The sequence below is a fragment of the Variovorax sp. PDC80 genome, assembly GCF_900115375.1.
In the GTDB taxonomy this organism is placed as follows: domain Bacteria; phylum Pseudomonadota; class Gammaproteobacteria; order Burkholderiales; family Burkholderiaceae_C; genus Variovorax.
Genome location: NZ_FOWG01000012.1, coordinates 163,475 through 220,869, shown reverse-complemented (window position 1 = coordinate 220,869; position 57,395 = coordinate 163,475). Strand labels below are relative to the sequence as shown.

48 protein-coding genes (2 of these 48 running past the window's edge) are annotated in these 57,395 nt (G+C 70.2%); 27 read left to right on the top strand and 21 right to left on the bottom strand.

What is annotated here, in order from left to right:
• The 3 genes from BM109_RS30610 to BM109_RS30600 all read left to right on the top strand — a co-directional run.
• On the top strand, positions 1-777 hold the 3' portion of the coding sequence (locus BM109_RS30610; protein WP_057597796.1) for a ferritin family protein. It extends 81 nt beyond the left edge of the window; only the last 777 of its 858 coding nucleotides appear in the window; its start codon lies off the left edge, out of view; its stop codon occupies positions 775-777.
• 93 nt (positions 778-870) lie between these two features.
• Positions 871-1,764 (top strand): RNA polymerase sigma-70 factor, encoded by an 894-nt coding sequence (locus tag BM109_RS30605; protein WP_093351416.1) that lies wholly within the window; start codon positions 871-873, stop codon positions 1,762-1,764.
• Positions 1,765-1,855: 91 nt separating this feature from the next.
• Positions 1,856-2,317, top strand: a complete 462-nt coding sequence (locus BM109_RS30600) for a carboxymuconolactone decarboxylase family protein (protein ID WP_093351414.1) — start codon at positions 1,856-1,858, stop codon at positions 2,315-2,317.
• 19 nt (positions 2,318-2,336) lie between these two features.
• Here the strand turns inward: BM109_RS30600 and BM109_RS30595 are convergent, their stop codons facing one another.
• Positions 2,337-3,476 (bottom strand): septal ring lytic transglycosylase RlpA family protein, encoded by a 1,140-nt coding sequence (locus tag BM109_RS30595; protein ID WP_256222877.1) that lies wholly within the window; start codon positions 3,474-3,476, stop codon positions 2,337-2,339.
• 46 nt (positions 3,477-3,522) lie between these two features.
• On the bottom strand, positions 3,523-6,339 hold the full coding sequence (gene glnE, locus BM109_RS30590; RefSeq protein ID WP_093351409.1) for a bifunctional [glutamate--ammonia ligase]-adenylyl-L-tyrosine phosphorylase/[glutamate--ammonia-ligase] adenylyltransferase: 2,817 nt from the start codon (positions 6,337-6,339) through the stop codon (positions 3,523-3,525).
• Positions 6,340-6,364: 25 nt separating this feature from the next.
• Between glnE and BM109_RS30585 the strand changes: the two genes are divergently transcribed.
• The 4 genes from BM109_RS30585 to BM109_RS30570 are packed head-to-tail and all read left to right on the top strand — an operon-like array spanning position 6,365 to position 14,314.
• Positions 6,365-10,720, top strand: a complete 4,356-nt coding sequence (locus BM109_RS30585; RefSeq protein WP_093351407.1) for a YhdP family protein — start codon at positions 6,365-6,367, stop codon at positions 10,718-10,720.
• On the top strand, positions 10,717-11,532 hold the full coding sequence (locus BM109_RS30580) for a carbon-nitrogen hydrolase family protein (protein WP_093351404.1): 816 nt from the start codon (positions 10,717-10,719) through the stop codon (positions 11,530-11,532). The genes BM109_RS30585 and BM109_RS30580 overlap by 4 nt, the downstream gene beginning before the upstream one ends.
• 9 nt (positions 11,533-11,541) lie before the next feature.
• Positions 11,542-13,644: a two-component system sensor histidine kinase NtrB gene (locus tag BM109_RS30575; protein ID WP_093351402.1), complete on the top strand. Its 2,103-nt coding sequence runs from the start codon at positions 11,542-11,544 to the stop codon at positions 13,642-13,644.
• A gap of 43 nt (positions 13,645-13,687) precedes the next feature.
• Positions 13,688-14,314 carry a response regulator transcription factor gene (locus BM109_RS30570; protein WP_093351399.1) on the top strand — a complete coding sequence of 209 codons (627 nt, stop codon included), beginning with the start codon at positions 13,688-13,690 and terminating at the stop codon, positions 14,312-14,314.
• A gap of 61 nt (positions 14,315-14,375) precedes the next feature.
• Here BM109_RS30570 and BM109_RS30565 read toward each other — a convergent pair whose 3' ends face one another.
• The 3 genes from BM109_RS30565 to BM109_RS41360 form a co-directional block, all read right to left on the bottom strand.
• Positions 14,376-14,948, bottom strand: a complete 573-nt coding sequence (locus BM109_RS30565; RefSeq protein WP_093351397.1) for an OmpA family protein — start codon at positions 14,946-14,948, stop codon at positions 14,376-14,378.
• Between the two features lie 109 nt (positions 14,949-15,057).
• Entirely contained in the window at positions 15,058-15,720 is a 663-nt protein-coding gene (locus tag BM109_RS30560; RefSeq protein ID WP_057597447.1) for a YiaD family glycine zipper/OmpA-like lipoprotein, read from the bottom strand.
• 196 nt (positions 15,721-15,916) lie between these two features.
• Positions 15,917-16,078, bottom strand: coding sequence for a hypothetical protein (locus BM109_RS41360; protein WP_177239500.1), 162 nt, complete (start codon positions 16,076-16,078; stop codon positions 15,917-15,919).
• Here BM109_RS41360 and BM109_RS30555 point away from each other — a divergent pair.
• The 3 genes from BM109_RS30555 (at position 16,077) to BM109_RS30545 (ending at position 21,929) form a co-directional block, all read left to right on the top strand.
• Entirely contained in the window at positions 16,077-17,228 is a 1,152-nt protein-coding gene (locus BM109_RS30555; RefSeq protein ID WP_093351394.1) for a murein transglycosylase A, read from the top strand. The genes BM109_RS41360 and BM109_RS30555 overlap by 2 nt on opposite strands.
• A gap of 202 nt (positions 17,229-17,430) precedes the next feature.
• Entirely contained in the window at positions 17,431-19,659 is a 2,229-nt protein-coding gene (locus tag BM109_RS30550; RefSeq protein WP_093351391.1) for a PhoX family protein, read from the top strand.
• Positions 19,660-19,883: 224 nt separating this feature from the next.
• A complete protein-coding gene (locus BM109_RS30545) occupies positions 19,884-21,929 on the top strand; it encodes a PhoX family protein (protein WP_093351389.1) in 2,046 nt (681 codons plus the stop codon).
• A gap of 18 nt (positions 21,930-21,947) precedes the next feature.
• Here the strand turns inward: BM109_RS30545 and BM109_RS30540 are convergent, their stop codons facing one another.
• Positions 21,948-22,421: an Lrp/AsnC family transcriptional regulator gene (locus BM109_RS30540; protein WP_057595886.1), complete on the bottom strand. Its 474-nt coding sequence runs from the start codon at positions 22,419-22,421 to the stop codon at positions 21,948-21,950.
• 105 nt (positions 22,422-22,526) lie between these two features.
• Between BM109_RS30540 and mdeB the strand changes: the two genes are divergently transcribed.
• The 3 genes from mdeB (at position 22,527) to BM109_RS30525 (ending at position 27,513) form a co-directional block, all read left to right on the top strand.
• Positions 22,527-25,226 (top strand): alpha-ketoglutarate dehydrogenase, encoded by a 2,700-nt coding sequence (mdeB, locus tag BM109_RS30535; protein ID WP_093351386.1) that lies wholly within the window; start codon positions 22,527-22,529, stop codon positions 25,224-25,226.
• 91 nt (positions 25,227-25,317) lie between these two features.
• A complete protein-coding gene (locus BM109_RS30530) occupies positions 25,318-26,337 on the top strand; it encodes a GlxA family transcriptional regulator (RefSeq protein WP_093351384.1) in 1,020 nt (339 codons plus the stop codon).
• Positions 26,338-26,340: 3 nt separating this feature from the next.
• Complete coding sequence (locus tag BM109_RS30525) at positions 26,341-27,513, top strand: MFS transporter (RefSeq protein WP_093351381.1); 1,173 nt, start codon at positions 26,341-26,343, stop codon at positions 27,511-27,513.
• Here BM109_RS30525 and BM109_RS30520 read toward each other — a convergent pair.
• A complete protein-coding gene (locus tag BM109_RS30520; RefSeq protein ID WP_093351378.1) occupies positions 27,510-28,478 on the bottom strand; it encodes a hypothetical protein in 969 nt (322 codons plus the stop codon). The genes BM109_RS30525 and BM109_RS30520 overlap by 4 nt on opposite strands.
• The gene (locus BM109_RS30515; RefSeq protein ID WP_177239499.1) at positions 28,462-29,049 is read right to left on the bottom strand and encodes a DUF6932 family protein; all 588 of its coding nucleotides are present in this window, start codon (positions 29,047-29,049) and stop codon (positions 28,462-28,464) included. The genes BM109_RS30520 and BM109_RS30515 overlap by 17 nt, the downstream gene beginning before the upstream one ends.
• 144 nt (positions 29,050-29,193) lie before the next feature.
• Between BM109_RS30515 and BM109_RS30510 the strand changes: the two genes are divergently transcribed.
• The 9 genes from BM109_RS30510 to BM109_RS30470 all read left to right on the top strand — a co-directional run bounded on the left by BM109_RS30510 (position 29,194) and on the right by BM109_RS30470 (position 37,700).
• Positions 29,194-30,003 carry a FadR/GntR family transcriptional regulator gene (locus BM109_RS30510; RefSeq protein ID WP_093351373.1) on the top strand — a complete coding sequence of 270 codons (810 nt, stop codon included), beginning with the start codon at positions 29,194-29,196 and terminating at the stop codon, positions 30,001-30,003.
• Positions 30,004-30,085: 82 nt separating this feature from the next.
• A complete protein-coding gene (gene ltnD / locus BM109_RS30505; RefSeq protein WP_093351371.1) occupies positions 30,086-31,009 on the top strand; it encodes an L-threonate dehydrogenase in 924 nt (307 codons plus the stop codon).
• Positions 31,006-31,896: an alpha/beta fold hydrolase gene (locus tag BM109_RS30500; RefSeq protein WP_093351368.1), complete on the top strand. Its 891-nt coding sequence runs from the start codon at positions 31,006-31,008 to the stop codon at positions 31,894-31,896. Before ltnD ends, BM109_RS30500 begins: the two co-directional genes overlap by 4 nt.
• 34 nt (positions 31,897-31,930) lie before the next feature.
• Complete coding sequence (gene denD, locus BM109_RS30495) at positions 31,931-32,944, top strand: D-erythronate dehydrogenase (RefSeq protein ID WP_093351366.1); 1,014 nt, start codon at positions 31,931-31,933, stop codon at positions 32,942-32,944.
• A 3-nt stretch (positions 32,945-32,947) separates the two neighbouring features.
• Complete coding sequence (gene otnK / locus BM109_RS30490) at positions 32,948-34,219, top strand: 3-oxo-tetronate kinase (protein WP_093351363.1); 1,272 nt, start codon at positions 32,948-32,950, stop codon at positions 34,217-34,219.
• Between the two features lie 292 nt (positions 34,220-34,511).
• Positions 34,512-35,186, top strand: coding sequence for a class II aldolase/adducin family protein (locus BM109_RS30485; protein ID WP_093351361.1), 675 nt, complete (start codon positions 34,512-34,514; stop codon positions 35,184-35,186).
• Positions 35,187-35,230: 44 nt separating this feature from the next.
• Entirely contained in the window at positions 35,231-36,049 is an 819-nt protein-coding gene (gene otnI, locus BM109_RS30480) for a 2-oxo-tetronate isomerase (RefSeq protein WP_093351358.1), read from the top strand.
• On the top strand, positions 36,031-37,239 hold the full coding sequence (locus BM109_RS30475; RefSeq protein WP_256222874.1) for an amidohydrolase family protein: 1,209 nt from the start codon (positions 36,031-36,033) through the stop codon (positions 37,237-37,239). The genes otnI and BM109_RS30475 overlap by 19 nt, the downstream gene beginning before the upstream one ends.
• A complete protein-coding gene (locus BM109_RS30470) occupies positions 37,236-37,700 on the top strand; it encodes a RidA family protein (RefSeq protein WP_093351356.1) in 465 nt (154 codons plus the stop codon). Before BM109_RS30475 ends, BM109_RS30470 begins: the two co-directional genes overlap by 4 nt.
• Here the strand turns inward: BM109_RS30470 and BM109_RS30465 are convergent.
• From BM109_RS30465 to BM109_RS30405, 13 genes are all read right to left on the bottom strand, one after another.
• Entirely contained in the window at positions 37,693-38,358 is a 666-nt protein-coding gene (locus BM109_RS30465; protein ID WP_093351353.1) for a TetR family transcriptional regulator C-terminal domain-containing protein, read from the bottom strand. The genes BM109_RS30470 and BM109_RS30465 overlap by 8 nt on opposite strands.
• A gap of 8 nt (positions 38,359-38,366) precedes the next feature.
• Complete coding sequence (locus BM109_RS30460) at positions 38,367-39,338, bottom strand: PDR/VanB family oxidoreductase (protein WP_093351350.1); 972 nt, start codon at positions 39,336-39,338, stop codon at positions 38,367-38,369.
• Positions 39,339-39,369: 31 nt separating this feature from the next.
• A complete protein-coding gene (locus BM109_RS30455; protein WP_093351348.1) occupies positions 39,370-39,960 on the bottom strand; it encodes an NAD(P)H-dependent oxidoreductase in 591 nt (196 codons plus the stop codon).
• Between the two features lie 432 nt (positions 39,961-40,392).
• Entirely contained in the window at positions 40,393-41,427 is a 1,035-nt protein-coding gene (locus BM109_RS30450; protein WP_093351345.1) for an ABC transporter substrate-binding protein, read from the bottom strand.
• Positions 41,428-41,486: 59 nt separating this feature from the next.
• A complete protein-coding gene (locus BM109_RS30445; protein ID WP_093351343.1) occupies positions 41,487-42,887 on the bottom strand; it encodes an FAD-binding oxidoreductase in 1,401 nt (466 codons plus the stop codon).
• Positions 42,859-43,767: an ABC transporter permease gene (locus tag BM109_RS30440; RefSeq protein ID WP_177239498.1), complete on the bottom strand. Its 909-nt coding sequence runs from the start codon at positions 43,765-43,767 to the stop codon at positions 42,859-42,861. Before BM109_RS30440 ends, BM109_RS30445 begins: the two co-directional genes overlap by 29 nt.
• Positions 43,745-44,551, bottom strand: coding sequence for an ABC transporter ATP-binding protein (locus BM109_RS30435; RefSeq protein ID WP_093351340.1), 807 nt, complete (start codon positions 44,549-44,551; stop codon positions 43,745-43,747). Before BM109_RS30435 ends, BM109_RS30440 begins: the two co-directional genes overlap by 23 nt.
• A 33-nt stretch (positions 44,552-44,584) precedes the next feature.
• Positions 44,585-45,406: a creatininase family protein gene (locus BM109_RS30430; RefSeq protein ID WP_093351337.1), complete on the bottom strand. Its 822-nt coding sequence runs from the start codon at positions 45,404-45,406 to the stop codon at positions 44,585-44,587.
• A 117-nt stretch (positions 45,407-45,523) separates the two neighbouring features.
• Positions 45,524-46,687 carry an MFS transporter gene (locus tag BM109_RS30425; RefSeq protein ID WP_093351335.1) on the bottom strand — a complete coding sequence of 388 codons (1,164 nt, stop codon included), beginning with the start codon at positions 46,685-46,687 and terminating at the stop codon, positions 45,524-45,526.
• A gap of 21 nt (positions 46,688-46,708) precedes the next feature.
• Positions 46,709-48,334 carry an MFS transporter gene (locus BM109_RS30420; RefSeq protein ID WP_093351332.1) on the bottom strand — a complete coding sequence of 542 codons (1,626 nt, stop codon included), beginning with the start codon at positions 48,332-48,334 and terminating at the stop codon, positions 46,709-46,711.
• Positions 48,335-48,379: 45 nt separating this feature from the next.
• Positions 48,380-49,150 (bottom strand): amino acid ABC transporter permease, encoded by a 771-nt coding sequence (locus tag BM109_RS30415; RefSeq protein WP_057595865.1) that lies wholly within the window; start codon positions 49,148-49,150, stop codon positions 48,380-48,382.
• A 91-nt stretch (positions 49,151-49,241) separates the two neighbouring features.
• Complete coding sequence (locus BM109_RS30410; RefSeq protein ID WP_093351330.1) at positions 49,242-50,012, bottom strand: basic amino acid ABC transporter substrate-binding protein; 771 nt, start codon at positions 50,010-50,012, stop codon at positions 49,242-49,244.
• Between the two features lie 111 nt (positions 50,013-50,123).
• The gene (locus tag BM109_RS30405) at positions 50,124-50,600 is read right to left on the bottom strand and encodes an Lrp/AsnC family transcriptional regulator (protein ID WP_057594358.1); all 477 of its coding nucleotides are present in this window, start codon (positions 50,598-50,600) and stop codon (positions 50,124-50,126) included.
• Between the two features lie 178 nt (positions 50,601-50,778).
• Between BM109_RS30405 and BM109_RS41355 the strand changes: the two genes are divergently transcribed.
• The 5 genes from BM109_RS41355 to secF form a co-directional block, all read left to right on the top strand.
• Positions 50,779-50,943: a hypothetical protein gene (locus BM109_RS41355; protein WP_177239497.1), complete on the top strand. Its 165-nt coding sequence runs from the start codon at positions 50,779-50,781 to the stop codon at positions 50,941-50,943.
• Entirely contained in the window at positions 50,940-54,542 is a 3,603-nt protein-coding gene (locus BM109_RS30400; RefSeq protein WP_093351327.1) for an indolepyruvate ferredoxin oxidoreductase family protein, read from the top strand. Before BM109_RS41355 ends, BM109_RS30400 begins: the two co-directional genes overlap by 4 nt.
• A gap of 348 nt (positions 54,543-54,890) precedes the next feature.
• Positions 54,891-55,223: a preprotein translocase subunit YajC gene (gene yajC, locus BM109_RS30395; protein WP_093351325.1), complete on the top strand. Its 333-nt coding sequence runs from the start codon at positions 54,891-54,893 to the stop codon at positions 55,221-55,223.
• Positions 55,224-55,316: 93 nt separating this feature from the next.
• Entirely contained in the window at positions 55,317-57,209 is a 1,893-nt protein-coding gene (gene secD / locus BM109_RS30390) for a protein translocase subunit SecD (protein WP_093351322.1), read from the top strand.
• Between the two features lie 12 nt (positions 57,210-57,221).
• Positions 57,222-57,395: the beginning of a protein translocase subunit SecF gene (gene secF, locus BM109_RS30385; protein ID WP_093351319.1), read on the top strand. 780 nt of this gene lie beyond the right edge of the window; the window shows 174 of its 954 coding nt (coding positions 1-174); it begins with the start codon at positions 57,222-57,224; the stop codon falls past the right edge of the window.

Genomic DNA, 57,395 nt, shown 5'->3' with positions numbered 1-57,395 from the left:
GCTTCGCTGCTGTCCGAAGAGCAGGCGCAAACCATCAAGATGAACGCCATCACGGAGTGGGCGGCGCTGCCGGCCACCGAGATGTTCCTGCGCGACAACCGCCACGATAGCGATTTTTCCGCTTTCATGTCGATCTGGTTCTTCGAGGAGCAGAAGCACTCGCTGGTGCTCATGGAGTACCTGAAGCGCTTCAGCCCCCAGCACGCCCCCACCGAGGCCGAGCTGCACGAGGTGCGCTTCGACTTCGACCCGGCGCCCCCGCTCGAAACCCTGATGCTGCACTTCTGCGGCGAGATCCGCCTCAACCACTGGTACCGCCGTGCCGCCCAGTGGCATACCGAGCCGGTCATCAAGCACATCTACACCACGCTGAGCCAGGACGAGGCCCGCCACGGCGGCGCCTACCTGCGCTACATGAAGCGCGCGCTCGAAAAGTTCGGCGACGAGGCCCGTTCGGCCTTCACCAAGGTCGGCGTGCTGATGGCGAGCGCCCGGCGCACCGCCCAGGCGCTGCACCCGACCAACCTGCACGTGAACAAGGCGCTGTTCCCGAACGACACGATCCAGAGCCGCATGCCCGATCCGGACTGGCTCGAGCACTGGCTCGACAAGCAGATCAAGTTCGACGCGGTCTGGGAAACCAAGGTCGGCGAGCGCATCCTGCACAACCTGAGCCTGCTGATGAACCGCAGCTTCAAGACGGTCCAGGAACTGAACCGCTACCGCAAGGAACTGGCGGCCAGCCTCGGCCCCAAGCCCGAGTACCAGGGCGCGTAAGCAAGCAAAGACAGCAGAAAATCGCCCCGCACGCCGGGGCGATTTTTTTGGGGCCCCGCGTCACAAACCGGCAACCCCAGCCGTCTTGCCTTCATGGACGCCGCCACCCTCGCCTTCGACCGCCACCGCCCGCGCCTGCAGGGCATTGCCTACCGCATGCTCGGCTCCGTGGCCGAGGCCGAGGAGGTCGTGCAGGACGCCTGGCTGCGCTGGCACGAAACCGCCACCGAGGCGCTCGACAGCACCGAGGCCTGGCTGGTCACGGTCGTGACCCGGCTGTCGATCGACCGGCTGCGCGCGGCCAAGGTGCAGCGCGAGCACTACAGCGGCCACTGGATGCCCGAGCCGATGCTCACCGAGTCGCCGGCCACGCCCGAGGAAGTGCTGGCGCGCGCCGACGACGTCTCGGTGGCCTTCCTGACCGTGCTCGAGCGGCTGGCGCCCGAGGCACGCGCGGCCTTCCTGCTGCGCGAGGTGTTCGACACCGACTACGACGAGATCGCGCGCATGCTCGGCAAGAGCGAGGCCGCCTGCCGCCAGCTCGTGCACCGCGCCAAGACCCAGGTGCAGGAAGGGCGGCCGCGCTATCGCGTGTCGCGCGAGACCCAGATGCGGCTGCTGCGCAGCTTCGCCGAGGCCTCGGCCAAGGGCAGCGTGCGCGAGCTCGAGGCCTTCTTCACCGAGGAGGCCGAGCTGGTCGGCGACGGCGGCGGCAAGGTCCAGACCTTCACGCACGGGCTGGTCGGCGCGCGCCGCATCGCGCAGCTCTACTTCGCCGTGCAGCGGCGCCACGCGGGCGGCGAGCCGGAACGCAGCGTGCGCACCGAGCTGGTAGACCTCAATGGCGAGCCGGGCCTGCTGCGCTTCATCGGCGGCGTGCTCGAGTCGGCCCAGACCTTCGAGTTCGACGGCGACCGCATCGCGCGCGTGCGCGCACAGCGCAATCCCGACAAGCTCGCGCGCATCGCCGCGGCCTTCGCGCGCTGATTTTTTTTCCGACTTCGTGTCACAGGCCGGCGGGCCGGCGCGTCTTCAGTGTGTATCCCGATTTCATCGTCAACCACTGGAGAACATCGCCATGAACACCACCCCCCGCCTCAACTGGTTCAAGACCGTGCCCAAGGCCTTCGAGGCCCTGCTGTCGGTCAACACCGCCATCGCCGACACCACGCTCGAGAAGAAGCTGGTCGACCTCGTGTTCGCCCGCGTCTCGCAGATCAACGGCTGCGCCTACTGCCTCGACATGCACGTGCGCGACCTGCGCAAGGAGGGCGAAGGCTGGCAGCGCATCAACAGCCTCGCGACCTGGCGCGAGATGAGCTTCTACGACGCGCGCGAGCGCGCCGCGCTGGCCTGGGCCGAGTCGCTCACGCGCATGGCCGACCGCCACGATGCGCGCGATGCCGAGTACGAGGCGCTGAAGGCCGCCTTCAGCGACCTCGAGATCGCCGAGCTCACGGTCGCGGTGGCGCAGATCAATTCGTGGAACCGCATGAACGTCGCGATGCACGTGCCCGCGCCGGTCAAGCCGCTCGAATGAGCGCAGCGGCCGGACGCTCCTAGCGCCGCTCGACCACCATCGGCGAGATGCGCAGGCTCTCGCGCACCTGCGACACCGCCTCGCCCGCTTCGCCGCGCGAGGCGAAGGGCCCGGCCTGCAGCCGGTGCGTGCCGGCCTCGCTGAACACGCGCAGTTGCGGTGCGAGCGCAGGCAGGCCGCGCGCGGCCTGGGCGCGCAGGGTCTCGGCGCCGCCGCGTTCGCGGAAGGCGCCGAGCTGGACCCAGAAGCCGGCCGACGGCGTGTCGGGCCCGGCCAGCGAAGCCGCTGCGGCGGCAGCCACCGCCGCGGGCGTGGGCCCGCTCGGCGGCGCGGCCGCGGCCGGTGCCAGCGGCGGCAGGGCATTCACTACCATGGGCGGGCGCGGTCCCGGCGGCGGCTCGACCTCGTCGTCGGCGCCAGGGGCGGGCCCGGCCGCGGCGGGCGGTGCCACCGGCATCGTCGAAGCTTCGGGCGCGTTCGTTCCCACCGTCGAGACCCAGGCCGAGGGCACGGCCACCGGCGCGGCGGCCGCGCGGACCGGCATCGGCGGCGGCGGCGGCACGTAGACCGGTGCCGCGGGTGCGGGTGCCGTGTAGACAGGCGCCGCCGCCAGCATCGTGTCCGACCCGCGCCGCCAGGCGCCGGTGCGGATGTCCTCGTTCGTGATGCGCTCGATCTCCACCGGCGCCACGCCGCGCAGCAGGTCGAGCTTGAGCGCGGCCGTGTAGCTCAGGTCGATGACGCGGCCGTCGACGAAGGGCCCGCGGTCGTTCACGCGCACGATCGCCTCGCGGCCGTTGGCCGGGTTGCGCACGCGCACGTAGCTCGGCAGCGGCAGCGTCTTGTGGGCCGCCGTCATCGCGTACATGTCGTAGGGCTCGCCGCTGGCCGTCGAGCCCGCGTGGAACTTGCGTCCGTACCAGGAGGCCAGGCCCGACTCGCGGAACGGCCGGTCGTCGGTGATCGGCGTGTAGCCGCGGCCGAGCACGGTGTAGGGCTTGCTGGTGCCGCCGCTGCCGCGGATCGGCTCGATACGGGGCTCGGCGTCGGGCACGCGCTCGAGGTTGGAGGGTGGACTGGCGCCCGGGCCGTCGCGGCCAGCGCCGCCACCGCTGCGCGGCCCGCTCGCGCAGCCCGCGAGCAGGACGGCGACAGCCACCGCACAGGCGGCGCAGGCCGCGCTGGGTCGGCGGGCGCCGCGCGCCTCAACCAAACACGGCCCTCCACAGCGCCAGCATCGCTTCGCGCTGCGCGGCCAGCGCGGGTGGCGTCACCTGTGTCGGCTCCTCGTTGAGGCGTGCGCGGTGCTGCACGCGCCGCAGCTCGCGGTAGGCCGCGGCCGCGTTGCGGCCCACGCCCGCGGGCAGCAGGCCGGCGTCTTCCGCGCGGATCAGCAGCGCGATGTTGCCGAGGTTGGGGATCAGCCCGGGATGCTCGCTCGAGGCCGACAGCACCAGGAACTGCACCGCGAACTCAGCATCGACCATGCCGCCGGGGCTGTGCTTGACGTCGAAGCGGTCGGCCTTCACGGGCCGCGCGCCGCGCAGCTTGTCGCGCATCGCGATGATCTCGGCCTTCAGCGCCTCGCGGTTGCGCGGCGCCACCAGCACGGCCTCGCGCACCTGGTCGAAGCGCGCGCCGAGCTCGGCGCCGTGGTCCTCGCTGCCGAGCACGAAGCGCGCGCGCGTCATGGCCTGGTGTTCCCAGGTCCAGGCGGTGTTGCTGCCGCGACCGAGCTGGTACTTCTCGTAGGCCTGGAAGCTGGTGGTCAACAGGCCCGAGTTGCCGTTGGGCCGCAGCGCGGTGTCGATCTCGAACAGGTCGCCCTCGCGCGTCTTCACCGTGAGCCAGTTGATGAGCTTGCGCACGTAGGCCGCGTAGACCTCGCCGGCGCGCTCGTCATCGTCGTCGTAGACGAACACGATGTCGAGGTCGCTGCCGTAGCCGAGTTCTTTGCCGCCCAGCTTGCCGTAGCCGATGATCGCGAACTGCGCCACCTCGCGGTGCCGGTTGCGCACGTGCGGCCAGCACCAGCGGGCGGTCACGCGCAGCGTGGTGTCGGCCAGCGCGCTCAGGTCGTCGGCCACCTGCTCGACGGTGATGCGGCCGTCCACGTCGCGCGCCAGGGTGCGGAACACCTCGGCATGGTGCGCGTGGCGCAGCAGGTTCAGCAGGCGCTCCTCGTCGGCCTCGCCGGTGCGGCTCAGCGAGGCATGGCGCGCCTCGAGCTCGCGCTCGAACTCGGCGGCCACGAAGCGGCCCGACAGCATCTCGTCGCTGGCCAGCTCGTCGATCACGCCCGGGTGCTGCATCAGGTAGCGTGCCGGCCAGCGCGCCGAGCCCAGCAGCCGCAGCAGGCGTTCCTGCACCGCGGGCCGTTCGACCAGCAGCGCGAGATAGCTCTCGCGGCGCAGCAGCGGCTCGATCCAGTCGGCCCAGCGCAGCGCGGCCTCGACAGGGTGGTTGGTCTGGCCCTGGCCGTCGCCGTCGGGCTCGCGCAGCCACTGGCCGGTGCGCTGCACCAGCTGGCGCAGCCGCGCGCGCGTTTCGTCGCGCAGCGCCATCATGCGCGGCGTCTCGCACCAGTCCTTGATGCGCTCGGCGAAGGCCGGCGGCAGCTCGTCGAGCAGGTCCGACAGCTCGGCCGGCGCGGCCGCCTTGCGCGCGCCGTTGCACTTGCCGTTGCAGGGCTTGTCGCCGCCCAGCAGCTTGTCGAACTCCTGCGCGACGAACTCGCGATGGGTGTCGAGCTGGGCCAGGAACGGGCAGCAGTCGGCATAGCCGAGCGTCTGCGCGATCCAGCGCAGGTCCTCGTCGGCGACGGGCAGCGCATGGGTCTGCTGGTCGTCCAGGTACTGGATGCGGTGCTCGACCCGGCGCAGGAACTCGTAGGCCGCGGCCAGCGCGTCGGCGGTTTCCTGCGGCATCAGGCCGGCGCGCGCGAGCCGCTGCAGCGCATCGAGCGTGGGCCGGGTGCGCAGCTCGGGGAACTGGCCGCCGCGCACCACCTGCAGCAACTGCACGGTGAACTCGATCTCGCGGATGCCGCCGCGCGACAGCTTCACGTCGTTGGCGCGCTCGGGCCGGCCCGCGCTGCGGCGCGCCGACTGCTCGCGGATCTGGCGGTGCAGCACGCGCAGCGAATCGAACACGCTGTAGTCGAGGTAGCGGCGGAACACGAAGGGCAGCACCGCGCCGCGCAGGCCCTGGGCCTGGCCCTGCGCGACCACCTCGGTGGGCGCGACCACGCGGCTCTTCATCCAGGCGAAGCGCTCCCATTCGCGGCCCTGCACCTGGAAATACTCCTCCAGCGCATCGAGCGAGACCACGGGCGGCCCCGAGTTGCCGTTGGGCCGCAGCGCCAGGTCGACGCGGAACACGAAGCCGTGCTCGGTGGTGTCGCCCACCAGCGCGTAGATGCGCTTCACGGCGCGCGCGAAGTACTCCTGGTTCGCGAGCTTGCCGCGGCCCTGCGGGTCGCCGGCGGTGTCGCCGTCCTGGTCGTAGAGGTAGATGAGGTCGATGTCGCTCGACACGTTGAGCTCGCGCGCGCCGAGCTTGCCCATGCCCACGATCCACAGCTGCGAGCGCTGGCCGTCGGCGCCCAGCGGCGCGCCATGCGCCGCGTCGAGCTCGGCGCAGGCCTCGCGGCAGGCGGTGTCGAGCGCGAACTCGGCGAGCTCGGTGACCGCGGTGGTCACCACGGCCAGCGGCGCCTGTCGGTCGCAATCGAGTGTGACAAGGCGTTCCATCACCAGCTGCCGCACGATGCGCAGGGCATCGCCCACGCCGTCGCCGCGCGCGCGCAGTGCCTCGTAGGCCTGCGTCATCGATGCGCGGCGCGGCTCGCCCTCGGGCAGCAGCGCGAGTTCGCCCGCATAGCGGCGGCGCAAGCGCTGCACGAAGCGCGAATAGGAGGACAAGGCGGGCTTGTCCGCGTCGGGGTTCGTCGATGCTGTAGCTGACAACTGATTCAAACTGGTGCTGGTTGCGGCGGAACCCGTCCCGATGGTGGCGGTCATAATTCCCGGCACAGCGCGATCCTCAATGAACGACACGGTGTCTTCCCCTTCACGTCTGCTCAAGATCACCGCTGTGACGGCGCGCTGGCTCCTGGGTCTTCTCGTGGCTGCGTGGCTTCTCCTGGCCCTGGCAGTCGTGGTCCTGCACGCGTGGATTGTGCCGCGAATCGGCGATTACCGTGGTGCGCTGGAGGCGCAGGCCAGCAAGGCGATCGGGGTGCCGGTGCGCATCGGTTCGATCACGGCCCGCTCGGGCAGCCTGTTCCCCGCCTTCGAGTTGCGCGACGTGGTGCTGCAGGACGCGCAGCAGCGCGAGGCGCTGCGCCTCGTGCGCGTGGTGGCCAGCGTCTCGCCGCGCTCGCTGTGGCGCTTCAATTTCGAGCAGCTCTACATCGAGGGCCCGGCGCTCGACGTGCGCCGCGACGCTCAGGGAAAACTCCATGTCGCGGGCCTGCACATGTCGACCGATACGACCGGAGAAACCCGCGCCGCCGACTGGTTTTTCGCGCAGCGCGAACTGGTGATCGAGGGCGGCACGGTGCGCTGGACCGACGAGCAGCGCCAGGCCGAGCCGCTGATGCTGACCGACGTGCGCTTCGTGGCGCGCAACGGCGGCCGCCGCCATGGCCTGCGGCTCGACGCCACGCCGCCGGCCGGCTGGGGCGAGCGCTTCACGCTGCGCGGCCAGTTCCGCCAGCCGCTGCTGTCGGTGCGCACCGGCCGCTGGCAGACCTGGGACGGCCAGATCTACGCCGACCTGCCCTACATCGACGTGACCCGGCTCGGGCGCTACGTATCGATCGACGCGCGCATCCGCGAGGGCAACGGCGCGCTGCGGCTGTGGGCCGACGTGGACGACGGCCAGATCGTCGGCGCCGCCGCCGACCTCGGGCTCGACCGGGTCGATGCCTCGCTCGGCAAGGGGCTGCAGCCGCTGGTGCTGCGCGCGGTCACGGGCCGGCTCGCGGGCCGGCTCACGGTCGACACGATGGAGTTCTCGACCACCGCGCTGCAGTTCGACACCGCCGACGGCCTGCGCTGGCCCGGCGGCAACCTCTGGCTGCAGCACACGCCCGCCAAGGGCCGCACGCCCGAGCACGGCGCGCTGCGCGCCGACCGGCTCGATCTCGCGGCGCTGGCGCTCATCGCCGACCGGCTGCCGCTCGGAGACGCCACCCACCGCGTGCTCGATGCCTACGGCCCGCGCGGGCTGGTCGAGCGCATCGACCTGAACTGGCAGGGCTCGCTGGGCGCGCCCGACCGCTACCAGGCCAAGGGGCGCGTCAGCGGGTTGCGCATCGCCTCGCAGGCCGGCGCGGCGCCGGCCGAGACCCCTGCTGCCGCGCCCGCCGCCAAGCTGCCCGCCCCGACACCTTCCGCACCTTCGGCGAGCACCACGGCCACCGCGGCCGTCCCCCCGCGCGTGCATCCCGGCTCCCCCGGCCTCAGCGGCGCCACGCTCGACTTCGACGCCACCCACGCGGGCGGCAGCGCCACGCTCGCGATCGCGCAGGGCGGGCTCGAATTCCCCGGCGTGTTCGAGGAGCCCGCGATCCCGGTCGACCGGCTCTCGGCCCAGCTGCAATGGAAGATCGACAACGGCAACACGCAGCTGCAGGTGTCGAAGCTGCGCTTCGCCAACGTCGATGCCGAGGGCGATGCCGAGGCCAGCTGGCGCACCAGCGACCCGGCCACCTCGAGCAGCAAGGCGCGCTTTCCCGGCGTGCTCGACCTGCGCGGCAAGCTGACCCGGGCCGACGGCACGCGGGTCTTTCGCTACCTGCCGCTCGACATCCCGCAGCACACGCGCGACTACGTGCGCGACGCGGTCACCAAGGGCGTCGCGAGCAGCGTCGACTTCCGCGTGCGCGGCGACCTGCACGACATGCCGTTCATGGATCCGCGGCTCGGCGAGTTCCGCATCGCGGCCAAGGTGCAGGACGTGCACTACGCCTATGCGCCGCCGCACGTGCCCGCGGCCGCCACTGCTGCGGCCGCCGCGCCGGCACCCGCGCGCGGCACCGCGGCCTCCCGCGTCGCCGCCGCGCCCACCCCGCCGACCGTCGCTCCGCCCGCCGCGCCCAGCGTGGCCCAGTGGCCCGCGATCACCGGCCTGTCGGGCGAGCTGATCTTCGAGCGCGCCGGCATGCAGGTGCGCAACGCGCGCGGCCGGCTCGCGGGTGCCACCGCCATCGAGGTGTCGAAGGCCGAGGCCCAGATCCCCGACATGTCGCACCACGCCGCGCTGCTCAAGGTCGATGCGCAGGCGCGCGGGCCGCTGGGCGAGCTGCTGCGCGTGGGCGCGCCGCTGGCCGGCGATGCCGGCGAGTTCCTGCGCGGCGTGCGCGCCAACGGCGTGGCCGACTACAAGCTGCATCTCGAGCTGCCGCTCGAGGCCATGGACAAGGCGAAGGTGCAGGCCAGCGTGGCCTTCGGCGACAACAACGAGGTGCAGCCGGTGCCCGAGGCGCCGCTGCTGACCCAGACCAAGGGCACGCTGAACTTCACCGAGACCGGCTTCGCGCTGGCCGGCGTGCAGGCCCGGCTGCTCGGCGGCGACGTGCGCATCGACGGCCGCGGCCGCTACACCGGCCCGGCCGCGAGCCACGAGCTCGCGATCCGCGCGCAGGGCAACGTCAGCGCCGACGGCATGCGCGCCGCGCGCGAGGTCGACTGGCTCGCGCGGCTGGCGAAGAAGGCCACCGGCAGCGCGCCCTACACCGCGAGCTTCTCGATGCGCGAGGGCGCCTCCGAGTTCTCGGTCGCCAGCAGCCTGCAGGGCCTGGCGCTGCAGCTGCCGGCGCCGCTCGCGAAGAGCGCCGAGGAGCAGATGCCGCTGCGCATCGAGAAGAAGATCGTGCAGCGCGAGGCGCGCGCCGGCACGGCGGGCAGCGCGGGCGCGGCCAGCGTCGCCACGCAGGACCAGATCGGCCTGGAGATCGGCCGCGTCGGCTCGGTGCAGTACGTGCGCGACATCTCGGGCAGCGAGCCGCGCGTGCTGCGCGGCGCCATCGCGGTCGGCCTGGCGGCCAACGAGACCGCGAGCGTGCCCGAGCGCGGCGTGCTCGCCAACATCAACCTCGCGCGGCTCGACATGGCGGCCTGGCAGGCGGCCTTCGGCGAAGCCGCCGGCACCGGCCCGGCCGACATGCAGGCCGCGGCCGGCGACGAGGCCTCGCCCTACCTGCCCACGCGCATCGCGGTGCGCGCGCAGCAGCTCAGCGTGGCGGGCCGCACCCTGCACGAGGTGGTGCTCGGCGGCACGCGCGACGGCGCGCTGTGGCGCGCCAACATCGACGCCACCGAGCTCAGCGGCTATGCCGAGTACCGCCACACCCAGGCCGGCCGGCTCTATGCGCGGCTCGCGCGGCTGAAGATCGCGCCGAGCGAGGCGACCCAGGTCGAGGCCCTGCTCGACGAGCAGCCCAGCACCCTGCCCGCGCTCGACATCGTGGTCGACGACTTCGAGCTGCTCGGCAAGCGCCTGGGCCGGGCCGAGATCGATGCGGTCAACCGCGGCGGCGTGGGCCGCGAATGGCTGCTCAACCGGCTGAGCTTCACCATGCCCGAGGCCAGCTTCGCGGCCAAGGGCACCTGGGCCGCGGTCCCGGGTTCGGGCGGCGGCGGCCGCGCCGAGCAGCGCCGCACCGCCATGACCTTCCGGCTCGACATCAACGATGCCGGCAGCCTGCTCGGGCGTTTCGGCATGCCCGGCGTGCTGCGGCGCGGCAACGGCCGGCTCGAGGGCAACGTCGACTGGCGCGGCTCGCCGTTCTCCATCGACTACCCGAGCCTGGGCGGCCAGCTCGGCGTCAACGTCGAATCGGGCCAGTTCCTCAAGGCCGACCCGGGCCTGGCCAAGCTGCTCGGCGTGCTGAGCCTGCAGGCGCTGCCGCGCCGGCTCACGCTCGACTTCCGCGACGTGTTCAGCCAGGGCTTCGCCTTCGACTTCATCCGCGGCGACGCGAAGATCGCGAACGGCACCGCGAGCACCAACAACCTGCAGATGAAGGGCGTGAACGCCGCCGCGCTGATGGACGGCTCGGCCGACATCGTCCACGAGACGCAGAACCTGCGCGTGGTGGTGGTGCCCGAGATCAACGCCGGCACCGCCGCGCTGGTCGCGACCGCGATCAATCCGGCCATTGGCCTGGGCACCTTCCTCGCACAGTGGGTGCTGAGCAAGCCGCTGTCGAGCGCGGCCACGCAGGAGTTCCAGATCGAGGGCACCTGGGCCGACCCCAAAATAGCGAAGGTGGCGCGTCCGCTGCTGCCCAACATTTCGAACAACCTGCCGCACCTGCCGGCGCTTCCCAGCCTGCCGGGCATCCCGGGGCTGCCGGCCGCGGGCGAAGGCAGGAGACCGGAGACCACGCAATGAAAGTCGCAGCCATCCAGATGGTGTCGGCCATCGCCCGCGAAGCCAACCTGGCACGCGCGCACGACCTGCTCGCGCGCGCCGCCGCCGAGGGCGCCGAGCTCGCGGTGCTGCCCGAGTACTTCTGCATGATGGGCGCGCGCGACACCGACAAGCTGGGCCTGCGCGAGACCGCCGGCGCGGGCACGGTGCAGGGCTTCCTGGCCGACGCGGCGCGCGAGTTCGGCCTGTGGATCGTCGGCGGCACGCTGCCGATCGAGAGCACCGATGCCGACCATGTCTTCAACAGCTCGCTGGCCTTCTCGCCCGAGGGCAAGTGCGTGGCGCGCTACGACAAGATCCACCTGTTCTTCTTCGACAACGGCCGCGAGCGCTTCGACGAGCGCCGCGTGATCGCGCCGGGCGCCGAGCCGGTGCTGTTCGAGCTGCCCTCGCGCGACGGCCATGCCTGGCGCATCGGCCTGAGCGTGTGCTACGACCTGCGCTTTCCCGAGCTCTACCGCGCGCTCTCGCGCCAGGGCGCCGACCTGCTGCTGGTGCCCAGCGCCTTCACCCACACCACGGGCGCCGCGCACTGGGAGGTGCTGCTGCGCGCGCGCGCCATCGAGAACCTGGCCTGGGTGGTCGCGCCCGCGCAGGGCGGCACGCACGAGAACGGCCGCCGCACCTGGGGCCAGTCGCTGATCGTCGATCCCTGGGGCACGGTGGTGGCGCAGCAGGCCAGCGAGGAGGGCGTGGTGCTGTTCGACATCGACACCGCGCAGGTCGAGCGCGCGCGCACGCAGCTGCCCGCGCTGTCGCACCGCATCCTCTAGGGGCGCGGCATGGCGGTGGATGCGGCCGATCTCGCGGTGCCCGGCGCGCCGGAGCCGGCCTATGCGCCGCCACCGCTGCCGGTGCCGCCCTACCGCCGCCTCGTCGTCGGCTTCGCGCGGCTGCGCTCGCTGTGGCAGCGCTGGTTCCTCTGGCTGCTGCTCGCGATCCTGGTGCTGGCGCTGCTGGTCACCGTGGTCTGGCTCGCGGGCAAGCACGAGGTCGAGCAGGTGCAGGCCGCGCTCGACCGCGACACCGCCGATGCCGTGACCGACCTGCGCAGCGGCCTGCAGCGCAATGCCCAGAGCCTGCGCGCCACGCAGGCGCCCGGCCCCGACCGTTCGCACTGGCCCGAGGCCGCGGCCGCGCTGCTGCGCGAGCACCGCGAATGGCTGCGGCTCGAGTGGCGCGACGCGCGGCTGCGCACGCTCGACGCGGTCGACACGCCCTACCGGCTGCACGTGCTCGATCCCGCGAGCCGCACGGCCGAGCAGTCCGACGTCTCGCTGGCCTGCGCCGCCGCGCGCAAGCTCGGCACGCCGGCCTATTCGCCGAGCCACTACGTGCCGCTGGGCGGCGGTGGCGGCATGGAGGTGATGGAGCTGTGCGTGCCGATGGACACCGGCGGCGGCTTCCTGGTGGCCAGCTACTCGCTGCGCGACACGCTGGCCGAACTGGTCGGCCCCACACTCACGCGCGGCCAGGAGGTGGCCTTCACCGAGACCGACGGCACGCGCCTCGTGGCCATCGGCACCGCGCGCCGCGTCGGCACGCGCGTGTTCACCTCGCAGCAACTGATCGACCTGCCCGGCGCCGCGCTGATGCTGCGCGTGGACGGCTGGCGTTCCGCGCCCGACCTGTTCCCGAACGTGCTGACCGCGCTGGTCACGGCGATCTCGATCGCGCTGGTGTCGGTGCTGGTGCTGCTGGCGCGCGACACGCGGCGGCGCCTGCGCGCCGAGCGCGATCTCGCCGATTCGCTGGCCTTCCGCAAGGCGATGGAGGACTCGGTCATCACCGGCCTGCGCGCGCGCGACCTGCAGGGCCGCATCACCTACGTCAACCCGGCCTTCTGCGAGATGGTGGGCTTCAGCGCCGAGGAGCTGATGGCGCGCGAGGCCAACGACGCGCCCTACTGGCCGACCGAACTGGCGCACGAGTACCAGCAGCGCCAGGCGCGCCGGCTGGCCGGCGGCATGCCGCCGCGCGAGGGCTTCGAGTCGGTCTTCATGCGCAAGGACGGCACCCGCTTCCCGGTGCTGATCTTCGAGGCGCCGCTGCTCAACGCGCAGCGCGTGCAGACCGGCTGGATGAGCGCCTTCATCGACGTCAGCGAGCAGCGCCGCATCGAGGAGCTCTCGCGCGCCAGCCAGGAGCGGCTGCAGGCCAGCGCGCGGCTGGCCACCGTGGGCGAGATGGCCTCGCTGCTGAGCCACGAGCTCACGCAGCCGCTGGCCGCGATCGCCAGCTACGCCACCGGTTCGCTCAACATGCTCGGCCCCGACGCGCGCGGCGAGCAGGGCGAGGTGGCGATGGCGGTGCGCCGCATCGCCGAGCAGGCCGACCGCGCGGGGCAGGTGATCCGCAGCGTGCACGACTTCGTGCGCCGGCGCGACCGCACGCGCGAGGCGGTCGCGCCGCAGGCGTTGATCGACGCCGTGCTGCCGCTGGTGCGGCTGCAGGCGCGCAAGCTCGGCGTGATCATCGAGGTGGTGCTCGAGGACCGGCTGCCGGCCGCGATGTGCGACCGCACGCTGGTCGAGCAGGTGCTGCTGAACCTCGCGCGCAATGCGATGCAGGCCATGGACACGGCCGACAACATCGGCAACCGCGTGCTGCGGCTGCGCGTGGCGCGCGCGGTGGCGGTCGGCGGCAGCGGCGTCGACGACGCGCGGCGCTGGCTCGAGTTCTCGGTGGCCGACCTCGGCAGCGGCATCGGCGAGGAGGTCGCCGCGCGCCTGTTCACACCCTTCTTCACCACCCGCGCCGACGGCATGGGGCTCGGCCTGAGCCTGTGCCGCACCGTGGTCGAGCAGCATGGCGGCGCGCTGATGTTCGAGCCGAATCGGCCGCGCGGCACCGTGTTCCGGTTTACCCTCCCGGCCGCGGCCTGACGCCGTCGCCCCCGCTACCTTTTCGATTTCCTTCCCGACCGATATGCAACCGCTGATCGATGGCCTGATCTTCATCGTCGACGACGACGCCAGCGTGCGCGAGGCGCTGGCCTGGCTGCTGCGTTCGCGCCGGCTCGCGAGCGAGCACTACGGCAGCGCCGAGGCCTTCGAGCAGCGCCTGGCCGAAGGCCCGCTGCCCGAGCAGCCGCTGTGCCTGCTGCTCGACGTGCGCATGCCTGGCACCAGCGGGCTGGTGCTGTTCGACCGGCTGGTCGAGCGCGGCCTGCTCACGGCCCTGCCCGTGATCTTCCTGACCGGCCATGCCGACGTGCCGACCGCGGTCGATGCGGTCAAGCGCGGCGCCTTCGACTTCTGCGAGAAACCCTTTTCCGACAACGCGCTGGTCGACCGCATCGAGCAGGCGCTGCTGCTGTCGCAGGACGCGCTCGAGGCGCGGCGCGCGCGCCGCGGGCTGTCCGACCGCATCGCCGAGCTCACCGAGCGCGAGCGCGACGTGATGCGGCTCGTGATCGAGGGCCTGCCGAACAAGCTGATCGCCGACCAGCTCGCGATCAGCGTGCGCACGGTGGAGGTCCACCGCGCACGCGTGTTCGACAAGATGGAAGTGAAGTCGGCGGTCGAGCTCGCGAACAAGCTGCGCGGGCTCTAAGTCGCGCGTAAAAAAGCCCTCCGCGTGGGGAGGGCTGGCGATGCGATGACCGGGCCGGTGCTCAGGCCTTCTCGGCCACGAACAGTTCGACGCGGCGGTTCTGCGCGCGGCCGGCCACCGTGCCGTTGTCGGCCACCGGCTCGCGCGAGCCGCGGCCGTCGGTGGTGATGGCGGTGGTCGACACGCCGCGGCCCACCAGGTGGTTGCGCACGCTGTCGGCGCGGCTCACCGAGAGGCGCTCGTTGCCTTCCTCGCTGCCGGTGTTGTCGGTGTGGCCGATCACGCGCACGCTGGCGGCGGTGGCGCTCTTCAGGCCGTCGGCGACCTTGTCGAGCACCTGTGCCAGGTTGCGCTTCACGTTGGCGCGGCCGGTGTCGAACGACAGCTCGTTCGGGATCACGAGGTGCAGCTGGTTGTCGGCCGTCTGCTCGATCACCACGCCGGTGCCCTTGGTGGCGGTTTCCAGGTCGGTCTTCAACGTGGCCAGCCGCGCGGTCCAGCTGTTGCCGGCGGGGGCCTCGGTCTTGGCGGCGGGCGCGGCCCCGTCGGCCGGTGGCGTGGACGACTGCGAAGCGCAACCGGCGACGAACAACAGCACGGCCGCGGCCGCGCTCGAAACAACGAGCTTCCTCATGAATATTCCCTCGGGTGAACCATTGGACAAGACGTGGATGTGGGTGCCGGTGGTCCGGCACGCCTGCCTTCCCTGCGGGTGATCGGCCGCCTCGGCGGCCGATCGGTGGTCAGCCGCGCGGTCCGCGCTCGCCGACGTAGATCTCGACGCGGCGGTTTTGCGCCCGGCCCGCGTCGCTGTTGTTGTCGGCGATCGGCTCGTGCGAGCCGCGGCCCTCGATGCGGAAGATGGCCGCGTTCACGCCGCGCGCCACCAGGTAGTCGCGCGTGCTCGCGGCACGGTCGACCGACAGCGGGTTGTTGATGGCGTCGGAGCCGGTGCTGTCGGTGTGGCCGATGATGCGCACCTCGGCGGCCGGGTTGTTGCGCAGGCCGCTGGCGAACTGGTCGAGCACCGGTGCGAAGTTGGGCTTGATGTTCGAGCGGCCCACGTCGAAGGAGACGTCGCTCGGGATCGCGAGCTTGAGCTCGTTGTTGGGGGTTTGCGTGACGGCCACGCCGGTGCCCTGCGTGGCGGCTTCCATCTGGCGCTTCTGCGCTTCCATGCGCTGCGACCACAGGTAGCCGCCGAGCGCGCCGGCCGCCGCGCCGACCACGGCACCGGTGCCGATCGCCCCGCGGTTGCCGCCGGTGGCCGAGCCGATGACGGCGCCACCCAGTGCGCCCGCGCCCGCGCCGATGGCGGTGTTGCGCTGCGTGTCGGACATGCCGCCGCCCGCGCAGCCCGCGAGAACGATGGCGAGCGAGGTGGTGGCGAGTACGAGTTTCTTCATGGCGATCCCTTTCGAGGTTGATTCAAAGCGGGCACAGCTTAGCCTTGCGGCGGCTGAGATGGTACGGCTTCCGAGGCCTCTCTGAAACACCGGAAGCCGTGATAGGGCCCGTGATTGCTCGATAGGTTGCTACCAAAGTAATAGCCCGAAGGGCGTTCTCCGACAGTGCGCGTCGACCCGGGACTGCACGAGCAATTCACGGATGCGGCGGCGGGTCTTGTTCGTCCTTCGCGTCCCCCGTCTTGGGCTCGTCCTCCTCGTGCAACTCGCCCTTCTTGCGGCCCGAGAACATGGTCCACCAGACGATGCCGATGAACAGGAGTCCGGCCGCGAGGGCTTCAAGCAAAATCAAACCCATGAGAAATGGACTCCAGTGGCTGGTTGGGCTCGCGATCGTAGCAACGCTGGCCGGCTGCTCCGTCGGGCCGCGCGTGCCCGACACCCCCGCCCGCCCCCCCGTCGTGCAGCCGCCGCGCGACCTCGGCCCCCTCACCGGATCGATGGCCCATCCCAAGAGTCGCTGGGTGCCCGTCGGCTGGGCCGAGCTGCCGGGCTTCGGCGAGGACCCGCTGCACGAGGCCTGGATCGCGCTGGTGGCGAACTGCTCGCGGCCCAACGCCGCCTTCGCGCCGCTGTGCCGCGAGGTGCGCCAGCTCGCGATCGCGACCCTCGACGAGCAGCGCCAGTGGATGACCCAGCGGCTGCAACCCTACCGCGTCGAGTCGCTGGCCGGTTCGAGCGAGGGCAAGCTCACCAGCTACTACGAGCCGGTGTACGAGGCCTCGCGCGTGCCGACCGCGCAGTTCAACGTGCCGCTCTACCAGGTGCCCGCGGGCTTCGTGCCGCGCCGTCCCTGGTACACGCGCCAGGAGATCGAGACCCTGCCCGAGGCCCAGGCCGCGCTGCGCGGCCGCGAGATCGCCTGGATGGCCGACCCCATCGACGCGCTGATGCTGCACATCCAGGGTTCGGGCCGGCTGCGCCTGACCGAGCCCGACGGCTCGCAGCGCACCGTGCGCATGGCCTTCGCCGGCACCAACGAGCAGCCCTACCGCAGCGTGCAGCAGTGGCTGATGTCGCAGGGCGTGAGCCGGGTCAGCCGCTGGCCCGACGACACCAAGGCCTGGGTGGCGCAGAACCCGCAGCGCGTGTCGCAGCTCTTGTGGAGCAACCCGCGCTACGTGTTCTTCCGCGAGGAGGACCTGAGCGAGGTCGACGCCGCCTTCGGCCCGCGCGGCGCCCAGGGCGTGCCGCTGACCGCGGGCCGTTCGATCGCGGTCGACCGCGAGAGCATTCCCTACGGCACGCCCGTGTGGCTGGCCTCGGCCGGCCCGTCGGCGCAGCTGCAGAAGCTGGTGGTGGCGCAGGACACCGGCAGCGCCATCGTCGGCGCGGTGCGCGCCGACTACTTCGCGGGCACCGGCGCCGATGCCGGGCGCTTCGCGGCGAGCATGAACCAGTCGCTGCGCCTGTGGGCGCTGTGGCCGAAGCAGCTGCCGCCGCCTTGAATCGCCGATCGAATCCACGAAGGGGGCTCGCAGCCCCCTTTTTTTCGTCCCGGCTGGCGCCGTCGCATGACGGCTTCGTGACAACCTCAAAAACGCATATCGATTGAACCTGACCGGAGGCTGAGTAATTCACGGGACTGTCATCCGTTCTGCCTAACTTCGCGGGCTGGCTACTTTTCAACCCACGAGAAAGACAGCGCGCATGACCGCACCTACCCGCGACGACCCTTCGTACGATCTCGACGACGTCGGCACCAATCCCAGCAAGAACCCGTCGTTCAACGACCTGATCGCTTCGCGCCTGAGCCGCCGCCATCTGTTCGGCCTGGGCGTCGGCACCGCCGGCACCGCGCTGCTGCAGGCCTGCGGCGGCGGTGGCAGCAGCGGTGGGTTCCTGCCCATCGTCCCGCCCCCGCCCGCGCCGGCACCCCCGCCGCCCGCGCCCCCGGCACCGCTGAAGCTCAACTTCAACCCCGTGGCCAAGAGCCTGGCCGACGTGGTCACCGTGCCCGCCGGCTACACCGCCAGCGTGCTCTTCCGCCTGGGCGACCCGATGGCCGCCGGCGTGGCCGCGTACAAGAACGACGGCACCGACGATCCGGCCACCTACGACCGCCGCGCCGGCGACCACCACGACGGCATGACCTTCTTCGGCATGAACGGCTCGAACAAGTGGGACGCCGCCAATGCGACGCGCGGCCTGCTGGTGATGAACCATGAAGCGATCACGCCGCTGTTCCTGCATCCCAACGGCCAGACCGTCGTCGGCGGCGTGCGCACCGTGGCCGACGAGGTCAAGCGCGAGTTCTACCTGCACGGCGTGAGCGTGATCGAGGTCGTGAAGAACGGCAACGCCTGGAGCTACAAGCAGGACTCGAGCTTCAACCGCCGCGTCCACACGCTGACCGAGATGACGTTCTCGGGCCCGGCCGCCAAGACCGACTACCTGAAGACCAAGTTCTCGACCGACGGCAGCAAGACCCGCGGCACGGTCAACAACTGCGCCAACGGCACCACGCCGTGGGGCACCTACCTGACCTGCGAAGAGAACTGGGCCGGCTATTTCCGCCGCGACGCGAGCACCGACGAGGCGAACCGCAGCCTCAAGGAGCGCAAGTCGTTCAGCCGCTATGGCGTCTCCGGCACCGGCCGCGAACTCTGGGCCACCGTCACGCCCGACACCGCCGACAACCAGTACGGCCGCTGGAACACCGAGTTGCTCGGCGCCAGCGCCACCGTCGACTACCGCAACGGCCACAACACCTACGGCTGGGTGGTCGAGATCGACCCCTTCAACCCCTCGAGCACGCCGAAGAAACGCACCGCGCTCGGCCGCTTCGGCCACGAAGGTGCCTGCCTCGGCCCGGTCGTCGTTGGCAAGCCGCTGGTCTGGTACATGGGCGACGACTCGCGCAACGAGTACATCTACAAGTTCGTCTCGACCAAGAACTGGGATGCGGCCGACGCCGGTGGCGGCCTGGCCGCCGGCGACAAGTACATGGACGACGGCCGCCTCTACGTGGCGCGCTTCGATGCCGACGGCACCGGCAAGTGGCTCGAGCTCAAGCTCGGCGTCAACGGCATCACCTCGAGCAACACCAACTACGCCTTCGCCGACGCGGCCGACGTGCTGATCAACGCGCGCCTGGCCGCCGATTCCGCCGGCGCGACCAAGATGGACCGTCCCGAGTGGACCGCCGTGAACCCGAAGAACGGCGACGTCTACGTGACGCTGACCAACACCAACGCGAGCTCGCGTCCGATCGGCAGCACCGATGGCGCCAACCCGCGCTTCTACAACGACAAGAAGAACAACGAGACGACGAACCAGATCGGCAACCCGAACGGCCACATCGTGCGTTTCGCGGACGACAACGCCGACCCGGCGGCGCTGAGCTTCAAGTGGGACGTTTACCTGTTCGGCGCGCGCTCCACCGCCGCGGTCGATGTCAACGTGTCGCAGCTCTCGGCCGACAACGACTTCTCGAGCCCCGACGGCATGTGGTTCAGCCACGCCGCCCCGGGCCTGCTGTGGCTGCAGACCGACGACGGTGCCTACACCGACATCACCAACTGCATGCTGCTGGCGGCGCTGCCGGGCAAGCTCGGCGACGGCGGTGCAAAGGTGATCACCAACACCGACGGCACGAAGACGCTGACGCAGAACACCTTCGTGGGCAAGGCACCCGGTACCGACGGCCTGCGTCGTTTCCTGGTGGGACCGAAGGACTGCGAACTGACCGGCATCGCCGAGTCGGGTGACGGCCGTGCGCTGTTCGTGAACATCCAGCATCCGGGCGAGACACCGCCCGCCACCGGCACCACCGACCCGAGCAAGTACGGCAGCCACTGGCCGCAGGGCGGCAATGCCCGCCCGCGCTCGGCCACGCTGGTGATCACGAAGGACGACGGCGGCCTGATCGGCCTCTGAAACCCCGTACCGCGGACCGGCCTCGCCGGTCCGCGGATGGGGCTCCCGAGTGGGAGTGACACGCGGATGTCGTCACATCCGCGTGCGCGGTGTCATGGCCTTGTCATGTGCGATGCACGTCGTCGTCACAGTAGTTAACTAAGGTTCGCGACTGACCGGCAGCGGAGAGAAACAGAGGCTGCACGGTCATCCCACGACACCCCACGACAACTCGGGAGAAATCCATGTCCGATTCCACCAAGGCGCAGTCCGGCGCCTCGCGCCGCCACGCCCTCAAGCTGCTGAGCGCAGCACCGATGCTGCCGCTCGGCGGCGTTGCCTTCCTGACCGCCTGCGGCGGTGGCGGAGGCGGCAACGGCTTCCTGCCCATCGTTCCTCCGGCGCCTGCACCAGCACCGGCTCCGGCTCCGGCCGTGCAGTTCAAGTCCGCCGAATTCACCGGCATGGCCGCGCCCACGCTGGCCGACCCGGCCGCCATGGCCACCACCACGGTCGGTTCCACGCTCAAGATCTCGTTCGACAACGGCAGCTCGACCGAATACCGCCTCGCCTACCAGCCCTTCTTCCTGACCGGCGACCTCGTGCCGGACGGCAAGGGCGGCCGGATCCTGGCCGGCGGCTACTACGACATCAAGAACCAGCCGATCCTCGACAAGTCGGTGCCGATCAACACGCGCCAGTTCTATTCCGACAGCCCCGACGGCACCTCGCTGCTGACCGTGCCGAATGCCAAGGTCGACGGCGTCAAGGGCAAGCCGGTGTTCGCCGTGGTCCAGTTCGAATACACCACGCGCGACCTCGCCGGCGGCAACACCTACGGCACGCTGCCCTCGCCGATCGCGGTGCTCACGCTCGACCAGGACCAGACCACCGGCAAGCTCAGCCTGGTGAAGTACCACAACGTCGACATGTCGAGCGCGCACGGCCTGTGGATCACCTGCGGCGCGAGCCTCTCGCCCTGGGGCACCCACCTGTCGAGCGAGGAGTACGAGCCCGACGCGGCCAGCATCTCCACCAACACGATGTTCAAGGCCTACAGCAAGAACGTGTTCGGCGACGAGACCACGGCCAACCCCTACCACTACGGTCACCTGCCCGAAATCACCGTCAATGCCGACGGCACCGGCAGCGTGAAGAAGCACTACTGCCTGGGCCGCATCTCGCACGAGCTGATCCAGGTCATGCCCGACCAGCGCACCGCCATCATGGGCGACGACTACACCAACGGCGGCTTCTTCATGTTCGTGGCCGACAAGGAGAAGGACCTCTCGGCCGGCACGCTCTACGTCGCCAGGTACGACGCGGGCTACTCGATCGACCCGGCCGCCGCCGCCACGAAGATGTCGTGGATCAAGCTCGGCCACGCCACCAGCGCCGAGATCGAAGCCCTGGCCAACACGCTCAAGGCCTCTGACATCCTCGACGTGGTGTACGCCGTGCAGAACGGCAGCAATGACGCCACGCCGCTGACCCCGGCGACGCCGGTCGACGCCAGCTACACGCTGATGTACTGCGACGGCAAGGCCAACTGGGTCCGCCTGAAGCCGGGCATGGAGAAGGCCGCCGCCTTCCTCGAGACGCACCGCTACGCCAACCTCAAGGGCGCGAGCATGGCCTTCACCAAGATGGAAGGCACGACCGTCAACATCAAGGACAAGGTCGCCTACTCGGCACTGCAGAACATCCAGGATTCGATGGTCAGCGGCGGCAAGGGCTGGACTGCCGCCACCAACATCGCGCTGCCGAAGAAGCTCAGCGCGGGTGGCGTGATGGCCCACAACCTCGCGGGCGGCCAGAAGGACGGCGACGGCGCCGCGATCGTCAGCGAATGGGTGCCGACCCAGACCCGCGCGCTGATCGTGGGCGAGGACATCACGTCCGACCCGCTGGGCAACACCTCGAACCCGGACATCATCGGCAACCCCGACAACCTGAAGTTCTCCGAGAAGATGCGCACGCTGTTCATCGGCGAGGACAGCAGCAGCCACGTCAACAACTTCCTGTGGGCGTACAACATCGACACCAAGAGGCTGGCGCGCATCATGTCGATCCCCGCGGGCGGCGAGTCGACCGGCCTGCATGCCGTGGACGAGATCAACGGCTGGACCTACATCATGAGCAACTTCCAGCACCCGGGCGACTGGGGCGGCATCCACTCGAAGGTCCAGGCCACGCTCGATCCGTACGTGCGCGCGAACTACAAGGAACGCTACGCTGCGGCCGTCGGCTACCTCACGGCCGACCCGATCCAGCTGAAGCTTTCGAAGTAATCGGCCCTGCCGAAGTGATCAGGACGGCGCTGTCGGCAACGGCAGCGCCGTTTTGTATCGCACCTGCTTGAGCGCAAAGCTCGAGCGGATCTTCTCGATCCCCGGGATCGGCGTGAGCTGCTCGAGGATGAATTTCTCAAGCGCCGCCATGTCCGCCACCGCGATGCGGATCAGGTAGTCGCTGTCGCCGGTCATCAGATAGCACTCCATCACCTCGTCGTGCTCGGCGATGCGCTGCTCGAAATCGGCCAGCGACTGCTTGCTCTGCGTCGTGAGGCTGATCGAGATGAACACGTTGAGGCCCAGGCCCAGCGCCTTGGCGCTCGCAAGCGCCACGTAGCGGTCGATCACGCCCTCGGTCTCGAGCAGCTTCACGCGCGCGAGGCAGGGCGAGGGCGACAGGTGCACGCGGCGCGCGAGCTCCACGTTCGACAGCGCGCCGTCGCGCTGCAGTTCGTCGAGAATGCGCAGGTCGATGGCATCGAGTTGCATGAAATGCCGTGATATGAAGGATTGGCGGCATTTTATGCTGGGGAGCCGTCAAGCTGCGGGCTGCAGCAGTAGCCAATTCTTTTCATGGCGGCTTAAAGTGCCGGCATGAACGCCCCGATTTCCGCCGACCAGATCCGTGCCCTGCTGCTCGACGAGGCAGCGCTGTCGCACGACCCCGATCCCGCCGAGACCGCCGAATGGCGCGAGTCCTTCCTCGCGCTGGCGCAGGTCCATGGCCCGCAGCGCGCGCGCCAGATGCTCGACGAACTCGCGCGGCTCGCGCGCCAGCAGCGCATCGGCTGGCAGCCGGAGCTGTCGACGCCGTACGTCAACACCATCGCGGCCGAGGACCAGCCGCCGTTCCCGGGCGACCTCGCCGTCGAGGAGAAGCTGGCCTCGCTGATGCGCTGGAACGCGCTCGCGATGGTGGCCAAGGCCAACCAGGCCTATGGCGAGCTCGGCGGCCACATCGCGAGCTATGCGAGCGCGGCCGACCTGTTCGAGACCGGCTTCAACCATTTCTTCCATGCGCGCAGCGCGGCCCATGGCGGCGACCTCGTGTTCTTCCAGCCGCACAGCGCGCCGGGCGTCTATGCGCGCGCCTACCTCGAAGGGCGCCTGAGCGAAGGCGACCTCGCGCACTACCGCCAGGAACTCACCGCGCCCGCCTTCGTCGACGGCAGCGGCGCGCGCGGCCTGTGCAGCTACCCGCATCCCTACCTGATGCCGGACTTCTGGCAGTTCCCCACCGGCTCGATGGGCATCGGCCCGATCAGCTCGATCTATCACGCGCGCTTCATGCGCTACCTCTCGCACCGCAACCTGCTGAACTGCGAGGAGGGCCGCAAGGAGGATGGAACACCCGTCGACAAGCGACGGGTGTGGGGCGTGTTCGGCGACGGCGAGATGGACGAGCCCGAATCGATGAGCGCGCTGACCCTGGCCGCGCGCGAGAAGCTCGACAACCTCGTGTGGGTGGTCAACTGCAACCTGCAGCGCCTCGACGGTCCGGTGCGCGGCAACGGCCGCATCATCGACGAGCTCGAGAAGCTGTTCGCGGGCGCCGGCTGGAACGTGATCAAGCTGGTCTGGGGCAGCGACTGGGACGGCCTGTTCGCGCGCGACACCAGCGGCGCGCTGGCGCGCGCCTTCGCCGCCACCGTCGACGGCCAGATGCAGACCTTCGCGGCCAAGGACGGCCGCTTCAACCGCGACAACTTCTTCGGCCAGAACCCCGAGCTCGCGCGCCTGGCCGAGGGCATGACCGACGAGCAGATCGACCGCCTCAAGCGCGGCGGCCACGACCTCGTGAAGATCCATGCCGCCTATGCCGCGGCCGCCGCCCACAAGGGCCGGCCCACCGTGATCCTGGCCCACACCAAGAAGGGCTACGGCATGGGCAGCGCGGCCCAGGGCAAGATGACCACGCACTCGCACAAGAAGATGGGCGAGGTCGACCTGATCGAGTTCCGCGACCGCTTCGACCTGCCGCTGAGCGACGCGCAGGCCGCCGCCATGGACTTCTACCGCCCGGCCGAGGACAGCGCCGAGATGCGCTACCTGCGCCAGCACCGCGAGGCGCTCGGCGGCGCCATGCCGCGCCGCGAGACCGCCTGTGAAGCGGTGGCCAAGCCCGACATCGCGAACTACGCGCAGTTCGCGGTCGCGGCCGCCGGCAAGGAGATGAGCACCACCATGGCCTTCGTGCGCCTGCTGGGCAACCTGCTCAAGGACAAGGCGCTGGGCCCGCGCATCGTGCCGATCGTGGCCGACGAGGCGCGCACCTTCGGCATGGCGAACCTGTTCAAGCAGGTCGGCATCTATTCGAGCGTGGGCCAGCGCTACGCGCCCGAGGACATCGGCTCGGTGCTCAGCTACCGCGAGGCCACCGACGGCCAGATCCTCGAGGAAGGCATCAGCGAAGCCGGCGCCATCGCGAGCTGGACCGCCGCGGCCACCAGCTACAGCGTGCACGGCCTGGCGATGCTGCCGTTCTACATCTACTACTCGATGTTCGGCTTCCAGCGCGTGGGCGACGCGATCTGGGCCGCGGCCGACCAGCGCGCGCGCGGCTTCCTGCTCGGCGCCACCTCGGGGCGCACCACGCTTGGCGGCGAGGGCCTGCAGCACCAGGACGGCAGCAGCCACCTCGTGGCCGCGACCATTCCCAACTGCAAGGCCTACGACCCGGCCTACGCGGGCGAGATGGCCGTGATCGTCGACGCGGGCATCCGCGAGATGATGGTCGAGCAGCAGGACGTGTTCTATTACGTCACGCTGATGAACGAGAACTACGCGCAGCCCGACGTGCCCGCGGGCGCCGAGGCCGACATCCTGCGCGGCTGCTATCGCTTCGGCACCTACGCGCCGGCCTCGGGCAAGGCGAAGAAGAAGGTCACGCTGATGGGCTCGGGCGCGATCCTCACCGAGGTCGTGAAGGCCGCGCAGCTGCTGGCCGACGAGGGCATCGAGGCCGAGGTGTTCAGCGTCACGAGCTGGAGCGAGCTCGCGCGCGACGGCCTGGCCTGCGAGCAGCGCGCGATCTCGGGCGAGGAGGCGGGCGAGGAAGCCGGCGAGTCCTTCGTCGCGCGCCAGCTCGGCCAGGGCAAGGCGCCGATCGTCGCCGCCACCGACTACGTGCGCGCCGTGCCCGAGAGCATCCGCGCCTTCCTGCCCGCGGGCCGCCGCTACCTCACGCTGGGCACCGACGGCTTCGGGCGCAGCGACACGCGCGCCGCCCTGCGCGGCTTCTTCGGCGTCGACGCGCAGAGCATCGCGAAGGCCGCACGGCACGCGCTGGGCTGATCCCGCCACACCGGCCGGCCACGCCGAAAGTGGCCGGATCCGTGGGGTCGTTGTCGTTGCAGCCAATCGCGGCGCGCATGACACTGCCCGCATGCAAACACCGCGCGCCATCGCCTGCACGATCTACCCCGATGTCCAGGTGCTGGACGTCACCGGTCCGCTGCAGGTGTTCGCCTCGGCCAACGTCGAGCTGCAGCGCCAGGGCCGCCCCGCCGGCTACTCGCTGCACCTGCTGGCCGACGCGGCCGGGCCGGTGGCCTGCTCGGCCGGCTTCTCGCTGCTGGCCGAGGCCGCGCGCGAGGATGAGGACCCTGCGCGCTTCGACACCGTGCTCGTGCCCGGCGGCTGGGGCGCCGAGGCCCAGTTGCGCAACGCGCCGCTGCTGGCCTGGCTCCAGCGCGCCGAGCCGCGCGTGCGGCGCCTCGGCTCGGTCTGCTCGGGCGCTTTGATCCTCGCGCAGGCCGGCCTGCTCGACGGCCGTCTCGCCACCACCCACTGGGACAGCGTCGAGGCGCTGCGCACGCGCCATCCCGCGGTCGAGGTGGCGGCCGACCGGCTCCATACCTACGACCCCAGCGGGCGCGAGGGCGACGGCCATGTCTTCACCTCGGCCGGCGTCACCACCGGCATCGACCTCGCGCTGGCGCTGGTCGAGCACGACCTCGGCCGCGCGATCGCGCTGGCGGTGGCGCGCCGGCTCGTGATGTTCCTGCGCCGACCCGGCGGGCAGGCGCAGTTCAGCCGCTTCCTCGCGCCCGAGGCCACGCATGCGCCGCGGCTGTCGTCGCTGCTCGAATGGATTCCGGGCCAGCTCGCGGGCGATCTCTCGCTCGAGGTGCTGGCCGAGCGCGCCTGCATGCCGCCGCGCACCCTGAGCCGCGTGTTCCGGCGCGAGCTCGGCATGACGCCCGGCCACTATGTCGAGCGGGTGCGCGTCGAGGCCGCCTCGGCATTGCTGGCCCATGCGCAGACCTCGGTGTCGACCGTGGCGCGGCTGTGCGGCTTCGGCCATCCCGAGACGCTGCGGCGCAGCTTCCACAAGCACCTCGCCGTGAGCCCGCAGGCCTTCGCCGAGCGCTTCGGCGCGGGCGCGCCGCGCGCCGGGAGTTGAGCGATGCAGCTGCTGCGCAATCCCGCGATCCGCCTGCTGTTCCTGGGCCAGGCGCTCTACTGGTCGTGCTCGATCATCGGCATCACGCTGACCTCGGTCGCGGGTCTGCGGCTCGCGCCCTGGCCCGCGCTGGCCACCCTGCCGCTCGCCCTGCTGGTGCTCGGCAACCTCGCGGCCGTGTCGCCGCTGTCGATGTTCATGCAGCGACGCGGCCGCCGCCACGGCCTGATGGGCGGCGCGCTGCTCGGCGTGGTGGGCGGGCTGGTCTGCGCCACGGGCCTGGGGCTCGGCAGCTTCGCGGTGTTCTGCCTCGGCGCCGCCTGCATCGGCGGCTACCAGGCCTCGGCCGGCTTCTACCGCTATGCCGCGCTCGAGGCGGTCGAGCCGCGCCACAAGGGCCGCGCCGCCGCGCTGGTGGTCGGCGGCGGCGTCTGCGCGGCGGTGTTCGCGCCCGCCATCGCGGTCTGGACGCGCAATGCGCTGCCCGTGCCCTTCGCGGGCGCCTACCTCGCGATCGCGGTGCTCGCGCTGTGCGGCGTGGCCGCCATGTCGCGGCTGCGCGAAGGCGCGGCGCCGCCGGCCGTGGCGCGCGGCTGGGCCCAGATGCGCGCGCTGTTCGCGCGGCCGATGCTGCGCGCCGCCATCCTCATGACCGCCATCGGCCACGGCCTCATGGTGCTGGCGATGAACGCCACCCCACTCGCGATGGACTTCTGCGGCTTCTCCGCCGCCGCGGCCGCCCAGGTGATCCAGTGGCACGTGCTCGGCATGTTCGCTCCGGCCTTCTTCGCCGGCGCGCTGGTCGACCGCTGGGGCAGCCGCCGCGTCGCGATGCTGGGCTCGGCGATCCTCGCGACCAGCGCCGCGGTCGCGCTCTCGGGCCAGGACTTCGCGCACTTCCTCGCGAGCTCGCTGCTGCTGGGCCTGGGCTGGAACCTGATGCTGATCGCCGGCACCACGCTGCTGGCCGAGGCGCACGCCGAGCACGAGCGCGGACCCGCGCAGGCGCTGATGGAGCTGAGCAACGGCACCACGGCCGTGCTGATGTCCTTCGGCTCGGGCGCGCTGCTCGCGGGCGTGGGCTGGATCGCGATCAACCTCGCGATGCTGCCGCTGCTGGCGTTCGCGCTGACGCTGTTGTGGCTCAACGCGCGGCCGGTGGCGGAGCGGGCCTAGATCGCTTGTTGGACCGGTCTCGCGGGCCAGTCCGCGGGCGGCGCGATGACTTCGAGCGCCTGCAAGGCGAATGTCTTGCGCGGCGTGCGGTTGCGCAGCCGAGCTTCGCGCACCTTGACCCTGGCGCGGACATGCCGATGCAGAGGCGCCAGTCCCTCTTGAAGCGAGTGCTCCATGGCGGAACGCGTCACCGTGCCGACCACCACGCTCCGATCGCCATGCAGGCGCAGTTCGAAGCGCGACGAATACTCGGCCCAGCCGATGACCTCGCCTTCGAGCATCTCGACGCGGTCTTCGATGGTCATCGCCTCGGCGCGTTGGCGTGCGCGTCGAACGGCTTGCGTCGAGAGTTCGAAGTCCCGCTCGCCTTCGACGAGGCGAAGACTGGCGCCCTCGTCGTCGAGCAGCTTGAAGAACTCCTGCAAGGTTCCGAGCTGGCGGTTGTCCACGTCCGCCGAGGCTTCGTCGAACAGGGCGTCGTCCGCCGCCGCCATGCGGGACAGGGTATCGGCCACGTGATCCACCGCGTCCTTGAGCGGTGCATCGCTGCTGGCAGGTTCGCTGCCCTGCAGCACGAAACCGAACGAGCCGCGTACGACGTCGGTGACCAGCAACTGGGTGTCGTCGCTCATCGGCACGCGGCCACGCGAAGAGAGCGGACCTGTCTCGGCGGCCGCATAGCGCTGACTCACGAGTTTCTGAAACTTGCCGATGGCCTGCGTCCCGAACGACGCCTTGATGCCATTCGAGCCCACGACCGGGCGCCCCCCGAAGAACAAGGCCACGCCGACGGGTGCGTTCGTGCCTGCTTCCGACAATTCGGTCAGTTCCTTTTCGAGGCGCGCGACGCGCTGGGCATATTGATGCACCGCGATCGGATCGTCGTGCGCCTGCCCGTCCGCCAGCAGCTGACGAACCTGCGCCAGGTCAGCCTGCAGGAATTGCTTCTCAAGTTGAGCCAGCATTCGGTTCTCCTTGGTGCATGAGTCGATCGAGCATCACTCGGGCGGAGTGATCGTCGGAATCCATGGGCAATTGCAGCATGCCTTTCCACAGGGCATCGCCGCGGCGATGAGAAAACAAACCATACCAATAGCGCGTCTGCTGCACCAACCGCTCCGGTGAGGTGGTCAGGTTGATGATGCTGGTGTCGCAGTGAAACCCCTGCTTGCAGCGCTCGTGATCGAAGAGATCGGGGCGCTCGTCCATTATCCGATTGATCTCCGTCTTGCTCATTCCCTGCGGCGGGTAGGCGAAGCTCACGACGTCGATGTCCCGAGGTGGGCGACCTTCGCGTGCCTCGATATCCTCGACGAAACTGCCATCGAGCCACTGAAAGCCTTCGACGAACCCGATGTCGCGGAGTTCGGCGCGATAGCGCAACAGGCCGTCGAGGATGGTGCACCGCGCCGTGCCGATCGCGAAGCGCTGCACCATTTCGCAGGCCGACACCAAGTAAGGCGAGCTGTGCGCGCCACTCAACCGCTCGCCCTCGAACGGCGGCAGCACGTGCGAATGATTGAAGGTCGGAATCACGAGCGGCAGCATAGCGAGCGGGCCCCACGGCGCCACTCGACGTGCAGGAAATGCCCGCGGGAAATGCGCCGAACTGCGCGCTTGCCTTCATCCGCATGCGATGGCATCCCGCCAGCGGGCCTGCGTTAGAGTCGCAGCCCATTCATGACCGCCCGCTTCCAATCGCTCGCCCCCGCCGTCCGCCTGGCCGATCAGGTGGCCGATGCGCTGGCGGCCGAGGTGCGCAGCGGTCGCTTGTCCGAAGGCGACCGGCTGCCGACCGAGTCCGCGCTGGCCGAGCAGTTCGGCGTCAGCCGCACGGTGGTGCGCGAGGCGGTGTCGCGGCTCAAGTCGCTCGAGCTGGTCGACTCGCGCCAGGGCAGCGGCGTGTATGTGCGCGCGGCCGGGGTCGAGCCGTTGCGCTTCGAGATGCCGCACGTGGCCTCGCGCGAGGCGGTGATCCAGATGGTCGAGCTGCGCCGCGCGCTCGAGGCCGAGGTGGCGGCGCTGGCGGCCGAACGCCGCACCGACGAGGACGTGCGCCGCATCCGCGACGCGATCGCGGCGCTGCATGCGGCCGTGGCCGTGGGGGGCAACGGCGCCGAGGAGGACGTGCGCTTCCACCGCGCCATCGCCGAGGCCGCGCGCAACCCGTTCCTGATCGGCACCCTGCAGTACCTGCGCCAGTTCCTGCACGGCGCCACCCGCGTCACGCGCGCCAACGAGGCGCGCCGCGCCGACTTCGCGCGCGAGGTGGCGCAGGAGCATGCGCGCATCGTCGAGGCGATCGAGGCCGGCGATGCGCTGCGCGCGCGCGAGGCCGCCAAGACCCACATGGACAACGCGATCCGCCGCATCGAGCAGGCCGACCCGGCCTTCTGGCAGCAGGAGGGCGCGCAGCTCGCGCGGCCGCTGGTCGAGGGGCTGCAGGAGAGCGGCGCGGCCGGCAAGGGGCGGCGCAAGAAGGCCTCCTGAGGGGCGGGCTGGAATTCGGTGCGAGACAAAGTCATCTCAAATTTGTATGATGACCTGACAAATCATCCAGTCCCTTCCTTCCATGACCACTTCCTCCCCTCCCGTCGTGGGCCTCGTGGGCCTCGGCGCCATGGGCGCCGGCATGGCGCAGTCGCTGCGCCGCGCGGGCCATGCGCCGCACGTGTTCGACCTGCGCCGCGAGGCCGCGCAGGCCTTCGCGCGCGACGGCGGCACCGCCTGCGACACGCTGGCCGCGCTCGGTGCCGCCAGCGATATCGTGATCTCGGTCGTCGTGAACGCGCAGCAGACCGAGGCGGTGCTGTTCGGCGACGGCGGCACGCCGGGCTGCGCGGCCTCGATGAAGCCCGGCAGCCTGTTCGTGATGTGCTCGACGGTCGACCCCAACTGGTCGGTGGCGCTCGAGGCGCGGCTCGCGACGCTCGGCCTGCTCTACCTCGACGCGCCGATCTCGGGCGGCGCCGCCAAGGCTGCGAGCGGCCAGATGACGATGATGACCGCCGGCACGCCCGCGGCCTACGCCAAGGCCGGCGGCGTGCTCGACGCGATGGCCGCCAAGGTCTACCGGCTCGGCGACAGCGCGGGCGCGGGCAGCAAGGTGAAGGTCATCAACCAGCTGCTGGCCGGCGTGCACATCGCGGCCGCGGCCGAGGCGATGGCGCTGGGCCTGCGCGAGGGCGTGGACCCGGCCGCGCTCTACGAGGTCATCACCCACAGCGCGGGCAACAGCTGGATGTTCGAGAACCGCATGGCGCACGTGCTCGCGGGCGACTACACGCCGCTGTCGGCGGTCGACATCTTCGTGAAGGACCTGGGCCTGGTGCTCGACGTGGCGCGCGCCAGCAAGTTTCCGCTGCCGCTGTCGTCCACCGCGCACCAGATGTTCATGCAGGCCTCGACCGCGGGCCATGCGCGCGAGGACGACAGCGCGGTGATCAAGATCTTCCCGGGCATCGAGCTGCCGGCCGCGAAAGGAAATGCCTCGTGAGCGAACACAGGACCGTCGACACGCCGCTGCTGCGCATCGGCTACGAGGAGTGGAACGCCGCCGGCGCCGCCACCGTGGTGCTGGTGCACGGCTGGCCCGACAGCCCGCGCGGCTGGCATGGCGTGGCCGCGCGCCTGGCCGCTGCCGGCTGGCGCGTGCTGCTGCCCGCGCTGCGCGGCTTCGCGCCCACGCGCTTCCTGCATGCGGACACGCCGCGCAGCGGCCAGCTCTCGGCGCTGGGCCGCGACCTGCTCGACTTCATCGATGCGCTGGGGCTCGAGCGCCCCGCGCTGGTCGGCCACGACTGGGGCGCCCGCGCGGTGGCCAATGCCTGCGGGCTGCGCCCCGGCGTGGCGAGCGCGCTGGCGCTCCTGTCGGTGGGCTACGGCACCAACGCGCCGGGCCAGCCGGTGCCGCTCGAGCAGGCGCGCAACTACTGGTACCACTGGTACATGGCCACGCCGCGCGGCGAGCGCACGGTGCACGACGACCGTCTCGCCTTCACGCGCATGATGTGGCGCACCTGGGGCCCGCCCGGCTGGTACGACGAGGCCGAGTTCGACACTACGGCCGCTGCCTTCGAGGGCGAGGACTGGGCCCGCGTGGTGGTGCATTCGTACCGCCATCGCTGGGGCTACGCGCCCGGCGATCCGCACTACGCGGCCGACGACGCGGCGCTCGATCCCGCGCCCGTGCTGTCGGCGCCCGCGCTGGTGCTGCACGGCGCGGCCGATGCGTGCAATCATCCGGACAGCTCGGCGGGCAAGGAGCGCTTCTTCAGCGGTCCCTACCGCCGCGAGCTGCTGGACGGCGTGGGCCACTTCCCGCAGCGCGAGGCGCCCGAGGCGGTGGCCGATGCGCTGCTGCGCTTCCTGCCGGCCCTCTGACCCACTTGCGAACGACCACCGAGACAAGACGACCATGAACATCCTCATCACCGGCGGCTGCGGCTTCCTCGGCGCGCGCCTCGCGCGCACGCTGCTCGCCCAGGGACCGCTGGCACTGGCCGGCGCCGCGCCGCAACCCATCGAACGCATCGTGCTGGCCGACCGCGTGGCGCCGCCGGCCGACCTCGCGGCCGACGCGCGCGTGCAGTTCCTGCAGGGCGACCTGCTCGAGCAGGCGCACAGCGGCACGCTGCCGATCGCGGGCAGCCAGCTCGTGTTCCACCTGGCGGCCGCCGTCAGCGGCGAATGCGAGGCCGACTTCGACCTCGGCATGCGCAGCAACCTCGACACCACGCGCGCGCTGCTCGAGGCCGCGCGCCGCGCCGGCCATGCGCCGGTGTTCGTGTTCTCGAGCTCGGTCGCGGTGTTCGGCGATTCGCCCGAGCAGCGGCTGCCGGCGCTGATCGAGGACACGACGCTGCCCACGCCGCAGAACAGCTACGGCATCCAGAAGTTCGTCGGCGAACAACTGGTGGCCGACTTCACGCGCAAGGGCTTCGTGCAGGGCCGCAACGTGCGGCTGATGACGGTGTCGGTGCGCCCGGGCCGGCCCAACGGCGCGGCCTCGAGCTTCCTCAGTGGCATGCTGCGCGAACCACTGGCGGGCGAGCGCGCGCGCTGCCCGGTCGCGCCCGACACGCCGGTGGCGCTGGCCTCGCCCGGCAACACCATCGCGGGCATCGTGCGCGCGGCCACGGCCAGCGGTGCCGAATGGGGTGCACGCACAGCGGTCAACCTGCCCGCGCTGACCACCACCGTGCGCGAGATGGCGCAGGCGCTCGAGCGCATCGCGGGCACCGAGGCGACGAGCCTGATCGACTGGGAGCCCGACGCGGCGATCGCGAAGATCGTCACGAGCTGGCCCAGCCGCGTGCATGCGGCGCGTGCCGAGGCGCTGGGCCTGAAGGCCGATGCCAGCTTCGACGCGATCCTGCGCGACTACGTGCGCGAGAACCCGCAGGCGGTCAAGCTCGCGGTGAAGGGCTGAGCGATGGCGAAGCTGCTGCTCGGCTGCATCGCCGACGATTTCACCGGCGCCACCGACCTCGCCAACAACCTGGTGCGCGCGGGCATGCGCGTGGTGCAGACGATCGGCGTGCCCGAGGGCCCGCTGGCCGTCGAGGTGGATGCGGTGGTGGTCGCGCTCAAGTCGCGCACCATCGCGCCGGCCGAGGCCAGCGCGCAGTCGCTCGAGGCGCTGCGCTGGCTGCAGGCGCAGGGCGCGCAACAGATCTACTTCAAGTACTGCTCGACCTTCGACAGCACGCCGCAGGGCAACATCGGCCCGGTGACCGAGGCGCTGATGGAGGCGCTGGGCTGCGACTTCACGATCGCCACGCCGGCCTTCCCCGACAACAAGCGCACGGTGTTCAAGGGCTACCTGTTCGCGGGCGAGGTGCTGCTCAACGAGAGCGGCATGCAGAACCATCCGCTGACGCCGATGACCGACCCGAACCTGGTGCGAGTGCTGCAGGCGCAGTGCCGGCGCAAGGTGGGGCTGATCGATCACGCGGTGGTGGCGCGCGGCGCGCAAGCGATCGAGGCGCGCATCGCGCAGCTGAAGGCCGAGGGCGTGTCGATCGCGATCGTCGACGCGGTGTCGAACGACGACCTGCTGCGCATGGGCCCGGCGCTCGCGAAGCTGCCGCTGGTCACCGCGGGCTCGGGCGTGGCCATCGGCCTGCCGGCCAATTTCGGGCTCACGCCCTCCTCGCAGGCCAGCGCGTTGCCGAAGGCCGGCGGCCGCACGGCAGTGGTGTCGGGCAGCTGCTCGCTGGCCACCAACCGGCAGGTGCTCGACTTCATCGGCCGTGGCGGCGCGGCATTGGCCATCGATCCGCTGCGCATCGCGGCCGGTGTCGACGTCGCGGCCGAGACGTTGGCGTGGGCCGCGCCGCTGATCGACAAGGGGCCGGTGCTCGTCTACTCCACGGCCGAAGCCGGTGCCGTGAAGTCGGTGCAAGGCCAACTGGGCGTGGAAGAGGCCGGCGCGATGGTCGAGCGCACCATCGCCGCGATCGCGCGCGGGCTGGTCGAGCGTGGTGTGCGCCAGCTCGTGGTGGCGGGCGGCGAAACCTCCGGGGCCTGCGTGCAGGCGCTCGGCATCGCGCAATTGCAGATCGGGCCGCAGATCGATCCGGGGGTGCCGTGGTGTCATGCGCGTTCCTCGTTGTCGCCGGACACTGGGGTGCATATCGCCTTGAAGTCGGGGAACTTTGGGGGGGATGATTTCTTTACCAAGGCGTTTGCGGTGTTGGGGTGATCTTGGGGTGTCGACAGGCCGGGGCGGGCGTGCGCCGATGGGGTACTCCCCTCCGCGAATGTCCCCCGCCTTCGGCTCCTCCTTAATTTCGCTGCGGGGAGTACCCCATCGACGCACGCCAGACGCGCTGCGCTCGATCGGCCGGCACAACCCGAGCGCCTCCGTGCACAGGGCAGTGGGTGCTTCCCGCAGCGAAATCAAGGAGGAGGCCGAAGGCCGGGGGACATTCGCGGAGGGAAGTACCCGCTGTCCTGTGCACGCGCCCCGACCGATCCAACCGCAGCAAACAACCATGACCGAAACAAAAGCAAGAGAAGAAATCTGCCGCACAGCCAAAAGCCTGTTCGATCGTGGCTACGTCCACGCTACGGCCGGCAACATCAGCGTGCGCCTGGAAGACGGTGGCTTCCTCATCACGCCGACCGATGCCTGCCTGGGCTTCCTCGACCCCGCGCGGCTCGCGAGGCTCGACGCGCAGGGCCAGCAGATCAGTGGCGACCGTGCCAGCAAGACCATCGCGCTGCACATGCGCATCTACGAAGCAGCGAGAGCTTTCGATGCCGATACCGCCTGCGTGATCCACACCCACAGCAGTCACTGCGTTGCACTCACCTTGAGTGGAACCAGCGACGAACTGCTGCCCGCCCTCACGCCTTACTTCGTGATGAAGGTCGGCCACGTGCCGCGCATCCACTATCACCGCCCGGGTGCGCCCGAAGCGGCGGCCGAGGTCGCGCGGGTCATCGCGCAGCGCGGCACGGCCGGTGTGCCGATCCGCGCCGTGATGCTCGACCGCCTCGGCCCCAACGTGTGGCACGACACCCCCACCGCCGCGATGGCCGTGCTCGAGGAACTCGAGGAGACCGCCAGGCTCCACCTCATGACGCGCGACCATGCCACGCCACCCGCACCGCTGTCGCCCGAACAGATCGCCGAACTGCGCGCGACCTTCGGCGCGCGCTGGTGACTCCGTTCGAGACCACAATCGCCAGAACCTACAAGAGACACGCCATGCCACGCTTCGCCGCCAACCTCTCGATGCTCTATCCCGAGCTGGACTTCCTCGACCGCTTCGATGCCGCCGCGAAGGACGGCTTCGAGGCCGTCGAGTACCTGTTTCCCTATGCCTTCTCCAAGGAGGACATCGTCGCGCGCCTCCAGCACAACGGCCTGCAGCAGGTGCTCTTCAACGGCCCGCCCGGCAATTGGGAGGGCGGAGAACGCGGCCTGGCCTGCCTGCCGGGGCGCGATGCCGAGTTCCGCGAAGGCATTGCCAAGGCCATCGACTACGCGGTCGCGCTCGACTGCCCGCGCATCCACGTCATGGCCGGGCTGGTGCCCGAGGGCCTCACGGCCGATGCCGTGCAGCAGGTGTACGTCGACAACCTGCGCTGGGCCGCCGAGGAGGCCGCGAAGGCCGGGCGCGACGTGCTGATCGAGCCGATCAACACGCGCGACATCCCGCGCTTCTTCCTCAACCGCCAGGACCATGCGCATGCCATCGTCGAAAGCATCGGCGCGCCCAACCTCAAGGTGCAGATGGACCTCTACCACTGCCAGATCGTCGAGGGCGACGTCGCCATGAAGCTGCGCCAGTACCTGCCCACCGGCCGCGTCGGCCACATCCAGATCGCCGGCGTGCCCGAGCGGCACGAGCCCGACATCGGCGAGCAGAACTATCCCTACCTGTTCCAGGTGATCGACGAGGTGTCGTCGCAATCCGGCTGGCAGGGCTGGGTCGGCTGCGAATACCGGCCGCGGCGCGGCAGCGAACCCGGCGGCACTTCGGCCGGGCTGGGCTGGCTGCGCGCGTGGCGCGAGGCGCAGTGAAGCTCGAGGCACTGCGCATCCCGAAGCCGTTGCGCGGCTTCGCGTCGGAGGCCGAGCTGTTCGACCTGGTGCTGGACGGCGATCGCGTGGCCTCGGTCGCGCCGAGCGCGCGGCAGGATTCGGCGCGCGGCATCGTGCTGAGCGCCTGCGTCGACGCGCATGCGCACATCGACAAGAACTACACCGTGCAGGAAGTGGGCGCGGCGCAAGGCAACCTGTTCGCGGCCATCGAGCGCATGAACGGCCACCGCGCCGGCTGGACCGCCGAATCGCTGCGCCCGCGCATGGAGCGCGCGCTCGAGGACGCCTGGCGCAGCGGCACGCGCGCGCTGCGCACCCACCTCGACTGGGTGCAGCCCGAGGCGCCGGTCTCGCTCGCGGTATTCGAGGCGTTGCGCGAAGCCTGGCGCGGCCGCGTCGAGCTGCAGTTCGTCTCGCTCACGCCGCTCGACCTGTTCGCCGATGCCGAGGCCGGCGAGCGCATCGCGCGCGAGGTGGCGCGCGCGCGCGGTTCGCTCGGCGCCTTCGTCTACCGCAACGAGGCCCTGCTGCCCAAGCTCGACCGCGTGTTCGAGCTCGCGCACAAGCACGGGCTGTCGCTCGACTTCCATGTCGACGAGGGCCTCGATGCCGACGCCAGCGGCCTGCGTGCCATCGCGCAGCTGGTGCGTGCGCGCGGCTTCACGGGCCGGGTGGTCTGCGGCCATGCCTGCTCGCTCTCGGTGCAGGACGATGCCGTGGCGCACGAAACCCTGGCGCTGTGCGCGGGCGCGGGCCTGCACCTGGTCGCGCTGCCCACCACCAATCTCTACCTGCAGGGCGCCTGGGACCGCACGCCGGTGCCGCGCGGCATCACGCGCATCCGCGAGGCCGCGGCACGCGGCTTGCGTGCGAGCCTGGCCACGGACAACGTGCAGGACGCCTTCTATCCCTACGGCAGCTACGACCTCGTCGAGACCTTCGGCCTCGGCGTGCAGGTCGCGCACCTCGCGCCGGCGCTCGACTGGATCGACAGCATCACGCTCGCGCCGGCGCAGGCGCTCGGGCTGGCCTGGGACGGTCGCATCGCCGCGGGTTGTCCGGCCGACCTGGTGGTGCTGGCCGCCACCGACGAACACGAACTCATCGACCCGCGCGGCCGCCGCCGCAGCGTCATCCGCGCGGGCCGGATCCTGGAGCACACCGCATGAGCATGGGCAAGCCGATGGCCAACTATGCCGCCGCCAAGCGCGTCGGCGATTTCGTCTACATGAGCGGCGTGGTCGCCGTCGACCCGGCCACGCGCCGCGCGGTCGCCGGCTACGACGCCATTCCCGAGGCCGGGCGCAGCGCGCTGCAGGGCCTGGGCTACGCCACCGGCCAGATGTCGGTCGACGTGTTCGAGGCGCCGATCGTGGCGCAGAGCTGGTTCGTGCTGGAGCGCATCCGCCAGATCGCGGCCGAGCACGGCGGCACCATGGAGGACGTGGTGAAGCTGTTGCAGTACTTCCGCCACCTGCCGCATTACGCCTTCTACAACCGCGTGCGCGGCCTGTTTTACCCGGGCGAGCCGCCGGTCAGCACGGTGGTGGAGGTGTCGCGCTTCCTGCCGGGCGACGAGGTGCTGGTGGAGGTCGAGGCCACCATGTACCTGCCGGTGCGCGCTACCTGACGCCCGCGCCCTTGAACAGGAACGCCGTCACCTGCTCGACCAGGTAATCGCGGTCCTGCGCGTCGCCGTGCTGCGCGGTGTTGCGGAAGTACGCGGCCTGCGTGGCGTGGTCGGCATAGAACTGCGTCACGGCCCAGATGTGGAACAGCACCAGCATCGGGTCGGCCTCGTCCATCAGCCCCTGGTCCATCCAGTTGCGGATCACGGCGGCGGCCTGGTCGGTGCGCTGCTTGCTCGTGTCCATCAGGGTGTTGAGCACCGGCGCGCCGCGCAGCATCTCGGCCGTGAAGATGCGCGAGCGCAGCGGGTGCTCGAACGAGAACGCCATCTTGCGGCGGATCAGGTCGCCGAGCACCTTGCGCGGGCCCAGGGCCTCGTCGTCGAAGCCGAAGACCACGATCCAGTCGGTGAGGATGTCCTGCAGGATCTGCCGGTACAGCGCCTCCTTGCTGTCGATGTAGTAGTGCAGCTGCGCCTTCGAGAGCCCGGCCTTGTCGGCGATCGCCTGCGTCGAGGCGCCGGCCAGGCCCTCGCTCGCGAACACCTCGATCGCGGCCTGGTTGATCACGCCGAGCACCTGCGCGTACTTGCGCGAGCGCCCGCGCGTGGCGGGGCCCTCGGCGTCCTCGGCGGTGTCGACGGCGGTGGTCCTGGCCATGCGCGGTCTCAGAGCTGCACCACCAGCTCGGCCCCCTTGGCGCGCGAGCAGCACAGTGCCACCTTGTGGCGCCGCTCGCTGCCCGTGAGGCAGAAGTCGCGGTGCTCGGCGCCCTCGCCTTCGGCGCCGACCACGCAGGTGCCGCACAGTCCCTGCTCGCACGACACCGGGATGTCGATGCCGACCTCGTGCAGCGCGTCGACCGCGGTCTGGTCGGCCGCCACCGGCACCACGATGCCACGCTGCGCGAGCCGCAGCACGAAGGGCTGGCCCGCGGTGGCGGCGGCATCGGTGGGCGCGGCGAAGTACTCGGCGTGGATCGCGTCCTCGGGCCACTGCGCGGCGGCGGCCGCGTCGCGCACCGCCTGCATGAAGCCGCCGGGGCCGCAGACATAGAGATGCGCGGCGCCGGCATGCGTCGCCAGCAGCGCGCGCAGGTCGATGCGCTGCGAGGCGTCGCCCTGGTCGAGGTGCAGCCGCACGTGCGGCGCCAGCGCCGGATCGCGCAGCGCCTCGGCGAAGGCCAGGTGCTCCTCGGCGCGCGCGAACACGCACAGCGTGAAGCCCTCGCCGCGCGCGGCCAGCGCCTGCGCCATCGCCAGCAGCGGCGTCATGCCGATGCCGCCGGCCAGCAGCAGGTGATGGCGCGCCCGCGCCTGCAGCGGGAAGGTGTTGCGCGGCGTGCTGATCGGCAGCAGGTCGCCCTCGCGCACGCGCTCGTGCATCGAGGCCGAGCCGCCGCGGCTCGCGGCCTCGCGCTTCACGCCGATCAGGTAGGACGAGACGGCGCCCGCCGAGGGCGCGCGCGCCAGCGAGTACTGGCGCGAGAAGCCGCCGGGCATGTGCACGTCGATGTGCGCGCCGGCCTCGTAGCCGGGCAGCGCGCGGCCCCAGGGATGGGTCAGCTCGAAGGCCAGGATTTCGGGCGTCTGGCGCGCGATGCGCGTCACGCGGACGGTGAGCGTGCGTTCGAGGCTCATGGTGTTTTCTCCCGGATCGTTGGGGTCGTGGTCACAGCGTTTGCAGCTTGCGCGCCACGCGCTCGATGAAGCGCGTGCGGTCGAGCGCGGTCACGGCGTTCATGTCGTGCAGCTGCAGCCAGGTCACCTTGCAGCGCCAGGCGAACAGGGCGCGCAGCGCGCGCGTGAACAGCCGCCGCCCGGGGTCGCCGATGATCATCACGAACCAGCGCGGCGAGCCGCCCGTGGTGACCACCGTGAGGCGCTGGATGTGGCGCATGCCCGAGCGCGCGGCCTGGCCCTTGCGCTCGGCCGGCAGGAAGGCCACGCCGGGCAACCACACCCGCTCCAGCCAGCCCTTGAGCATCGAGGGCGGTCCGTGGAACCAGGTGGGATAGACGAACACCAGGTGCTCGGCCCACAGCAGCGCCTCGACGTGGGGTTGCACGCGTTCGCGGATCAATTGGGTGTTGTCGAGGTACGCGATGCGTTCCTCGCGGGTCAGCGTCGGGTCGAAGCCCTCGGCGTACAGGTCGATGGCCCGGACCTGGTGGCGGGGTTCGAGGGCGGCGAGCGCCGTGCGGTAGAGCGCGTGGTTGAAGCTGTCAGGGTTCGGATGGCAATGAACGACGAGCGTTTTCATGAGAGGGCCGGTTCGCCGATAGGACCTGTTAACGCTATGCAAGGGGTCGCGAAGCTCGCCAGAGCCCGCCCATCAAGGCGCGCGACGACGCGTGTGCGTCCGCACACGCTAGGAGCGCAACGCCGAGGGGCGGGCTCTGGCGAGCTTCCCTCCGGGTTGCCCCGCAAAGGGGCCGTCTGCGGCGTTGCCCGCGCTTGCAAGGCGCCAGCCTTGCTGCGCGCGGGCGCCTTGCATCCAGCCCCTTTGCGGGGCAACGCGACCCCTTGCATAGCGTTAACAGGTCCTAGGCGGCAATACGGGGTCAGAGCCCAGCGAATGAAGAGCCGCACGGTGCCTTATGGCATCCCAGGCGCCGGCATCTGACCCCGGCGCAAGCACCGCGCGGCCCGCGGAGAAATCGGTGTGGTCGTGGATCGGAGCCTTGGTCGCGGCTTACTTGCCCGTGAGCTTCTTGCGCACGTCCAGGCCCACGCCCTTGTTGACGAACTGGGTGGTGACCACCTTCGACAGGTCGACCTCGCCGGGTTTGTAGAGGCCGGCCTTGACCATCTTGTCGTAGAAGTCCTTCACGCGCGCCTCGTCCATCGCGCCGATGCCCTTGGTCAGCGACTCGCCGCTGTCGACGATGCCCATCTTCTTCATGAGCTCGATCGAGCCCTGCAGCGCGGCCACGGGCGAGTCGGGGTTGGTCTTGGCGATCAGCTCGTTGGCGGCCTTGTTGTCGCCGTAGAGGTAGTTGTTCCAGCCGATGATCGAGGCCTCGACGAACTTGCGCACCGTCTCGGGCTTGGTCTTCACGAGGTCGGCGCGCGTCTCGATGGTGGTCGAGTAGGTCGAGAAGCCGTTGTCGGCCAGCAGCTGCACCACCGGGTCGAAGCCGGCCTGGGCCTTGATCGACAGCGGCTCGGAGATCGCGTAGCCCTGCTGGATCGACTTCTTGTCGGCCAGGAACGGACCCACGTTGAAGGTGTAGGGCTTGAGCTGCGAATCCTTGAAGCCGTGCTCCGACTTCATCCACTGCCAGAAGCTGAACTGGCCGTCCTTGCCGATGAAGGCCACGGGCGCCTTGGTCATGTCCTTGAAGGTGTCGAAGCCCTGGCCCGGGTGCGCGAACATGGCCTGCGGGTCCTTCTGGAAGAAGGCCGCGACCACCACCGTGGGCACGCCGTTCTTCACGTTGTCGAAGGACTGCAGCAGGTTGCCGGTCATCAGGAAGTCGATCTTGCCGGCCGGCAGCATCGGCCGGTTGTTGACCATCGGGCCGCCCTGCTGGATCTCGACGTCGAGGCCGTACTTCTTGTAGGTGCCGTCCACCAGCGCCTGGTAGAAGCCGCCATGGCCGGCCTGCGCCTTCCAGTTGGTGGCGAACACGACCTTCTCCTGCGCCTGCGCGGCGAAGGCGGCGGTCAGCGCCAGGCCGAGGGCCAGGCTGCCGAGCGGGCGGATGCGGAAAGCGGGGATGCGCATGAGGACGTGCTCCTGTGGAGGTTTCTTGAAAAAGGACGGGACGCGAAGCCTAAATCTTTTCAGCCCTCGGTGGCCATGTCAGGGGTCCAGCCGCGCGTCTTGCCGGGGTTCATCAGCCCCATCGGGTCGCTGCGCTTCTTGAACTCGATCTGCTGCGTGTCGATGGTCTTCATGCCGCCGTCCTCGATGGTCACCACGTGCGGGTTGAAGATCTTGCAGCCGCCCTGCGACTCGATCTCGCGGATCAGCTCGTACTGGCGCGCCTCGCCGGTCCAGCGCACCAGAAGGATGCCGAAGGTGCCGGCCTCGCCGCCCGCGCGCGCGAAGTCCTGGTGCTGCAGCACCTCGTCGCCGAAGATCTCGAGGTGGCGCTCGACCACCGCGGGATCGAAGGGCTGCGCATAGGCCACCTGCAGGTAGGTCCAGCCGCGGTCCATCTTGAGCGCCTGCAGCGTCGTGTGGTTGAACGCGCATTCGTAGGCCGGCGGCAGGCCGGCCGCGAGCAGCTCGGCCTCGGTGCCGGCCAGCGCGATGTGGCCGCCGTGCGCGGCCGCGAGCGCGCGAAAGTCTTCCATCGACCCGGGCGCGACCATCGTGAAGACCGCATGCCGGTCGGCGGGAAAGTGCTCGCCCATCGCCGTGTAGTAGGGCGAGAAGCGCGCCTCCACGGTCGACAGCAGGAACAGGTCGAGATCGGGCGTGCTGGCCGCAATGCTGAAATCGAGCGCCGCGCGGTAGCGCTCGAACAGCACCGTGCAGTGCACCCAGTCGACGGCCGGGCTCAGCGCCACCTCCACGTCGAGGATCACGCCGTTGGTGCCGTAGGCATGGTGCACCTGCTGGATCTCGTCGCCCGCCAGCTCGATCACGCGCGGCTCGCGCTCCACCGTCATCACGCGCGCGCGCAGCAGGTTGCCGGGGTCGCGCAGGATGCCGTGTCGGAACGAGCCGATGCCGCCGAAGCCGCCCGCGATGAAGCCGCCGATGCTGGCCACGTGCCAGGTCGAGGGCCACATGCGCAGCGCCTGGCCGGTCTCGCGCGCGGCCAGGTCGATGTCGTGCATGCGCGCGCCGGCCTCCACCCGCATGCGGCCGTCGCCGATGTCGAGCACGCGGCACAGCTGCGTCACGTCCATCACCAGGCCGCCCTCGAGCGGCACGCACTGGCCGTAGTTGCCGGTGCCGCCCGCGCGCACCGTGAGCGGCAGCTTCCACTTGGCGGCGGTGGCGCAGACCTGGCGCACGTCGTCCTCGGTGCCGACCTTCACGACCAGCTCGGCCACGCAGCCCGAGAGCTGGGCCGTGAGGATCGGGCTGTACCAGAAGAAGTCCTTCGACAGCTGCTTGCGCTGGCCCGGCGCGGTGACCAGGTTCAGGCCCGCGAGGTCGCGGCGCACCGCGTCCCAGTCGATGGCCGGGGCGAGCGAGGTCCTAGCGTTCACGGCGCATTTCGCTTTCATGCCAGTGGCCCAGCACCAGGCGCGACAGCGCGGCGAAGACGATGAAGATCACGATCCCGAGCAGCGACACCAGCAGCAGCGCCGCGAACATCATCGGGATCTCGGTGCGGAAGCTCGACTCGAGGATGCGCGAGGCCAGCCCGGTTTCCTTGCCGGCCGTGCCCGCGGTGAACTCGGCCACCACCGCGCCGATCAGGCTCAGGCCGCCCGCGATCTTCAGGCCCGCCATGAAGTAGGGCAGCGCGCTGGGCGCGAGCAGGTAGCGGAAGGTCTGCCAGGGCGAGGCCTTGTAGAGCTGGAACAGGTCGCGCAGGTTGCTGTCGGCGCTCTTGAGGCCCACCACCGTGTTCGACAGGATCGGGAAGAAGGCCACGATCCAGGCGCACAGCAGCAGTGCCGCGGTGGTGCTCGAGACGTAGATCAGGATCAGCGGCGCGATCGCGATGATCGGCGTGACCTGCAGGATCACGGCGATCGGGAACAGCCCGATCTCCACCCACTTGAACAGCGCGAAGGCGATCGCCAGCAGCACGCCACCGACGATGGCCGCGGCCAGCGCGAGCAGCGTGAGCCGCACGGTGAACCACAGCGCGCTCGACAGCGTGTCCCAGTTGTCGAACAGCGTCTTCAGGATCAGCGAGGGCGCGGGCAGGATGTAGTGCGGGATGTTGTTGGCGCGCACGGTCCATTCCCACAGCAGCAGCAGCGCGCCGACCACCACGGCAGGCACCACGATGCGCAGCAGCGATTCGCGCCGGCGCTGCCGGTCCTCGTGGGCGCGCTGGGCGTCGGCCGAGGGCGTGGCGAGGTCGTCGTCGTGCAGGGCGGGAGCAGCGGACGCAACGGGGACCGCGGTCTCAGTGATCGATGTCGACGCCATGCAGGGCTCCATGCAGGGATTGGGACACCGCGGTGCAGTGCGCGTTGTAGCGGCTCGAGGTGCGGAAGGCCTCGCCGCGCGGGTAGGGCTCGTCGATGCGGATCTCGTCGATCACGCGGCCCGGGCGCGCGGCCATCACCACGATGCGGTTCGAGAGATAGACCGACTCGTAGACGCTGTGCGTGACGAACACCACCGAGAAGCGGTGCTCGCGCCAGATCGCGAGCAGGTCGTTGTTGAGCTTGATGCGCGTCATCTCGTCGAGCGCGGCGAAGGGCTCGTCCATCAGCAGCAGGCGCGGGTGCGTGACCAGCGCGCGTGCGATCGACACCCGCATCTTCATGCCGCCCGAGAGCTCGCGCGGATAGACGTCGGCGAAGCGCGAGAGCCCGACCATCTCGAGCACCTGCTGCACGACGGGCGCGGCGGCGTCGCGCTTCATGCCCGCGAGCTTGAGCGGCAGCCAGACGTTGTCGAACACCTTGGCCCAGGGCATCAGCGTCGGTTCCTGGAACACGAAGCCCAGGTCGCGGTCGGTGCGCGCCGCGGCGCCGCCGGTCCAGGCCATCTCGCCGCTGCTGGCGCGCGTGAGGCCGGCGATCAGCCGCAGCGCCGTGCTCTTGCCGCAGCCCGAGGGGCCGAGGAAGCTGATGAAGTCGTGCGCGCCGATGTCGAGCGACATGCCCTGCAGCGCGAGCGTGCCGTTGGCGAAGCGCTTGCCGACGTTGCGCAGCCGGACCAGCGGCGCTTCGGCATCGGGGGTGGATGGCGTGGTGCTTTCCATGGGGTGTTCCGGAGGGCGTGGCGGGGCGCGAGCCTAGCGCCAGGCCGGCTCGTTGGCCAGGCGCGACAGCGGGAAGCGGTCGACCTCGTGCAGCAGGTCGACGAAGCGCCGGCCCACGTGGTCGAGCACCGCGGCGCCCTTCTCGGCGGTGGCGCGGGTGGCGTCGCCGGCCGCGCCCATCGGGTTGATGTCGTGCATCTGCCAGCCGAGCTTGCCGCTGGGCGTGATCGAGAGGTACTTGTTCTCGGCCGCCAGGTCCTCGGTCATCGAGTGGAAGTTGCGGAACTGGTCGGCGCGCACGTAGTCGGGCGTGAGGTGCAGCATCACCGAGCTCTCGAGGTCGCCGGCGTGGATGCCGTGCCTGCCCTCGTGCGCGGTGAACAGGCCCTCGGGCAGGCCCAGCGTGTACCAGTTGGCGGCCACGACCATCATCCCGTGCGCTTCGCGCAGGTCGCGCGCCACGATGTCCATCACGCTCATCTGGCCGCCGTGGCTGTTGTAGAGCACCAGCTTGCGCACGCCGGCGCGCGCCACGCAGGCGCCGATGTCGGTCCACATCGCGATCAGCGTGCTGGCCGAGACCGTCAGCGTGCCCGGGTAGCGCGAGTGCTCGTTGCTCTTGCCGTAGGGCACCGTGGGCAGGAACAGCACGGGCAGGTCGTCGGGCAGGTGGGGGAGCGTGGCGCGCACCATGCCGTCGATGGTGGCAGTGTCGGTCGACATCGGCAGGTGCGGACCATGCTGCTCGGTGGCGCCCACCGGCAGCACGGCGATCAGCCGTTCGCGGTCGAGGCGGGAGAACTCTTCGCTGGTCAGGTCCGACCAGAAGCGGCTGCGCAGGGTGACCGGGTTCATCGGGGTGGTCCTCGTTCGTGGCGACGGCGCGGATGATGACCTAAATTATCCGAATGGTCAAAAAAAGTCGCGTCAGGGTTTTCCTCGGCCTGCCGCCCCGCGCTCGGGTCGCCGCGCTCAGGTCGTCGCCACCCCGGACTTGCGCCACGGCCACGGCAGCAGCAGGCAGGCGCCGACCAGCGTCACGCCGCCGGCCAGCGCGCAGAACACCTCGACCGGGAAGCGCGGCACCACGCTGCCGAGCAGGAACGAGACCGAGAAGATGCCGAGGTTGAGCAGGCTCGCGTGGTACGAGTTGATGGTGCCGCGGTAGCGCTGCGACAGCGCGCTGAGCCGCGCATGGTGCAGCGGTCCCGCGCAGCCGTAGCCGAAGGCCCAGGGCAGGCCGAGCAGCACCAGCTGCGTGGTCGAGCCCACCGGCAGCGCCAGGCCCAGCAGGCCCGCCGCCGCGGCCAGCGCCGCCAGCGGCAGCGCGGCCTCGCCGAGCGCGCGCTGCAGCCGGCCGCTGGCCAGGTTGCCGGCGATCACGGCCAGGCCGAACAGGCCGGCGATCAGGCCGGTGTCGGTCGACGACAGCACCAGCTTGCGCGCCGCCACTTCGGCCACCACCGCGCCGAAGCCCGCCACCCAGCCGAGCCAGAGGTAGCTGACTGCGAGCCGCCGCCGCACGCCGGGCGTGCGCAGCGCCTGCGCGTGCGTGGCGAGAAAGCCCGCATGCGACGCGGCCGCGGGCACGCGCTGCACGAAGGCGCGCGTCACCGCGAGAAAGGCCAGCGCGGCCATCGCCGCCAGCGTGTAGTAGGCCGAGCGCCAGCCCGCGGTGTCGCTCAGCCAGCCGGCCGCCACCGGCGTGAGCACGAAGGCCAGCATCAGGCCGACGAAGACATGGCTGAGTCGGCGGCCGATCTGCTCGGGCGGCGATTCGTCGGCCACCAGCGACAGCGCATTGGGCTGGATCAGACCCGCGCACAGCCCGGCCAGCGCCGACAGCACAATCGCCACCGCCAGGCTCGGCGCGCTCGGGAGCGCGGCGCTCAGCAGCGCGAAGCCCAGCAGCCCGGCCTGCAGCGGCCGCCGGCGGCCCCAGCGGTCCGACAGCGGCCCGGCGATCAGCGCGAAGGCGCCGTAGGCGAGCCCGTAGGCGGCCGGCAGGTAGGCGATGGCGCTCGAGCGCACGCCGAGGTCGGCGCTCATCGCGCCCATCATCGGACCGGCCACCACCTCGGCCGAGCCGATGAGGAACAGGCAGCAGAACAGCGTGGCGACCTGGGTCGTCTTCATGGCGTCAGGGGGCTGCGTGGATCAGCGGCGCACGACGTAGCGCGTGACCACCGGCGGCGATTCGCCGAGGTGGAAGGCCAGCCGGCGCTCGCGCAGCGCCATGTCGGCGGCGGTCGCGCGGTTGAAGCGGCGCAGGTGCTCGGTCCAGCTCTCGTCGACGATCTGCTCGACGTAGCGGCCCGGCTCGCCGATGTCGTGCAGCAGCTCCCAGCCGATCGCGCCCTGGCTCAGGCGCGCGCGGCGCGTCTGCTGCATCACCAGGTGGAAGGCCGCGGCGCGCGCCGGGTCGATGATGAACTCGACGTTGATCACCACGCGGCCGTTCTCCTGCGGCGCCTCGGTCGGCGGCCCCGAGGCCCAGCCGGCCTTGGCGGGCGTGGTGTCGTCCTCGCCCGAGACATCGGTGACCCAGCGCAGCGCCGCCAGCATCAGCAGCGTGCCGGTGACCGAGGCCACGACCAGGCTGACCTGAAGGTCGGTGACCGTGGCGACCTGGCCCCACAGCGCGGCACCGATCGCGCTCGCGCCCATGATCGCCATCTGGTAGGTCGACATGCCGCGCGCGCGCACCCAGTCGGGCAGCGCGAGCTGGGCCGACACCGACAGCGAATTGGCCACCGTGATCCAGGCCATGCCGCCGAAGAACATCGCCGGCACCGCGACCCAGGCGTTGGGCGCGAAGGCCATCACCGCCGTGGCGGCCGACTGCAGCGCGGTGCCGCGCAGTACCAACTGGTCGCGCCCCAGCGCCTGGCGCAGCCGCGGCAGGAACAGCACCGCCACGATCGCGCCCGAGCCCATGGCCGCCAGCAGCAGGGTGAAGGTGCCGGCACCGCCGCCCTGGAGGTTGCGCGCCAGCAGCGGCAGCAGCGCCAGCAGCGCCGTCGAATGGAAGAAGAAGATCGTGATGCGGCTGAGCACCGCGCGCATGCGCTGCGACTGCCAGACGAACTGCACGCCCACGCGCATCGCGCTGATCAGCCGCTCGCGGCCCAGCGGATTGGGCGTGTGCTCGCGGCGCCAGCGCAGCACCACGAAGCCCGAGGCCACCGACAGCACCGCGTTGAGCGCGAACACCCAGACGCTGCCCGCGCTCGCGATCAGCATGCCGGCCGTGAGCGGGCCGATGATGCGCGAGGCATTCATCGCGATGCCGTTGAGCCCGAGCGCGGCCGGCAGCTGCGGGCGCGGCACCAGCTCGGGCACGATGGCCGAGAACACCGGCCAGCGCAGCGCCAGCCCGATGCCGTTGGCGAAGGTCAGCGCCAGCAGCAGCGGCGCGGTCATCATGTCGAGCGCGATCGCGGCGCACAGCACGATCGCCGTGCCCGCGAGCCAGAACTGCGTGGCCATCAGCCAGCGCCGGCGGTCGAGGATGTCGGCCAGCGCGCCGCTGGGCAGGCCGAGCAGGAACACCGGCAGCGTGGAGGCCGACTGCACCAGCGCGACCCAGATCGGCGAGGTGGTCAGCGAGGTCATCATCCACGCCGCCGCCACGTCGTTCATCCACATGCAGATGTTGGCGATCAGCCAGGTGCTCCACAGCATGCGGAACACCGGCAGCTTCAGCGGCTCGAGCGCGGCGAGCTTGGGCGGCTTCGGCCGCGCGGGCGGGATGGGCGTCTCTTCGGGCGATATCGGGGGCATGTGGGGCTATTGTCGCCGCGAGGCCCCGAGCTGGTCAGTTCGTGGTCAGCCGCGGTCGCTGCGCGCGAGCCGGTGCTCGAGCCGGCGCAGCAGCGTGGTCAGCACCAGCGTCATCACCCAGTAGATCACCGAGATCGCGAGATAGGGCTCCCAGTAGCGCGCATAGGCACCGGCCACCGTGCGCGCCGCGTAGGCCAGCTCTGCAAGGCCGATGGCGGAGACCAGGGAGGTGTCCTTCAGCAGCGCGATCGCGTTGTTGCCCAGCGGCGGCAGCATGCGGCGGAAGGCCTGCGGCAGCACCACGTAGCGCATCACCTGCGCCGGGTTGAAGCCCAGCGAGCGGCCGGCGTCGAACTGGCCGCGCGAGATCGACTGGATGCCCGCGCGGAACACCTCGGAGATGTAGGCCGCGGAATTGAGCGTGAGCGCCACCACGCCCGAGATCAGCGCGCCGTGCTCCTGCTTGAGCGTGCGCGCGAGCTCGCCGTCGATCAGCAGGCCGGACGTGGGGTGGATGAACACCGGCATCACCGCGAAGTGGATCAGCAGGATCTGCACGAACAGCGGCGTGCCGCGGAAGAAGCTCACGTACACCGTGGCCGGCCAGCGCAGGAAGAAGCGCGCCACCCAGGTCCAGGGTGCGTGCCGCGGTTGCGCGAGCCGCGCCAGCGCCAGGCACAGGCCCCAGCTCGCGCCCAGCAGCACGCAGACCACCGTCATGCGCAAGGTCATCCAGGCGCCCTGCCAGAACAGGTCCTTGTATTCGACCAGGATGTCCCAGCGGAACCATCCGAACAGCAACACCGGTTGTTCCATGGCGGCTTCCTTCAATGCAGAGAAACGAACGAAAAGAAAAACGAAACGGCCGCGAAGCGCGGCCGTGGGAGCAGAACGGGGGCCGTGCGGCTCAGCGCACGTTCGGGTCCTTGTTGAACCACTTCTTGTAGATCGTCACGTAGCTGCCGTCGGCGCGGATCGCCGCCAGACCGGCCGAGAGCTTGTCGAGCAGCGCCTTGTCGCCCTTCTTCACCACGATGCCGAAGCCTTCCTCGGGGAAGGACTTGTCGTCGACGGTCTTCAGATCGGGGTTCTGCGACACGCGGTAGGCGATCACGCCGTTGTCGCCCATCGCCGCGTCGACGCCACCGCCGGCCAGCTCGGAGATGATCAGCGGCGTGCTCTCGAAGCGGCGGATGTTCGGGCTGGTCTTGCCGAACTCGCGCGATGCGATGTCGTCGGCCGTCGAGGCGCTCACCACCGCGATCTTCTTGCCCGTGAGGTCCTTGAGCGAGGCGACCGTGCTGTTCTTCGGCAGCGCGATCAGCTGGCGCGCCGCGAAGTAGGGTGGCGTGAAGTCGTAGCTCTGCTTGCGCTTCTCGTTGATCGTCACGCCCGAGATCACGAGGTCGACGTCGCCGTTGTTGAGCGCGCCGAAGATGCCGGTGAATGGCGTGTTCACGATCTTGATCTTCAGGCCCTGCTGCTTCGCGATGGCGTTGATGATGTCGATGTCGAAGCCGACGATCTGCTTGTCCTTGTTCTCGAACGCGAACGGCGCATAGGTGGCGCTGGAGGCCACGGTCAGTTCGCGGTTCTGCGCCTGGGCGGGCGCCAGGGCGCCGAAAGCCAGCACGGCGGCGGCAAAGCCAAGCGCCAGGGCGCGGCGGGTGGGGGTCATGCGGAGTCCTCGGGTGCGCCGGGTGGCGGTTGGGGTGGGCGAGGATTTTAGGCTGGCGGGCGGCGGGTTCCGTCGCCCATCGGCGCCGGTCCCGTCGGGCCCTCGCGGCCGCTACTTCGCCAGGTGCCCCAGCGGCAGCGCGCTGCTCGCCTTCACCTCGCCGAGCGAGAAGCTGGTGTGCAGGTCCTTCACGTTCGGCAGGTTCATCAGGTGCTGCCGCGCGAAGGCGGAGAAACCGTCGAGGTCGCGCGCCACCACCTGCAGCTCGAAGGTGCCAGTGCCGCTGATGTAGTGGCAGGCCACGACCTCGGGCATCTTGCGGATGGCGTCCTCGAGCTTGCGGGTCGCTTCGTTGGTGACGCGCTCGGTGTCGACGCGCACGAAAGCGAGCACGCCCAGCCCTATCTTGTGCCGGTCGATCTCGGCGCGGTAGCCCTTGATGAAGCCGGCCTCTTCCAGCGCGCGCACGCGGCGCCAGCAGGGCGCGGCCGACAGGCCCACGCGCTGCGCAAGCTCGGCGTTGGTGAGGCGGCCATCGGTCTGCAGTTCTTGCAGGATGGCAAGGTCGAACTTGTCAATGCTTTCCATAAGCCTCGATATTAAGCAATCTTCTTTCTGGAAGTGGCTTTTTGGGGGCATGGAAAGCAAACACCTGTCGCGGACCCCGGCATACACTTTGCGTGATCATGGGCTCGCGCCCGACCGGGCACAGACCCGCACCTATCAGCCAGGCCCACAAGGCCCTGCCACCACGGAGACGACAGACATGAATGCCCCGCTGCCCGAGCACATCCGCCGCGCGCTAGAAACCGTCACGCTCGACGACAACCCGCAACGCGGGTTGCGCCGAAGGCACAAGTACGGCGCGGACGGCGTCGCCGGACGCACTGGATTTGGCGGCGAGCATGTTTGCGAAGGGAGTACCGTATGAACGCCCCGCTGCCCGAGCACATCCGCCGCGCGCTAGAAACCGTCACGCTCGACGACAAATACAGCCTCGACTACGGGCGCGCATTCATGAGCGGGGTCCAGGCCCTGGTCAAGCTGCCGATGCTGCAGCGCCTGCGCGACAAGCAGGTCGGCAAGAACACGGCCGGCTTCATCAGCGGCTACCGCGGCTCGCCGCTGGGCGGCTACGACCAGGCGCTGTGGAAGGCCAGCAAGTTCCTCAAGGAACAGAACATCGTCTTCCAGCCCGGCGTGAACGAAGAGCTCGCGGCCACCGCGCTGTGGGGCACCCAGCAGCTGGGCTTCTCGCCGCAGGGCACCAACAAGTTCGACGGCGTCTTCGGCATCTGGTACGGCAAGGGCCCGGGCGTGGACCGCTGCTCCGACGTCTTCAAGCACGCCAACATGGCGGGCACCACCGCCTGGGGCGGCGTGATCGCGGTGGCCGGCGACGACCACATCTCCAAGAGCTCGACCGCGGCGCACCAGAGCGACCACATCTTCAAGGCCTGCGGCACGCCGGTGTTCTTCCCGGCCAACGTGCAGGAAATCCTCGACCTCGGCATCCACGCCTTCGCGCTGAGCCGTTTCTCGGGCGTGTGGTCGGGCATGAAGACGATCCAGGAGATCGTCGAGTCGAGCGCCACGGCCATGATCGACCCCGAGCGCGTCGACATCGTGATCCCGACCGACTTCGAGATGCCGCCCGGCGGCCTGCACATCCGCTGGCCCGACCATGCGCTGGAGCAGGAAGCCCGGCTCATGCACTACAAGTGGTATGCCGCGCTGGCCTACATCCGCGCCAACCGCCTCAACCACAACGTGATCGAGGGCCCGAACGACCGCTTCGGCATCATGGCCAGCGGCAAGGCCTACAACGACACCCGCCAGGCGCTGATCGACCTGGGCCTGGACGACGCGGCCTGCCGCCAGCTCGGCATCCGGCTGCACAAGGTGGGCGTGGTGTGGCCGCTCGAGGCGCAGCTGACGCGCGAGTTCGCGACCGGCCTGCAGGAAATCCTGGTGGTCGAGGAGAAGCGCCAGGTCATCGAATACCAGCTCAAGGAAGAGCTCTACAACTGGCGCTCCGACGTGCGGCCCAACGTGGTCGGCAAGTTCGACGAGGGCGAGGTGCACGCGGCCGAGGGCTACTCGGGCGGCGAATGGTCGATGCCCAACCCGACCGCCCACACGCTGCTGCGCGCCAACGCCGACCTGAACCCGGCGCTGATCGCCAAGGCCATTGCCGGGCGCCTCAAGAAGACGGGCCTGCTGCCCGCGGGCTCCGACATGGCGGCGCGCATCGACGCGCAGCTCGCGATCCTCGAGGCCAAGGAGCGCTCGATGCAGGTGATCCAGGCCGAGGGCGTGAAGGACGCGCGCCAGCCCTGGTTCTGCTCGGGCTGCCCGCACAACACCAGCACCGTGGTGCCCGAGGGCTCGCGTGCCATGGGCGGCATCGGCTGCCACTTCATGGCGACCTGGATGGACCGCTCCACCATCGGCTTCACGCAGATGGGCGGCGAGGGCGTGCCATGGGTGGGCCAGCAGCCGTTCACGACCGACCAGCACATCTTCGCCAACCTCGGCGACGGCACCTACTTCCACAGCGGCCTGCTGGCGATCCGCCAGAGCATCGCGGCCGGCGTGAACATCACCTACAAGATCCTCTACAACGACGCGGTCGCGATGACCGGCGGCCAGACCGTGGGCGAGCGCCCCGAGGGCCATTCGGTGCTGCAGATCGCCGAGAGCCTGCATGCCGAGGGCGCCAAGAAGGTCGTGATCGTGACCGACGAGCCCGAGAAGTACGAGGGCGTCAGCATCCCGGGCGACCACGTGCAGGTCAAGCACCGCGACCTGCTCGACGAGATCCAGCGCGAGTTCCGCGCGATGCCCGGCACCACGGCCATCATCTACGACCAGACCTGCGCCACCGAGAAGCGCCGCCGCCGCAAGCGGGGCACGGCCGTCGACCCGGCCAAGCGCGTGGTCATCAACGAGCTGGTCTGCGAGGGCTGCGGCGACTGCGGCGTGCAGAGCAACTGCCTGAGCGTGGAGCCGCTGGAGACCGAGTTCGGCCGCAAGCGCACGATCAACCAGAGCACCTGCAACAAGGACATGAGCTGCCTCAAGGGCTTCTGCCCGAGCTTCGTCAGCGTCGAGGGCGGCCAGCTCAAGAAGAAGGCGAAGAACAAGGCGGCCACGCCGGCCGAGTTCGGCCTGCTGCCCGAGCCCGCGATCCCGTCGCTGGCCGGCGGCAAGGTCTGGGGCGTGGTGGTGGCCGGTGTCGGTGGCACCGGCGTGATCACCATCGGCCAGCTGCTGGGCATGGCCGCGCACATCGAGGCCAAGGGCATCGTCACGCAGGACGCGGCCGGCCTGGCGCAGAAGGGCGGCGCCACCTGGAGCCACGTGCTGATCGGCGACACCCAGGGCGACATCCGCACCACCCGCGTGGGCACGGCGGCGGCCGACCTGATCCTGGCCTGCGACCCGCTGGTGTCGGTGAACGGCGAGACCATGGCGCGCATGCGCGAGGGCCGCACCCACGTGGCGCTCAACACGCACAGCGCGCCCACGGCCGCCTTCGTGCGCAACGCCAACTGGCAGAACCCCGAGGACGCCTGTGCCGCCGAGATCGCGCGCGCCGTGGGCGCCGAGGGCGTGGGCGCCTTCGATGCCGACGCGGCCGCGACCGCGCTGATGGGCGACACCATCTACGTCAACCCGATGATCCTGGGCTACGCCTGGCAGAAGGGCTGGATCCCGCTGGCGCACGAGTCGCTGATGCGCGCGATCGAGCTCAATGCCGTGGCGATCGAGAACAACAAGGCCGCCTTCGAATGGGGCCGCCAGGCCGCCGTGCGGCCCGACGAGCTGCAAAAGCGCGTGCGTCCCGGCCAGGTGATCGAGTTCAAGAAGCGCGAGAGCGTCGACAGCCTGGTGGCGCGCCGCGTCGAGTTCCTGACCGGCTACCAGAACGCGGCCTATGCCGACGAGTACCGCCGCTTCGTCGCCAAGGTGCAGCAGGCCGAGAGCAGCCTGACCGGCAAGACCGCGCTGACCGAGACGGTGGCGCGCTACCTGTTCAAGCTCATGGCCTACAAGGACGAGTACGAGGTCGCGCGGCTGCACACCGACCGCGCCTTCCTCGAGCGCATCGAGGGCATGTTCGAGGGCGACTTCAAGCTCAACTACCACCTCGCGCCACCGCTGATCGCGAAGAAGAACGCCAAGGGCCAGCTGCTGAAGCAGAAGTTCGGCCCCTCGATGCTGACGGGCTTCAGGCTGCTGGCCAGGCTCAAGGGCCTGCGCGGCACCGCCTTCGACGTGTTCGGCCGCACCGAGGAGCGCAAGACCGAGCGCGCGCTGATCGGCGAGTACCGCGCGAGCATCGACGAGGTGATCGGCGCGCTGCGCGCCGACAACCATGCGCTGGCGCTCGAGATCGCGGCGCTGCCCGAGCAGATCCGCGGCTATGGCCACGTGAAGGAACGCAACCTCGAGGCCGCGCGCCTGCGCTGGAACGAGCTGCTGGCCAAGTGGCGCCAGCCCCGCGCCGAGCGCGCGGCAGCCTGAGCGCTGGCCCGGCCGCGCCGGCGCCGGGCCCGCGGGCCTGGCGCCGAAACCGTGCTGTCACAGGCACCGCTTAGGATCGATGCTATTCAAAACATAGCAATCCAGGAGCGCCTCCCAAACACCGAATGCCCACCGCCCCGCGCCGGATAAGCGCGCGGAGCGGCGCTTCGCCACGAATACAATGCCCGGTGCTGTGCGGCGGCCAAGCCCCGCCTGGCTTCGATTCGCGGCCCGTGCCCGTTGACCCTTGGCCCGTTCGAAGGCCCTGGTGCGAAGGCCCTGGTGCCGCCGAACCCCGAGCGCGGCTCGCGCCGGAGTCATTACCTCTTCCCTCTGTTGGAGACTTCCTTGTTCATTTCTACCGCTTTCGCCCAGACCGCCGCTCCCGCTGCCGGAGGTGGCGACATGTTGTCCTCGCTGGGCAGCATGCTCCCCCTGGTGCTCATGTTCGTGGTGCTGTATTTCGTCATGATCCGCCCGCAGATGAAGCGCCAGAAGGAAGCCCGCGCGATGATCGAGGCGCTGGTCAAGGGCGATGAAGTCGCCACCGCCGGCGGCGTGCTCGGCAAGATCACCTCGGTCGGCGACCAGTACCTGGGCCTCGAGATCGCCAACGGCGTCGAGATCAAGGTGCAGCGCAGCGCGGTGGTGCAGGTGCTGCCCAAGGGCGCCGTCAAATAAGAAAGAAAAGCGTGGCCCGGTCTTGCGCTTCGTTGCCCCGGACCTCAAGTCACGCCGTGTCCCGTTCCTGCCGTCTCTGAAAAGCGCGATCTCATGAACCGTTACCCGGTCTGGAAGTACGCGATCATCGTGATCGTGCTGCTCGTGGGGCTGATCTATGCCCTGCCCAATTTCTTCGGCGAGGCACCTGCGGTGCAGGTCTCGTCGGCCAAGTCGACCGTCAAGGTCGACAGCGCCACCCAGACCCGCGTCGAGGAGGCCCTGAAGGCGGGCGACCTCGTGCCCGATCTGATCACGCTCGATGGCGGTTCGCTGCGCGCTCGCTTCGGCAGCCCCGACGAGCAGCTCAAGGCGCGCGACCTGATCCAGCATGCGCTGGTGCCCGACGCCGCCGACCCACCCTACACGGTGGCGCTGAACCTGGTGTCGCGCTCGCCCAAGTGGCTCACGGCGCTGCATGCCTTCCCGATGTACCTGGGGCTCGACCTGCGCGGCGGCGTCGACTTCCTGCTGCAGGTGGACATGAAGGGCGCCATCGACAAGAAGGCCGAATCCTTCGCGAGCGACCTGCGCACCAACTTCCGCTCGAAGGACATCCGCGGCACCCAGGTGAGCCGCAACGGCCAGGCCGTCGAGGTGAGCTTCCGCGACGCCGCGGCGCTGGAAAAGGCCAAGCAGCTGATCCAGGACCAGTTCCCCGACCTCACGACCACCGACGGTCCGGACGGCAGCAACTGGCGCCTCGTTGCCACCATCAAGCCCGAGGCCGCGCGCCGCCTGCAGGACGCCGCGCTCAAGCAGAACATCACCACGCTGCACAACCGGATCAACGAACTCGGCGTGGCCGAACCCGTGATCCAGCAGCAGGGCATCGACCGCATCGTCGTGCAGCTGCCGGGCGTGCAGGACACGGCCAAGGCCAAGGAAATCCTCGGCCGCACCGCCACCCTCGAGATGCGCCTGGTCGACGAATCGTCCGAAGGCCGCGCGGCCGAGCTCAGCGGCGGGCCGGTGCCCTTCGGTTCGGAGAAGTTCTTCGACCGCGCGGGCCGCCCGGTGATCGTCAAGAAGCAGGTGCTGGTCACCGGCGAGAACCTCACCGACGCGCAGCCCGGCTTCGACCAGCAGAGCAACCAGCCCAAGGTCGACCTGACGATGGACGCCAAGGGCGGCAACATCATGCGCGACGTCAGCCGCGAGAACTACAAGAAGCGCATGGCGATGATGATCTTCGAGAAGGGCAAGGGCGAAGTGCTCACGGCTCCCTCGATCAACGGCGAGCTGGGCAACCGCTTCCAGGTCTCGGGCTCGATGAGCGTGACCGAGGCCAACGACCTCGCGCTGCTGTTGCGCGCCGGCTCGCTGGCCGCGCCGATGGAAATCATCCAGGAACGCACCATCGGCCCGACGCTGGGCGCCGACAACATCGACAAGGGCATCAAGTCCGTGATGTACGGCTTCCTGGCGATCATGGTCTTCATGTGCGTTTACTACGCGCTGTTCGGCCTGTTCTCGTCGATCGCGCTGGCGGTCAACCTGCTGCTGCTGGTGGCGCTGCTGTCGATGATCCAGGCCACGCTCACGCTGCCCGGCATCGCGGCCATGGCGCTCGCGATCGGCGTGGCGATCGACTCCAACGTGCTGATCAACGAGCGCGTGCGCGAGGAACTGCGCAACGGCGCCTCGCCGCAGGCGGCCATCCACGCCGGCTACGACCGCGCCTGGGGCACCATCCTCGACTCCAACGTGACCACGCTGATCGCGGGCATCGCGCTGCTGGCCTTCGGCTCCGGCCCGGTGCGCGGCTTCGCGGTGGTGCACTGCCTGGGCATCGTGACCTCGATGTTCTCGGCCGTGTTCTTCTCGCGCGGCATCGTGAACTTCTGGTACGGCGGCAAGAAGAAGCTCAAGAGCGTGTCGATCGGCACCGTCTGGCGCCCCAAGACCGATACCGCCGACGGTACGTCCGTGGCCGAAGCCAAGTAAGGAAAGAAGGCCATGGAGTTCTTCCGCATCCACCGCACCATTCCGTTCATGCGCCATGCCCTGGTGCTGAACATCATCTCCTTCGCGACCTTCGCGCTGGCGGTGTTCTTCCTGATGCACCGCGGCCTGCACCTGTCGGTCGAGTTCACGGGCGGCACCGTGATGGAGGTGGCCTATTCGCAGCCC

Bases quoted from the DNA above. Each gene is read 5' to 3' on its own strand.
- BM109_RS30530 (WP_093351384.1), top strand. From the start codon at position 25,318: ATGCAAACACCGCGCGCCATCGCCTGCACGATCTACCCCGATGTCCAG.
- otnK (WP_093351363.1), top strand. From the start codon at position 32,948: ATGGCGAAGCTGCTGCTCGGCTGCATCGCCGACGATTTCACCGGCGCC.
- ltnD (WP_093351371.1), top strand. From the start codon at position 30,086: ATGACCACTTCCTCCCCTCCCGTCGTGGGCCTCGTGGGCCTCGGCGCC.
- BM109_RS30410 (WP_093351330.1), bottom strand. From the start codon at position 50,012: ATGACCCCCACCCGCCGCGCCCTGGCGCTTGGCTTTGCCGCCGCCGTG.
- BM109_RS30560 (WP_057597447.1), bottom strand. From the start codon at position 15,720: ATGAAGAAACTCGTACTCGCCACCACCTCGCTCGCCATCGTTCTCGCG.
- secD (WP_093351322.1), top strand. From the start codon at position 55,317: ATGAACCGTTACCCGGTCTGGAAGTACGCGATCATCGTGATCGTGCTG.
- BM109_RS30445 (WP_093351343.1), bottom strand. From the start codon at position 42,887: ATGAAAGCGAAATGCGCCGTGAACGCTAGGACCTCGCTCGCCCCGGCC.
- BM109_RS30450 (WP_093351345.1), bottom strand. From the start codon at position 41,427: ATGCGCATCCCCGCTTTCCGCATCCGCCCGCTCGGCAGCCTGGCCCTC.
- BM109_RS30430 (WP_093351337.1), bottom strand. From the start codon at position 45,406: ATGAACCCGGTCACCCTGCGCAGCCGCTTCTGGTCGGACCTGACCAGC.
- otnI (WP_093351358.1), top strand. From the start codon at position 35,231: ATGCCACGCTTCGCCGCCAACCTCTCGATGCTCTATCCCGAGCTGGAC.
- BM109_RS30585 (WP_093351407.1), top strand. From the start codon at position 6,365: ATGAACGACACGGTGTCTTCCCCTTCACGTCTGCTCAAGATCACCGCT.
- BM109_RS30455 (WP_093351348.1), bottom strand. From the start codon at position 39,960: ATGAAAACGCTCGTCGTTCATTGCCATCCGAACCCTGACAGCTTCAAC.
- BM109_RS30550 (WP_093351391.1), top strand. From the start codon at position 17,431: ATGACCGCACCTACCCGCGACGACCCTTCGTACGATCTCGACGACGTC.
- BM109_RS30525 (WP_093351381.1), top strand. From the start codon at position 26,341: ATGCAGCTGCTGCGCAATCCCGCGATCCGCCTGCTGTTCCTGGGCCAG.
- BM109_RS30540 (WP_057595886.1), bottom strand. From the start codon at position 22,421: ATGCAACTCGATGCCATCGACCTGCGCATTCTCGACGAACTGCAGCGC.
- BM109_RS30425 (WP_093351335.1), bottom strand. From the start codon at position 46,687: ATGAAGACGACCCAGGTCGCCACGCTGTTCTGCTGCCTGTTCCTCATC.
- denD (WP_093351366.1), top strand. From the start codon at position 31,931: ATGAACATCCTCATCACCGGCGGCTGCGGCTTCCTCGGCGCGCGCCTC.
- BM109_RS30405 (WP_057594358.1), bottom strand. From the start codon at position 50,600: ATGGAAAGCATTGACAAGTTCGACCTTGCCATCCTGCAAGAACTGCAG.
- BM109_RS30460 (WP_093351350.1), bottom strand. From the start codon at position 39,338: ATGAGCCTCGAACGCACGCTCACCGTCCGCGTGACGCGCATCGCGCGC.
- BM109_RS30600 (WP_093351414.1), top strand. From the start codon at position 1,856: ATGAACACCACCCCCCGCCTCAACTGGTTCAAGACCGTGCCCAAGGCC.
- BM109_RS41360 (WP_177239500.1), bottom strand. From the start codon at position 16,078: ATGGGTTTGATTTTGCTTGAAGCCCTCGCGGCCGGACTCCTGTTCATC.
- BM109_RS30415 (WP_057595865.1), bottom strand. From the start codon at position 49,150: ATGGAACAACCGGTGTTGCTGTTCGGATGGTTCCGCTGGGACATCCTG.
- BM109_RS30570 (WP_093351399.1), top strand. From the start codon at position 13,688: ATGCAACCGCTGATCGATGGCCTGATCTTCATCGTCGACGACGACGCC.
- BM109_RS30510 (WP_093351373.1), top strand. From the start codon at position 29,194: ATGACCGCCCGCTTCCAATCGCTCGCCCCCGCCGTCCGCCTGGCCGAT.
- BM109_RS30555 (WP_093351394.1), top strand. From the start codon at position 16,077: ATGAGAAATGGACTCCAGTGGCTGGTTGGGCTCGCGATCGTAGCAACG.
- BM109_RS30545 (WP_093351389.1), top strand. From the start codon at position 19,884: ATGTCCGATTCCACCAAGGCGCAGTCCGGCGCCTCGCGCCGCCACGCC.
- BM109_RS30605 (WP_093351416.1), top strand. From the start codon at position 871: ATGGACGCCGCCACCCTCGCCTTCGACCGCCACCGCCCGCGCCTGCAG.
- BM109_RS30470 (WP_093351356.1), top strand. From the start codon at position 37,236: ATGAGCATGGGCAAGCCGATGGCCAACTATGCCGCCGCCAAGCGCGTC.
- BM109_RS30580 (WP_093351404.1), top strand. From the start codon at position 10,717: ATGAAAGTCGCAGCCATCCAGATGGTGTCGGCCATCGCCCGCGAAGCC.
- BM109_RS41355 (WP_177239497.1), top strand. From the start codon at position 50,779: ATGAATGCCCCGCTGCCCGAGCACATCCGCCGCGCGCTAGAAACCGTC.
- BM109_RS30465 (WP_093351353.1), bottom strand. From the start codon at position 38,358: ATGGCCAGGACCACCGCCGTCGACACCGCCGAGGACGCCGAGGGCCCC.
- BM109_RS30400 (WP_093351327.1), top strand. From the start codon at position 50,940: ATGAACGCCCCGCTGCCCGAGCACATCCGCCGCGCGCTAGAAACCGTC.
- BM109_RS30435 (WP_093351340.1), bottom strand. From the start codon at position 44,551: ATGGAAAGCACCACGCCATCCACCCCCGATGCCGAAGCGCCGCTGGTC.
- BM109_RS30565 (WP_093351397.1), bottom strand. From the start codon at position 14,948: ATGAGGAAGCTCGTTGTTTCGAGCGCGGCCGCGGCCGTGCTGTTGTTC.
- mdeB (WP_093351386.1), top strand. From the start codon at position 22,527: ATGAACGCCCCGATTTCCGCCGACCAGATCCGTGCCCTGCTGCTCGAC.
- BM109_RS30520 (WP_093351378.1), bottom strand. From the start codon at position 28,478: ATGCTGGCTCAACTTGAGAAGCAATTCCTGCAGGCTGACCTGGCGCAG.
- BM109_RS30440 (WP_177239498.1), bottom strand. From the start codon at position 43,767: ATGGCGTCGACATCGATCACTGAGACCGCGGTCCCCGTTGCGTCCGCT.
- BM109_RS30485 (WP_093351361.1), top strand. From the start codon at position 34,512: ATGACCGAAACAAAAGCAAGAGAAGAAATCTGCCGCACAGCCAAAAGC.
- BM109_RS30575 (WP_093351402.1), top strand. From the start codon at position 11,542: ATGGCGGTGGATGCGGCCGATCTCGCGGTGCCCGGCGCGCCGGAGCCG.
- BM109_RS30420 (WP_093351332.1), bottom strand. From the start codon at position 48,334: ATGCCCCCGATATCGCCCGAAGAGACGCCCATCCCGCCCGCGCGGCCG.
- glnE (WP_093351409.1), bottom strand. From the start codon at position 6,339: ATGACCGCCACCATCGGGACGGGTTCCGCCGCAACCAGCACCAGTTTG.